The organism is Acinetobacter sp. PC34 (assembly GCF_051789135.1).
GTDB classification, from domain to species: domain Bacteria; phylum Pseudomonadota; class Gammaproteobacteria; order Pseudomonadales; family Moraxellaceae; genus Acinetobacter; species Acinetobacter johnsonii.
The window spans coordinates 807,402-864,762 of record NZ_CP196664.1; the positions used below are offsets into that span (position 1 = coordinate 807,402).

Below are 57,361 nucleotides of genomic sequence, written 5' to 3' on the forward strand. Positions count from 1 at the left end.
AGCGTTCATCATCCAGTGCCACAGCAACTGCAGTATCACCTAACAATGTTTCAGGACGTGTGGTCGCGACAACAATGTGGTCTTTACCATCATGGGTACGTAGGTTTTTATCTTCAAAGAAATATTTGAAGTGCCACAGTGAACCTGCTTCTTCTTTATCTGACTCAACTTCGAGGTCAGAAAGCGCAGTTTGCAGTTTTGGATCCCAGTTCACCAAACGTTTGCCACGGTAAATCAAGCCGTCTTCGTGCAGTTTAACGAACACTTCTTTTACTGCATTGGATAGACCTTCATCCATCGTGAAGCGTTCACGCGACCAATCGACTGATGAACCTAAACGACGGATCTGACGGGTGATGGTGTCGCCTGATTGCTCTTTCCATTCCCAGATTTTTTCGATGAATTTTTCACGGCCAAGGTCATGACGGCTGACACCTTGAGCACCCAATTGACGTTCAACTACCATTTGCGTTGCAATACCCGCATGGTCTGTACCCGGTTGCCATAAGGTATTTTTACCTGACATACGGTTGTAGCGGGTTAACGCATCCATAATGGCATTGTTAAAACCATGACCCATGTGCAAGCTACCGGTGACGTTTGGTGGCGGAATCATGATACAAAATGACTCACCTTTTTCAGAGGGCTTGAAATAGCCACGTTCTTCCCAAGTTTGGTACCATTTTTTCTCGATCTCGGTCGGATCGTAAGTTGTAGCGATATTTTGCGCTGAATCAGTCATAGTTCAAACAGTTCAAAAGTAGATAAAAAATTGCATCTATTGTAGCAAAGAAATCGCAAATGGGGGCATGTAAAGCAAATGCGTTGATCTAGCAATTGCGACATGATGCAGAGCGCTTTATGATGTGTCTAAACCTAGAGTGCGCTTTGTTCGCAGTAAAAAATCAAAAAAAGGGGGGATCACTATGACTTATCAAATATCATTAAAATTAAAACCTGAAACTCACCAACGCTTTGCCCACATTCATCAACAGCTTAATGCCGGCGAAAGCCAAAACCTTGCCAAACCTTTGGGTGAGGTTTTAGCGGATATTTCATGTGAAGTGATTGATCAAGTCTTTGGCGATCTTGCACGCTTGTCTACCTCAGTCGATGGGGAGTCTGAGAAAATTATTCAGCACATTGTGGACACTATGCGTAAGTACATGCCGTGGTCTGTGTCTTTTTTTTCAAATGACCGTCTAATTCCAATGGTGAATTATCTAGAGCAAAGGATGTATGACACCGAGAACATGCATTTTTTAAGCTACCCAGTCGAAAAAACCTTAGTTACCGAACTTTTGGGTTGTGCGGAACAGATGGAAAAGGGCAATAACAGTTATGTTGCTCCAGCTTTGAAGGTATTTACGCAAATTGTCGATCAAGGGGTGACCAGTCTGGTCCGTGAACCCAAAAAAATGCTTAAATTTAATCTGGTGGTCGATAAAACACTAAATGGGGTGATTAACTTAACGACCCAGTTGGGCTATAAACGTTTTGATAAGTTAGGGCGTATCTATGATGCGCAGATGATGAGTCAATATTTCGATCATTTCCTGACTTTTTTAAATGATCAATCTGCAAATAAAACTTCGGTATGAGGCAATAAGGACATGGCACAGTTAAACAGTTTAGACGCTAAGGTGGTGTGGATTACGGGGGCATCTTCAGGGTTAGGAGAAGCACTGGCTAAAGAATGTGCTTTACAGGGTGCTGAGGTGGTCCTCACGGCAAGACGTTTTGACGAACTCGAAAAAGTTCGTGTCGGGCTGCTCAATCCAGATCAACATATTTCCATTTGTGCCGACATTACCGATGAAGCTCAAGTTCGTCATGCCTATGAGCAAGTGCTACAGAAAAAAGGTCGAATTGATTGGCTGATTAATAATGCGGGTTTAAGCCAGCGTGCCTTGATTGCTGACACCAGCATGCAGACTGAACGTGCGATTATGGAAGTGGATTATTTTTCACAGGTGTTTTTAACCAAAACCGTTCTACCGACATTTTTAGCGCAAAAATCTGGCCGTATTGCCTTTGTTTCGAGTGTTGCGGGGTTGTTGGGGACGCAGTACCGTGCCAGCTATTCAGCAGCTAAGGCTGCCATTCATATGTGGGCAAATAGCCTGCGTGCCGAAGTGGCAAACGAGGGCGTAGACGTATCGGTGATTTTCCCGGGCTTTGTTAAAACCAATGTCTCGTTTAATGCTTTAAATGGCGAGGGTAAACCACAGGGTCATCAAGACGAAGCGATTGAAAATGGTTTAGAACCTGATATTTTTGCGCAAACGGTGGTGAGTGCTTTGCTTAAAGGTGAAGAATACATCGTAATCGGTGGGCGTAAGGAGAAAATGGGGGTTCTGGTGTCTCGTTTATCGCCTACAACGTTGTATAAAATGATTCGTAAGATGAAAGTGAAGTAAATTGAAAAAGGCAGGAGGAACGTCACTTCCACCTGCCTTTTTGGGGATGTTGTTCCCATATTCCCTATACTTTGATAGGGGAGATAGAGTTGTACTACTTACTGATTTTATTTAAATAGTTTAAAAACAATTCCGCATTTTTCCCACGCACTTGCCAAGACAAACAGCGCACACCGCCGCCCATATGACAGACATTAGAAGACTGTATTGGGACAACAGTACGTTTGGTTACGCTACGAATTTGTTGTAAAGCGACAGTATCCTCTTTAATCCCAAATTGCGGGAAGTAAATCCGTTCAGGCGTCACCAGCATATTGGTGTATAGGCCACATGCAGAACCAAATTTTTCATCGTAGATTTCACTGCCATCATAAGGGGTGATGATTTCACGAATTTTAACATTGGGAATACCGCGTTTTAAATCGGCTTTGAGTTGCTTAGCATAGTCGGGATCTTCAGGGTAAGAGTTAATTACCAAGGTATTTTGGTCGACAAAGCTGACTACGCCATCGGCATGTTCCAAGCCCCCTTGTTCATCGGCTTCAATGAACGCAATCTGTTTTGCACCCGTCAGCGCCATTAATTTCTTACGGGCTTCACTTTCGGTGAGCTTGTTATCCGCTAGGAATTTGGTGCTGAGGACGACATTGCCATAACCACCTTCCACCCAGTTTCCGCCATCATTCAATAGTTTGCTTTGCGTAAACTGTAAGCCAGCCTTTTGGCTGTAGTATTTAAACTCGTCTTGCACTTCATCTGAAATGGCCTGACCTTTTTTAGCGCCACCTTGTCCTGCCGCCGTGTAGCGGAACATGATGGGTTGAGCTGGGTTGGCGCTGGTGAAGTCGCGCATCCAAATGTCATGCATCGGTGCGATTGCCACATGCTTTTTGCCCAAGGCTTTGACATAGTCGGGGTAGAGGCCCTTGTCCGTCAGAACAACGACATTGTCTCCATTTTTAATAATTTTTTTTTGCATAATCGACGTGAAAATCAAAAATATCATCAATCATTTTTGCATAGTACGCATCATTACTTTGAGGGGATGCCAGTACAATTAATTCAGCTTTGGCTACAAGTGGAATCATGCTGAGTACAGCCATACTTATTTTTAGTGCTAAAGATTTCATTATCTGTGACCTATTTACAGTGCAGGTAATGTCCATTTTTATTGTGTTCAGTGTAGAGAATTATGCTCTAGTGAGCAATCTACCATCCGAATGTACGATAGAAGGTGAGCGAGCATGAGCTATTTTGAACGCTCATGCTGTTTGAGTTTAGTGAATGGATGATTGGTCAATAGTCGCTGTTTAAGGATTTTGAATGGCAGTCCCATAAGCAAAGACTTCAACCATACCGCCTTGCATACCCATTTCTGTGGTCGCCAATCGCATACAAGCGATATGCGTTGCGCCGTGTTTTTCCGCTTCAAGTTTGAGTCGGACGATGGCTTCACGACGAGCACGATCTACAACACTTTCATAGCTGGTGAGTCTACCCCCAAAAAAGTTTTGCACGGTCGCCAATACATATTTGAAGTAGTCATGAGAAATCACAACATTGCTGCTGATCATCTGCCCAGACTGTTCGAAGCTTACTTTGCGTAAATTACCCACAGTAATGTAAGCAAGACGCTTCTCATTTTGTTCAAGCTCTGCCAAATGTTTGCGTTCGTTATAACGACCAAAGCCAAAACCGACGCTAAAGAGCACCGCAAAGATCAGCAGTTGGAAAACTAAACTTTCCATCGCTTAGGCCTGTGTTGGAAATGGATCGGGGAGATGGTTGTCTAATGGTGTAACACGGACCGCAGTGCCATAAACAAATAACTCAGATGCACCTTGGGCAATATTAGAAGTTGAAAAACGAATACCTACAATGGCATTGGCCCCTAGGCCTTGTGCTTTCGCAATCATACGATTCATGGCTTCTTGGCGTGATTCTTCTAAAAGCTCGGTATAGGCAGTGAGTTCACCACCGACAATATTTTTTAACCCTGCCAAAAAGTCGCGCCCGACATGTTTACTTCGAACCGTACTGCCATAGACCACATCCAGTTGTTGGGAAATGCGATGTCCAGGAACAGACTCAAGGTTACTTAAAAGCATAATGTTCAATATTCAAATGATTTGATTATCTTTGAAGATAGGAAAAAGCCCAGCAAAAAGCAATAAAAAAGCCCACCGAAGTGAGCTTTTGATGTTGCAAACCTTAGTTTGCTGTTTTGTTGTATTTCACATCTGAAGATGAAGGTTGTTTCACCACTTGATCCGTCGTGTTGGCTTTTACACCGCCACCGAGGGTTTTATACACTTCAACTTGGTTGTTTAAGTTTGCTTGTTCAAGCAATAACAACCCTTGTTCCGCTGAGTACGATGTACGCTGTGCATCAAGTACAGTCAGGTAGTTATCGATACCTGCACGGAAGCGAGCAGTTGAAAGTTTATAAGTGGTGTTGGTTGCATCTACCAGACGACGTTGCGCTGCTAGACGGTCACCAATATTTTCACGTACTGCCAAGGCATCATTCACTTCACGGAAAGCGGTTTGAATGGTTTTTTCATAATCTGACAACGCAATTTTTTGGTCAGTTTCTGAAATCTTCACATTGGCACGACGTGTGCCCCAGTCAAAGATTGGAATATCCAAGCTTGGGCCAAGTGACCATACAAAGGCACCTGATTTAAACAAATCGCTTAAATCTGTCGATGCATAACCCGCTGTGCCTGTTAAGCTGATGGTTGGGTATAACTGTGCTTTTGCCGCACCAATGTTGGCACCCGCAGCAGACAATTGATATTCCGCAGCACGGACATCAGGACGATTATTTAACAAGTCGCTTGGCAAGCCCGCTGTCAACGCCGTACTTTGGGTAATACGTTTCACAGGTTGAGGAGACAATAAGTTTGCAGGAACAGGCTGACCCACCAACAGGTTGAGTAAGTTCTGTGCTTGTGCAAGTTGAGTCTTGTAGTTCGCAACGTCATTACGTGCGGTTTCAACCGAAATTTGCGCTTGACGCACAGGGACTTCGCTATCGATACCTACATCAAAACGTTTTTTGTTTAGATTGTACGACTCAAGCTGTGCTTTTAAGGTTTGGTCTGCCAGTTTTAAGTTGGCATTAGCAAACGAATAGCTCAGCCATGCTTGTGCAACCTGACCAATCAACGAAATTTGTGTTGCATCACGTGCACTTTGAGTCGCCAAATAGCTGTCTAAAGCATTGTCTTTTAAGCTACGAACACGCCCCCAAAAGTCTAACTCATACGCAGTTACGCCAAGGCCAACATTATAGGTTGTCATGGGTTTGTTGCTGCTGAGTGTATCTTGGCGAAGCACACTACCACTTGCACCAATGGTTGGCAGTTGGTTGTTTTCGCTAATTTGATACGCTTGCTGAGCACGTTGAATATTTAAAGTCGCCGTACGGAGGTCACGGTTATTGGCTAGTGCTAACTCGATGACTTGGACTAAACGCTGATCAGCAAAAAAGTCTTTATAGCCTTGTTCTGCAACAGATGGACCTGTCGTTGAACCAATATATCCTGTTGGGATATCCGCTTGAGCGACGGGTTCTGGACCACGCATGCTTTGACATGCAGTCAAAGCAAGCGCAAGTGCAGATACCGCAATGCTACGACCTGAAATAGACCATACTTTTTGCATCACGATGTTTGCTCCTGATTATTTTGTTTCTTAGGTTTGTATTTGAAAATACTACGAATCCAAACAAAGAATACTGGAATGAAGAAAATACCCAACAGTGTAGAACTAATTACACCACCAAGGACACCAAAGCCTACCGAGTGTTGACTACCTGCACCAGCACCTGTTGAAAGGGCAAGCGGAAGGACACCAAAACCGAAAGCAAGGGTGGTCATGATAATTGGGCGTAAACGCATTTTTGCAGCATGAAGGGTTGCATCAAACAAGTCTTCACCTTGTTCTTGCAACTCTTTTGCAAACTCTACGATCAAGATTGCATTTTTCGCAGAAAGACCAATCACGGCAACAATTGCGACTTGGAAGTAGATGTTAAATGACAGATTTGGATCGCCTTTGATGATCATACCTAACCACGTTAAAGTAAATGCACCAATAATACCAAGTGGTACAACCAGCAATACTGAAACAGGGATAGACCAACTTTCATACAATGCGGCAAGACATAAGAAGACGATAAGCATTGAAAGAACAAGCAGCGGAGCTGTTTGATTGCCCGAATCACGTTCTTCTAAAGATAAACCCGTCCATTCATAGTCGAAACCATCTAAGCCCATAGATGGTAACTTGCCAATGATTTCTTCCATCGCGAGCATTGCATCACCCGAACTAACGCCTGGTGCTGGAGTACCTTGGATGTTAGCCGAAGCAATACCGTTATAGCGCTCTAGACGAGGTGAACCATAAGTCCATTCACCCGATGCAAATGCAGAGAAAGGAACCATCGTACCTACGTTGTTACGTACATACCATTTGTTTAGGTCTTCCGGCATCATACGTGTATTTGAGTCGCCTTGAACATAAACTTTTTTCACACGACCACGGTCAACGAAGTCATTGATATAAGAACCGCCCCACGCCATGTTCATGGTTGAATTAATATCGGCAATACTTACACCCATTGCTCCTGCTTGCGCTTGATCAATGTTGATTTGATATTGCGGAGTATCTTCTTGACCATTTGGACGAACACCAGCAAGACGTTTGTCTTGTGCAGCCATGCCTAACACAGCATTACGTGCTGCAATCAGTTTATCGTGACCTTGACCACTAGCATCTTTTAACTGGATGTCAAAACCTGAAGAAACACCTAATTCTGGCATTGCAGGTAATTGCAATGGCATGATGTAAGAGGCGTCTTTCACAATCATATTCAATGCCATACCACGTTGGATGATGGCACCAATTTGCGACTCAGGTGTCGTACGCTCACTCCAGTCCTTCAATTTGATAAATGCAAGACCAGCATTTTGGCCAACCCCTGTGAATGAGAAACCAGAAACAGTAAAGATCGACTCTACATTTTCTTTTTCCTTGTTCAAGAAGTAATCAGTCATAGTTGTGATGACTTTATCCGTTCGTTCAAGGCTCGCACTTGGTGGAAGCTGAACTAAAGTCATGACGACGCCTTGGTCTTCATCTGGTAAGAATGAAGAAGGTAAGGCTTTATACAGACCGAATAAACCTGCAAGCACCAGTAGATAAACCACACCAGAGAATATTTTATGGTGCGTCATGCGGTTGACACCGCCTTGGTATTTCACGGCAACTTTTTCAAAGCTACTGTTAAACCAACGGAAGAATCGCGCAAAAATATTATTACTTTCTGGCTTGTTTGCATCATGTTGTTTTAACAAGGTTGCACACAGGGCAGGGGTGAAGGTTAATGCCACGATCAGTGACAAAATCATTGCGGTAACAAGCGTAATCGAGAACTGACGGTAAATAACACCTGTTGTCCCCGCAAAGAATGCCATCGGTACGAATACTGCGGTTAACACGCTCGTAATACCGACCAAGGCACCAGAAATCTGTTTCATGGACTTTTCAGTTGCCGCTACAGGGTCAAGATGTTCTTCGACCATGACACGTTCTACGTTTTCCACCACGACAATTGCGTCATCAACCAATAAACCAATCGCTAAGACCATCGCAAACATGGTGAGCGTGTTGATTGAGAAACCGAAGATGTTAATGACAGCAAATGTGCCCAATACAACCACTGGAACAGCCAATGTTGGAATAATTGTGGCACGCCAATTCTGTAAGAACAGGAACATCACAATAAAGACCAAAATGATCGCTTCAATTAAGGTTTTAACAACACTCTTAATCGAAAGTTCAATAAACGGTGTGGTGTCATAAGCCAGTTGATCTTTTAAACCATTTGGGTAGTTTTTACGAAGTTCACTGAGGCGCTTTTCTACAGCCGCTGCTGTATCTAGTGCATTTGCACCAGTTGCCAGTTTAATCGCAACACCGCCAGCAGCCTTACCATTAAATTTAGAGTCGAACTGATAGTTATCTGACCCGAGTTCAACACGCGCAACATCACTCAAACGGACTTGAGCACCAGAAGATGTATTTTTTAGAAATATATTCTTAAATTGTTCAGGTGTTTGCAACATACTTTGCGCATTGACAGTCGCATTCAGCACTTGACCTTGTACAGAAGGTGCACCGCCTAACTGACCTACAGCCACTTGAGCGTTTTGAGCACGAATTGCAGCAGCAATGTCACTTGGTGTCACTTGCAAACTGTTCATTTTCGCTGGATCTAGCCAAATACGCATCGCATATTGACCACCAAAGACTTGAAGTTCACCAACACCTGCAACACGGCTCAGCGGTTCAGAGATGTTTGAGTTTACATAGTCATTAATGTCCGCCCCAGAAAGACTTCCATCTGGAGAGTAAAATGCAAGTACTTGCATAAAACTTGCGCCAGACTTGGTGACTTTTACACCTTGACGTTGTACATCTTCAGGTAAAAGTGCCGTTGCCGATTGTAGTTTGTTCTGTACTTGAACTTGAGCAATATCAGGATCGATGCCTTGTTCAAAGTTTAAGTTAATAGATGCTTGACCGTTACCCGCACTGTTTGAAGAGATATAACGTAGACCATCCAGACCATTCATTTGTTGTTCAATGATCTGAGTGACTGTGTTTTCAACAGTCTGTGCAGAAGCACCTGGATAAGTTGCAGCAATTGTCACCACTGGTGGTGCAATTGTTGGATATTGAGCAACAGGCATTGTAGTTAGCGAAAGAACCCCCGCCAACATAACCACCAGTGCAATCACCCAAGCAAAAATAGGGCGATGAATGAAAAATTGAGCCATATTCGTCTACCCCTTATGTATTTGAAGTAGCTTTTTGTTCAGTTTTTGCACCAGCTTCTGTCTTTTTAGCATCCGTTGTTGGAGCTTGAGGTGCTGTTGCTTTAGGTTGATACGGTTTCGCAACAACTTTCTGTTCAGCTTTAACTTTTGCTATTCCGTCAACAATAACTTTTTCACCTGTTTTAAGGCCTTCAGTCACAATCCAGTCTTGGCCTTGAATACCAACTGTGGTGATTTGACGAGGCTCTACTACGCCTTTGTCATTCACAATCATTGCCATCGCTTGACCTGTTGGTGTGCGAGTCACTGCAATTTGCGGCACTAACATCGCATTCGGGATTACGCCTTGAACGATTTGTGCATTGGCAAACATACCTGGAAGCAGCAAGTGATTCGGGTTCGGGAACACCGCACGAATCGTCACAGTCCCTGTATCTGGATTGACACTGGCATCAGAGAACGCTAAGCGGCCTTCGATTGGATAGTCACTGCCATCTTCAAGTTTCAGCTTCACACGCGTGTTGTTACTGCTGTCTAAGCTACCTTTACTCAATTGTTGACGTAAACGAAGAAGTTCAGAGCTTGATTGGTTGATATCAACATAGATCGGGTCTAAACGTTGAATCGTCACCAATGGCTCTGTTTGGTTTGCAGTCACCAAAGCACCAGCAGTAACTGTAGAGCGGTTGGTTTGACCTGAAATTGGAGAGCGGATGGTTGAGTAACCTAAGTCCACTTCAGCATTTTTAACTTGAGCACGTGCTGCTGCCACTTGTGCTTCAGCGACATTTACTTGACCCACTAAGTCGTCATAGTCTTGCTTCGCAACAGCGTTGCTTGAAACCAGTTGCTGATAACGATTCAATTTGGTTCTGAGTGTGCTTAAATTCGCTTCTTGTTGTAATAATGCTGCTTTGGCATTATCAAATGTTGCGCGGTTAGTACGAGAGTCAAGTTCATAAAGTGCCTGGCCTTCACGTACATAACTGCCTTCCGCAAACAAACGTTTTAGAATGATTCCACTCGTTTGTGGGCGAACTTCAGAGATTTCAAATGCCGTGGTTCTGCCAGATAACTCTACAGATTGTTCTACATTTTGCGGTTGTGCAACAATGACACCGACTTCAGTAGGTGGCATTTGTTGAGAAGCGCCAGCTTGCTGCGCATCCTTTGGATCTTTGCTACAACCAACAAGTGCAATACTCGTTGCTAATGCGCAAGCGGTAAGGGCTGGGGCCCAAAGCTTTGCCGATATCATTGTTCCACCTCGATTAGATTCTTATCTAAAAATAATGTGTATTTAATTGGGTATATCTGCCACACAAGATGTAAAGCAGTGAAATCCAGATAATACTAATGCTCCAACCTGCGAGAACGTCGGATGGGAAGTGTACTCCAAGATAGACTCTTGAAATTCCCATCATCAGCATCCATAAAATAGCAATGCATACAACATAACGATGTGCAGGAAATGGTCGACTTAAGAAAATGGCAAGACACGCCAAAGTGGCAGCATACATACTGTGCGCACTCGGAAAGGAAGCACCATAGCTCGTCACTAGGTGAAACATTTCTGGTGGGCGTGGTCTTGAAATTAGAAATTTAAGTAGCCAAGCAGAAGCAATACTTCCAACAACGCCTAAACCAATAAAAACAACATCTCTATACTTTTTATACCATGCACGATGGAAACACCATAGAGTGGTTAGAAATAATACAAACGGCATGCCACCGAGTGCCGATAAAAGTATTGCAAGTTTATCTATAGGCTCAGTTCTTAATGTGCTGAAACATTCGACCATCGCCAGATCTAAAGCGGTGAGTGGTTGAATGCTTAGAGCTAATACACTGATTATAAATAAAATAATACCGATAAAAAGCAACAAGTAAGGCATGCTGGAACTCGTGTCATTTCAACCGATTTAAGCGCGGTTATTTACTGGGTTAAAGTGTACTCATCAGTACACTTTAATTCAAGTGTTGATTAATCATGTATAAAATTTTGTTTACAGTGTAACAAGAGCTCAAAATGGGTACAAAATCATTTTGTATGGTGTTTTGTATTGTTCGAACTTTCATCAACTTCAAGAGGTACTTTGGGTGGCCAAAAGAAGTCACTTGGTCGCGTTAGAAAATGGGTTAAAACCAATTTTGCTAACGGTTTCCACTGTTCAAAACGGACCCGACGTGCACGTAAAGCCACAATAATCGTGAGAGTAAAACTAACAAATAAGTTCGTCAGACCAATAGCGAGTACTCCGAGGAAAGATACAATAATCAAGCCAATCTCAGGACTACCATTAATATTCATCAGGCCTTGAATGAAGTTTGCTGAAGCAAAGGCAATATGGCGAATATCTAGGGGTAAACCCAAAATATAACCAATGGTTCCCATACTTCCTAACATAATCCCGAACAGAAAATTACCCGCCAACGCACCTAAGTTACGTTCTATATAACCTGCAAATTTATCGAGCCGTTCTTGTCCCATGATGGTTTTGAGACGAGGGTGTGCTTTTAAACGAGGGCCAACTTTGCGATAAACCGCCATATTGTCAAAATAACCCGCCAAAAGTCCCGATAAAAACAAACAGACACCCGCAATCGCGGCGTGCGGAATGGCCAAAGAGGTAAAAGGGTTTAAGTCATGTAAGACTTTCGCCGCTTTTGCATGATTGAGTAGCGGTTCATGCATGCCAGTTGCCCATGCCCATGTAATAAAGGCGGCAACAGGGATGGCAATTGAGATATTGCCCAAAATAGCAATAAATTGGGTGCGAATAATATTAATAATCAGCGCTGCTAATTCAGCAATTTGCGCTGTTTTTGAACCTTTGCGCTGTTGTACAGTTGCCGCGAGTGCCGCCGCTGTCATTGCTGGTTGCTTTGTTGCCACGGTAAAGTGCAAGACATGAATCAGCATAAACCCCAATGAGTAGTTCATGCTGTAAACAAAGGCTTGCATGAGCGGCGCCATGATCATCCGTGCTGACAAGATTTTCAGGGTGGCCATGGTTGCAATGATGACACCTGCACCCGCTGCGGACTTATACATGGCTAAAAAGCCTTGTTTGTCTGTACTTACATAGTGTTCGCCCGTTTTACTGGCATTTTCAGTCACCTGTAAAGCAATCAATTCACTATTGGTCGTCAGTAAAGAGCGCACACTCCGTTCACTATAAATCGCAGCGGTAATGTCGACCAAGAGCAGACTCACCGCTTCATAGTGTGCTTCGCCTTCTTCTACAATTAAATTGAGCAACAGTTCGACGCGGTCTAAGCATTGCTCAAGTAAGGAAATCAGATAAGTTAAACTGACACTGACCCCAATACGTTTGGTCGCACGACGAATTTTCAATACCACATCACGACACTGCTCAATCATGACCAGTGCTTGAGAGGCGTCGGGTGGGGCAACCACACTCGAGGTTTCTGCCTCTTGATGTGCTTTTTTATACTGTTGAATGAACTCGATAATTTCGCGGTTCTGAACTAAAAAAGGCGATTCATATTCGGTCAGTTCAGGATGCGCATTAATAAACTCTGGATATAAACCAATACCACTAATCCGATAAGACAACACCGTAATGGCTTTAATCACTTCACTGCGAATTTTGACTTTTTCTTTTTGATTGGCATGCCCGTGATTGAGCAGGTTCAGTAGTTGTAGCCAGTCACTGTCCCGGATGTTATCGAGCCAATATTTATCACTTCGGTTGGGGAAAACGCGACGGACTAAATCTTGCAGTTGAGTTTCGTCATTAATCAGTGGGAGAAAATGTGCACCTAAACGCTGCGACAATTGGTTCCAAAACCCATCTAAAGACAAGATACCTGTGTCGGCATAAAGACTGGTTTGTTTATATTGGGAAATAAGCCGCAGCACAAAGCTTTGTAAGGTCGATGCGGCATCGGGTGTGATGAGTAATGCTTGAATGAGCGCTTGAAATTTTTGATGGATTTCATCGGTTTGATACGCATCTATTGGACGAATACGCTCCACCAACTCAATTAAAAGTTGATCATTTAAAACAGCTTGAGGTTGCTCAAGCTGTTGCTGCATTTGAGAGAAAAGATCATTAAATTTTATATGCATAGGCAAGTTAAAAACATTTTAAAGCATCATTTGTTATTGAATTCGATGTAAAGCCAGTTGGGTTAAATTGACCAGTGCTTGACGATATTGGCTGTCAGGTAAAGCCTGTAATGCTTGAAGTGCGGCTTCGGTTTCTTCATGCGCCCGTTGTCGGCAGTAATCTAGTGCGCCAGAACTGTTTACGATAGCAATGACTTGATCAAGATCTGCCGTTCCACCTGTCGCAATACTTCGACGAACAATGTCATGTTCTTCACCCGTTGTATTTTTCAATGCTGAGATTAACGGCAAAGTCGGTTTGCCTTCCATTAAATCATCGCCAATATTTTTACCTAATGTTTCAGCATCTGAGGTGTAATCCAAAATATCATCAATGATTTGAAAGGCATTGCCAAAGTGGCCTGCAAATAAACGTAGTGGTTCACGGTACTGCGGTGTGCCTGAAAGAATGGCAGCCCCTTCAGTTGCCAGTTCAAATAAACGTGACGTTTTACCGTGAATAATATCTAAATAAGTTTGTTCTGTGGTTTCAGGTTGGTGCTGTGCTTGAAGTTGTAGCACTTCACCTTCGGCAATTTCACAAGTCCCTGTAGAAAAATCTTTGAGTAAGGTCATATCACCGAGATCGACCAACAGGTCAAAAGCACGTGAAATCAGAAAGTCACCCACCAGTACAGCGGTCTGATTGTTCCAAGTCGCGTTGGCCGTTGGGCGACCACGTCGTAAGCCAGATTCATCGACCACATCATCATGGACTAAAGTTGCGGTATGCAGCATTTCAATGATTGCAGCAAGTTTACGTTGGCGTTCAAGGTCTTCTGCACCACAGGCTTTGGCGGCCAATAAACACATAATGGGACGCATGCGTTTACCACCTGCTTCAACCACATGTTTACTCACCGCCATGACTAATGCCACTTTAGAGGTAATGCCTTCATTAATAAATGTGTCCATCGTGGCAAAGTCTTGAGCTACAGGGGCGAGAATATCTTGCTTAAAGTCGATGGTCATTTGAAGAGCGGCCTCATCTATATAAAGTGATAAAAATCAGCATTACCAGTATTGTGTAAATAGGGATACCTGTCTAAATGATTCATTTCAATCATAAATAAGACTCGCTAGTGTGCGAGGCTGTATTTTACGAAAGACAGTTCCTTATTTCCCCAATGTATAAGCGTACTGCATTTGTAGGCTTATTTACATTTTAAAAATCAATTCATCCATACTATAGCGGATTGATTTTAAAAATCTATTTCATTGTAAGCAAAGTCAAGCCAGAGTTGAACTGTAATTTGTTGATTGAGTTTTTCTCGATTATTAAATAATCGTTAATTTAGTCTAATAAGTTCGGCAAATCTCTTGTTGTTTGAGTCAATATCACTTAAAATCCTTGCCCTTGATTAACCCCAGTGGCGTTCGTATTAAGATCGATATCTTCCTTTATCGGCACGACGACACGGGCATGTTTGGAGTACATTATGTACGCAGTAATCCAAAGCGGTGGTAAACAGCACCGTGTTGTAGAGGGTGAAACCCTTAAAGTTGAATTGTTGAAAGCTGAAACTGGCGCAACTATTACGTTTGATGACGTATTAATGCTAGTAAATGGTGACAGCATTCAAATCGGTGCTCCAGTTGTTGCTGGCGCTACTGTAACTGCTGAAGTAGTTAGCCATGGTCGTCACGACAAAATCCGTATTGTAAAAATGCGTCGTCGTAAACACTACCGTAAACAACAAGGTCACCGTCAATGGTTCACTGAGTTGAAAATTACAGCTATTTCAGGCTAATCACGAGGAGTAATGAGACATGGCAACTAAAAAAGCCGGTGGTTCGACTAAGAACGGTCGTGATTCGAACCCTAAAATGCTTGGTGTTAAAATTTACGGTGGTCAATCTGTGACTGCTGGTAACATCATCGTTCGTCAACGTGGTACAGAATTCCACGCAGGTCAAAACGTTGGTATGGGCCGTGACCATACTTTGTTTGCAACCGCTGACGGCGTAGTAAAATTCGAAGTGAAAGGTCAGTTTGGCCGTCGCTACGTAACTGTTGAAGCGTAAGTTTTAATAGTAAGAAAAACCCACATTTTGTGGGTTTTTTTTCGTCTATTCATATTTTTAGCTTATTTTTCTTGTGTTTTTTGTATTTTGAGATAAAGCACTAAATATTAATAAATAGTGATTTGCATCACAAAAAAATAGGAGTGTAATAAAAAAACAAAACTAAAAGAAAGGCAGACAGATATGAACAAAATAGATACAAATGTCTTGGGCAATTCAGACAGCCAGATAACGAAAGTCTCTGGTCAGAACTTAAAACAAGAACATACTCATATTAGTACTGCAGTTTCTGCTGCAATGAATCTACAAACACTTAAGCCAAACCATTGTCTACAAAGGTTTGCTATGAACGTGCTTGTTTTAAGTGTGATTTTAATGACAGCGAATACAAATGTTTTTGCAAGTTCGTGTAATTCTAATCAAGACACAGATAGTTGTCCCGGAAGTGGAATACCAGGACCCGCAGGACCTGCAGGGGCTGATGGTGATAGTGCTTATCAGGTAGCTGTGAACAACGGTTTTATAGGTACAGAGGAGGCATGGTTAGAGAGTTTGCAAGGAACAGATGGTGTGGATGGCATTAACGGAACCAACGGACTGGATGGTAAAGATGGTAAAGATGGCGTAGATGGTCTTAACGGTCTTGATGGTGTGAAAGGAGATACTGGAGCACAAGGTGAACAAGGCCTCCAAGGCTTACAGGGTGAGCAAGGTATCCAAGGTGTGCAAGGTGAAACGGGAGCGACAGGATATAATGCTTATCAAGTTGCGCAAGTTAATGGTTTTGACGGTACCATTACGGAATGGCTCGCGAGCTTAAAAGGCGATATGGGTAATACAGGGATGACAGGTGCAACAGGTTTTAGTGCTTATGATGTTGCAGTTGGTAATGGCTTTGAGGGTAGCATTACTCAATGGTTGGCCAGCCTTAAAGGTACAAACGGTACTAATGGTATTTCTAAAGAAGTGATGGATGCTGCTGACACCTACATCCTGAATGAAGCAAAAACTTATGTGAACCAAGTTGGGCAACAAACTCTCAACCAAGCAAATGCTTATACCGATAGCCGTATAAATGCCTTGAACAGAGACATGCGAAAACTTGAAGATCGAACCTATGCAGCAGTAGCATCAAGTATCGCGATAGCATCTTTACCGCAACCGACAGATGCTGGCTACAACATGTTTAGTGCCGGTGTGGGTACATGGGAAGGTGAGCAAGGTTATGCTTTTGGTCTCAGTGGTGTGACTGATAGTAACAAATATGTGTATAAAATCGCAGTGACAACCAATAGCGAAGGTGATTTCGGTGCAGGTGCAGCAATTGGTTGGCAATGGAAATGACAGTGATAATTCTTAACCTCAGTTAGAAAAGCCTCTGCACATTCAGAGGCTTTTCTATATGTAAAGAGCACATCTGATCTTCATCATGATGGATATTTCACAACATTAAGCACCAATAAATATACAAATCTTCTTATATTCTCAATTATTAGCCATAAAATTTGATTTAAGATAGCTCATCTAACAAATTGCGACTGCGCAAATTATAAAAGGTGAGATTATGAAAATGCTTCGTAAGACTTTATGTGCAATGACAGTAGGTGTAGTAACACTTGGCCCTGTTATGAGCAGTACAGTATTTGCAGCTCCGGTTGCAGCATCGGAGCAACAAGCGACGACGAGTTTAGTGAAACAGTTGAGTGGTATCCAAAGTATCAGTTCTAACTTTGAGCAAACCACCAAAGTCACAAATTCATCTAAAGCACCGAAGAAACAAGGTTTATCTGCCCAGCACATGAATCAGACCTTTAAAGGGGTGATGAAAGTTGAGCGTCCAGGGAAATTCTATTGGGAAACTACAAGCCCTGCAAAACAAACCATTGTGACTTCGGGCAAAACGGTTTGGATTTATGATCCAGACTTACAGCAAGCAGTTCGTCAGACTTTAGATGAACAGGTGGCGAATACCCCTGCACTATTATTGTCAGGGAATACGGAACAGATTCGTAAGTCATATCGTATTACGCAACCAAATCAGAGCAAAACCTACTATACCTTGTACCCAAAAAGCGATGATGGTGCATTTCAAAGCTTGACGATCAGTTTTGGTGCGAAAAATGCGCCGACGCTAATGATCTTAGAAGATTCTTTGGGACAAACAACCTATGTGCGTTTTAATAACACCAAGGTAAATACCAATATTCCAGCTTCAACCTTTAATTTTACTCCGCCTAAAGGCACAGACATTATTGACCAATAATATGAGTCTGTTGTTCAAAACCACCTTCGGGTGGTTTTTTATTAGATCAAGTTCAGTTACATAACGTGGTGGGAAGTTATGGCTGTGCTTTGTATAGTCTGTGCTATTGAATACTTAACTGCGGGTAAATCATGATATTACTTCATAACAATAAAATTGGATCTGTCTTCGCAATGATGTTGTGTACGGGGTTGCTGAGTGCATGTCAGCCACAAAATGACAGTAACGCTGCAAAAAGTGAAGAGACAACTAAACCAGCTCAAGTCACACAGACTTTGCCACTGATTGAGGCAAAAGTTCGACCATTACAATTGGCACATTCTATTGCTTGTGATGAGGAAGGATGTACCCAATACCAGCTGTACAGCTTGGAAACCAATGTCCCATGGATCAATCAATATTTTGATGAACGGATGAAAAAAGCCAATCCTGTGGCATTTGAAAGTTTGAAGCAGTCAAAGCCACAGATTGATGAAAACATGCTCAGTGAAACTTTGTCTGATGTCCGTTATGTGGCGCAGCGTGGAAAATATGCTGATTTTGTCTTGATGTATTATCACTACCCAGCGCGTGCCGCACATGGCATGTATCACAACGAGTACATCACCTTAGATTTGGCAACGAAAAAACGGGTTGCGCTGAGTGATATCGTGGTAGACAAGACAGAGTCTCAATTATTAGATGCATTGTATGGTGCCAATAGCATGTGGCTGTCCGATCATAATATTTCACGCGAGCAATTGAAGCTGACCGATAATTATTATATGAGTGCCAAAGGTGTGGTGTTCGTCTATCCCTTATACGAATTAGCATCTTATGCAGAAGGGATGTCTGAATTGGTTTTACCTTATCAACAAGCCAGTGGCTTAATTAAGGCGGAATATTTGCCAAGTTTTGTCGATTATGCAGCTGAACGAGAAAAAGCGAGCAAAGAAAAGCCATAAAAATTGCTGTAATAAGCCACAGCTAGTGATCGCGTGACTGTATTTTTCGGCTTGAAGCGCTTACACTATAGCCAGTTTTTTTCTTTGCAAAAGATTGGCTATGATCGACCCGAAATTACTCAGAAATAATATTGAGGCTGTAAATTTAGCCTTAGCAAAACGTGGTGTACAACTGAATGTTGAAGAATGGGCATCACTAGAAGCTCGCCGTAAAGAGATTCAATCCAAAACTGAATCTCTTCAGGCTGAACGTAATTCGGGTGCAAAACAAGTTGGCCAAATTAAAAAAGCTGGTGGTGATGCATCTGAAATTATGACGCGTATGTCAGCGATTGGTGATGAAATCAAAGCTGCAGAAGTCGCTTTGTCTGAATTACAAGCTGAACTTGAAGCGAAATCACTCAGCATTCCAAACTTGCCAGATGAGTCTGTTCCTGAAGGAAAAGACGAAAGCGATAACGTGGAAATCCTCACATGGGGTACCCCGCGTACGTTTGACTTCGAAATTAAAGATCACACTGACTTAGGTGAGTGGATGGGTGGCCTTGAGTTTGAAACTGCGACCAAATTGACAGGTTCTCGTTTCAGCGTGCTCAAAGGACCACTTGCTCGTTTACAACGTGCGATTACCCAGTTCATGTTGAATACGCATACTTTGGAAAATGGTTATACCGAAGCTTATGTGCCGTATTTAGTCAATGCTGACTCACTCCGTGGTACAGGCCAATTGCCTAAATTTGAAGAAGATTTATTCAAATTACAAGGTGAAAAAGAGTATTACCTCATTCCAACTGCGGAAGTTCCTGTAACCAACTTCGTGCGTGATGAAATTATTGATGCAGACCGTTTACCACTGAAATATGCAGCACATACGCCATGTTTCCGTAGTGAAGCAGGTTCATATGGTCGTGATACGCGTGGCTTGATTCGTCAACACCAATTCGACAAAGTTGAAATGGTGCAAATTGTTAAACCAGAAGACTCAATGCAAGCGCTTGAAGAGCTTACAGGTCATGCTGAAGGGATCTTGAAAGCACTTGGTTTACCGTACCGTAAGATCATTCTTTGTGGTGGTGATATGGGCTTCGGTGCAACTAAAACTTACGATCTTGAAGTCTGGGTACCAAGTCAAAATACGTACCGCGAAATTTCTTCATGTTCAAACATGGGTGACTTCCAAGCGCGTCGTATGAAAGCACGTTACCGTGCAGATCAAAAGAAAACTGAATTTGTACATACGCTGAATGGTTCAGGTTTGGCTGTGGGCCGTACTTTACTTGCGGTCATGGAAAACTACCAACGTGCTGATGGTTCGATTGAAATCCCAACCGTGCTTCGTCCTTATATGGGCGGCGCTGAGTACATTGACTAATAAAGTCGATGTACTGCACAGTTTTGTGCACAATAATTGCTTTAAGACAGTCAGATAAAACTCATTGAGGTCGTGTGTGGATATTTTTCCAATCTCTTTAAAGTTGCAACAGCAACCTTGTCTGATTGTCGGTGGTGGGCATATTGCTTACCGTAAGGCAGTGTTGTTACATAAAGCAGGAGCGCTGATTCATGTCATTGCTCCTGATATTGATGCAAATTTATTGCAACTGGTTGAAGAAAGCCAAGGGCAATATATCCAAGCGCTATATCCTGCGCAGATTCAACTCAATGACTACCGTTTAGTGATTGCTGCAACAGATGATTATGCGGTGAATACTCAAGTCTTTGAGGACTGTGAAGCGCTGAAAATACTGGTCAACAGTGTTGATGATCCACCACATTGTCGTTTTATGGTTCCTGCCATTGTCGATCGTTCGCCTTTGGTGATTTCAGTGGCCAGCAATGGTACATCCCCCGTGTTATCTCGCCAAATTCGAACCCAGCTTGAAACCAGTATTCCACATGGGATGGGTAAGCTGGCTGAATTTTCAGGAAAATGGCGTGCAGCGGTGAAAGCGAAGATTTCTAATCCTGACGAGCGCCGTGTTTTCTGGGAAGATCTATATGCAAGTCCACTGAAAGAACAAGTTTTTCATGACAATCTGACAGAAGCAGATAGTTTAATCGAGCAAGCACTGGCAGAGTGGAAAACCCCGAAAGGTGAAGTGTATTTGGTTGGTGCAGGTCCAGGTGATCCTGAGTTGCTGACCCTTAAAGCACTGCGTTTGATGCAACAAGCCGATGTGGTGATTTATGATCGTTTGGTTTCCCCTGCGATTATGGAACTCTGTCGCCGAGATGCAACAAAAATTTATGTGGGTAAAGCCCGTTCTAACCATGCTGTTCCGCAAGAAGGCATTAATGCCTTACTAGTGGAATATGCCTCAAAAGGTCAACGTGTTTGCCGTTTAAAAGGTGGTGATCCTTTCATCTTTGGTCGTGGTGGTGAAGAAATCCAAGAGCTTTTTGCTGCAGGTGTACCATTTCAAGTAGTGCCGGGGATTACTGCCGCTTCGGGTTGTTCGGCTTATGCAGGCATTCCTCTGACACATCGCGATTATGCACAAAGCGTGCGTTTCCTTACCGGACATTTAAAAGAAGGTTCGCCTGAGTTACCGTGGGATGAGTTGGTCTATCAGAATCAAACGCTTGTGCTGTACATGGGCTTGGTTGGTTTAGAAAAAATTTGTGAAAAGTTAATTGAGCATGGCCAGCGTCCAGATATGCCCGTTGCTTTGATCTCGAAAGGTACCACGCTAGAACAAAAAGTGTTGGTCGGGACCTTAGCGGATATCGCATCAAAAGTTGAAGAAAATCATATTCAAGCGCCTACATTGACCATCATTGGTGATGTAGTGAGTTTGCGTGAACAATTACAGTGGCAAGATTAACTTTTGCCATATTGAAAGAGTAGAGAAAAGCTGTGATCCATGTTGTTTTATACGAGCCCGAAATTCCTGCAAACACAGGGAATATCATTCGTTTATGTGCCAATACTGGAGCGCAGCTGCATTTGGTTAAGCCACTTGGCTTTGAGCTGGATGATAAAAAACTCAAACGTGCAGGTTTGGACTACCACGAGTGGGCGCGCATGCAAATTTGGGAAACATTCGATGAGTGTTTAGCAAATTTAGCTGAAAAAGGTGTCGATATAAACGCGATTTATCCTCTAACCACCAAAGGAACGGAAACACCGCATACTTCGGATTTGAATCGCCCTGTGGCTTTACTCATGGGACCTGAGACACGTGGTCTGCCTGAACAGGTTCGTATGTTGTTTCCAAAAGAGCATTGGATTCGTTTGCCCATGGCTGAAAACTCGCGCAGTTTGAACTTATCCAATGCGACAGCCGTGATTGTGTATGAAGCATGGCGTCAGCAGGGTTTTAAGCCTTTAGCCTAATCAAATTACTGTGACAGAGCCCGCTTAAGCGGGCTCTGTTTTTTCTAGCTTTTGATCGAATCCAGCTCTGGATTTTAAAACTTTAAGCATATTGGCTTCGACCCAATCTTTCATTTGATAGGCATTTTGAGCAAAGTCTTTGCCAATTTCAGTTAACGCATATTCCACTCGAATCACATTGTCTTCATGAATGGTTCGCGTCAAAAAACCATCGCGCTCTAAGATCTTTAATTTTTGTGACAGTACTTTAGGTGAAATACCTAAAACATTTTTCTTAAGCTCATTAAAGTGCTGTGACTCTTGATCCAGCGTATACACAATCAATAAAATCCACTTGTCTGCAAATTTTTCAAAAAAAAGACGAGCAGGACAATCTGGATGAAAAATATTAAATTTCATTGGCTTATTCATTTCTAATCATGCTCCTTTTACGTTCTATCTTCATTTGAAACAATCAAACAGACCAGTTACTAAGTGGTAACTAATTGATACTAAGTTTCATAAGTGTATCATGAATACAGACTTAATGCAGCGCTGTCATCAGACTACGCTTTCGCAAGATACTGGCAATTGGATGGATCACATAATGAAAGTTTCAGAGGCTGTTGTTTTTATTACGGGTGGGAATCGTGGCTTAGGACTTGCCATGGCTCGGGAGGCACGTCGTCAGGGCGCTAAAAAGATCTATGTGGGTATGCGCCAGATTGGGAGCTTTCAGGAAGAAGGTCTTACCCCGATTCAACTGGATGTAAATGACAAAGCATCTATTCAGCAGGCAGCAGAACAATGCGCAGATACCACAATTCTTGTGAATAACGCGGGCATTGAGCTTTTGAATGAACATCCTGTCGATGCCAGTATTATCACGACTACGCAAAAGATTTTGGAAACCAATTTATTGGGTTTGATGTGGGTGACGCAAATTTTTGTTCCGATCTTGCAAAAGAACCAACAGGCTTATGTGGTCAATATTCTCTCGGATGTATCTTGGGAGCCAAGCACTGTTTTGACCAGTTATGCCATTTCTAAGGCAGCAGCATGGTCCTATACCAACTCAAGTCGTCAGTGGTTGTCTCAATTTAATATTCAGGTCATGGGGGTGCATGTGGGTTTTATTGACACCGATCTGACTCGTTCATTACCTATTCCAAAGATTGCGTCAGAAACAGTAGCCCAAGAAGTCTTTCAAGGCATCAAGCAAAATGCTTATGAAGTTTTGGTCGGTGAAAAGACCCAGCAGTTGAAGCAGGGTCTAAGCGCTGAAGTTGCAAGTTATGTGAAGCTCAAGCCCGATCAGGCCAGTGTTTAAGATATTTCATACTATTTATTTTTAATGGTTTACGCAGCGTCATGCTTGACGAAGCAATGCCAATCAACTAATTCAAAAGAGGAAACTAAAATGTCGAATATTTCAGTGGTTTTTTATTCAGGCTATGGACATACCAAAGTGATTGCACAAACTTTTGCGCAAGAAATTGGTGCAAATTTGGTGGAGATTGACCCAAATGGCGACATTTCAGAGCAAAATTGGCAGACATTGGATCAATCTGATGCAATTGTATTTGGTGCACCAACTTATATGGGTACTGCACCGTGGCAATTTAAAAAGTTTGCCGATGCATCTTCAAAAAAATGGTTTACTCGTGCATGGCAAGATAAAATTTTCGGTGGCTTTACCAATAGTGCAAGCTTAAATGGTGATAAGCAAGTGACCTTAATTCAACTGCAAACACTTGCATCGCAGCATGGCGGTATTTGGGTAAGCTTGGGCTTATTGCCTGCCAACAGTAAAGCGGCAACCCGTCAAGATGTAAATAATTTGGGTGGTTCTGTAGGTTTGTTGGTTCAATCACCATCGGATGCAAGTACGGATGAAATCCCAGCCGGGGATCTCGAAACCACAAAAGCCTATGCACAACGTATTGCTAAAATGACTAAACAATTTAAGGGCTAGTTTTTTAGCTCTAGTTTAAAAAAGAAAAAGACGCACTTGGCGTCTTTTTCTTTTTGAATGAAAGATTAGAGCGGATCGTCAAATTCATTATGTTGTGGTGCAGGTTGCTTAAAGCCTTTGGTTTTATAACCTAAGTATAAAATACCAAACATTGCCCACCATAAACCGAATTTCAACGCGGTTTCTTCAATCTCTAGCCACATGGCAAAGATACTGAGGAATCCACACATTGGAATTATCACAAAGCTCAAGATATCTTTAATATTCTTTGTGCGGCCATCACGCAGTGCATATCTTGAAATCACCGATAAGTTTACAAAGGTAAATGCAGTTAATGCACCGAAGCTGATCATCGAAATGACGATGTCTAAGTCCATGAAGCCAGCGGTTAATGCCACAGCACCTACAATGAGAATGTTATAAGACGGTGTGAAGCTTTTCGGACTAATGTGACCAAAAATCTTCTTGTTAATCACGCCATCGCGGCCCATCACATACATTAAGCGTGAAACGCCTGCATGTGCCGAAATACCCGATGCCATAACAGTTACAATTGCGAAGTACAGCACCACCGTTTTAAACGCAACACCACCGACGGCTTGTAAAATGTCAGGCTGTGTTGCAGCAACATCTTCAAAGTAAGTCTTTGGATCGTTCGGGAAGTAAATCTGCATGAAGTAGGTGCTGATAATAAAAATCACACCAGCCAAGAGTGCCGTTAAGAAAATCGCTTTAGGTAGAGTTTTCTCGGTATCTTTTGTTTCTTCTGCCAGCGAGCTGAGCGAGTCAAAACCTGTGAATGAGAAGCACAGCAAAGTCGCACCTGTAATCAGGGCACCCAGTGAAGTAAGCTCATTCCAGAATGGCTCTAAACTCCATAACTGATATTTTGCATTGACCAAAGTACCATCTGCGTTGACGCCACCAGCAAGTAAGCTGTAAACCATCCACGTGAAGTAAGCAATCACACCTAACTGTACAAAAACGATCAAACCATTAAAGTTTGCAACGAAGCGTGCACCACGTAAGTTGACCGCGGTCATAAATGCAGTTAAACCAACCACCCAGACCCAATGGTTTACATCAGGGAATAAGGCTTCAAGGTAAATCACGGCAAGAATGATGTTGACCATTGGAGACAATAAATAGTCTAACCATGATGACCAACCGACCATAAATCCGACATTCGGATGGATGGACTTTTGCGCATAGGTATAGGCTGAACCCGAGGAAGGGTAGCGACGAATCATGTGACCATAACTGATCGACGTGAATAAAATTGCAATTAAAGCAATGATATATGACGTTGGCACATGATAATGACTTTCTTCTGATACTAAACCGAAAGTATCAAATAATGTCATTGGTTGAATATAAGCTAAACCAATAATAATGATGTGCCAGAGACCTAGCGTTTTTTGCAGTTTAGCTGCCGATTGAGTCCCAGAAATATTAGTCAACGGCGTTATCCTCTTAATCGTTGATCAAGGATCAGTCATGTTTAATAAGGATCGTTTGAGACGAACGATCCCCCCTGTGTTTAATTTCAAAAGTGCGCCAATCTACATTAATTTGGCCGCTTTTGTCAGTAACTTTTTCAGATTTTTTAGCAGTTTTTATGCCAATAGGTATAAGGAAAGCATTATTCCTTATGGCAAATAAAAGCCCGATGTTTAAAAAAGCATCAGGCTAAGATTGTCGCTATATTGGCTGATTTTTTATGAATTACCAAGCTTTTTCTAAAATTGCTTTTAAATCTTTTAAGCTGGCTTCTTTCGGGTTGTAAATGATTGAACCATCGTTGAGGGCCTTTTCTGCGACCTCATCGAGTTGTTCTAAGGTTACTTTTCCTGTTTCACTCAAGGTACGGGGTAACTTGGTTAGGGTAAATAAGCGATCACGCATGGTGAGTAATGTGCTGATAGCTTTGTCTGCACGTAAGTGAGCAGGGGTCTGCGCATAAATGTCTGGCCCTGCAAGCGGTAACAAGAGCTCTGCAATCTTGTCACCATTCACTTCCTTGTTAAATTCAAGGACATAAGGGAGAAACAGGTTCATGCATAGTCCATGCGGCAAGTGTGCAACTGCACCTAAGGCATGTCCAAGTGAGTGTACAAGGCCCACCATCGAGTTTGAAAATGCAATGCCAGCCATGGTCGAAGCTTGAGCCAATTCTAAGCGGCCGTTGGCATCACTTGGATTATCCAGCACATTAAACAAATGATTGCTGACTTTTTTAATTGCTGCCGTAGCATAGGCATCTGAAATCGGATTGTGTGCCATGCATGTATAGGCTTCGATGGCATGGGTCATGGCATCCATTGCGGTCATCGCAGTTAAGTGCGGTGGCAGGGTTTGGGTCATGCGTGGATCGAGAATCGCAGCATGCGGCATTAGATAGTACGATGCGAATGGCAGTTTGACATTTTTCTCTGGATCAGACACCACGGCAACCATGGTAACTTCAGAACCTGTACCTGACGTGGTAGGGATCACAAAAAAGGGTTTGAGTGGTTTAGGTAGGTTGTGTGCCCCAGAGTATTTGAGTAAGTCATCACCACCTTCAGATACCAAAATATTGGTGGCTTTCGAGGTGTCAATCACCGATCCGCCACCGACAGCAATAATTGCATCGCACTGATGTTCACGATATAAATTGGCCGCTTTACGCACCGTCTCTAAGCTCGAATCGGGTGGAACATCATCAAAAATTGCACCAATCACCGCATCGGTAGACTCAAAAGCCGCTTCAATGGGTGCAAGTAAATTGTTGGCACGAACACCTTTGTCGGTAATGATTAAAGGTCGGGTTGCGCCTAATGTTGCCAGTTCAAACGGAATGTGTTCTAAAGCAGCATGACCAGCGATCACTTTTACAGGACAGAAAAATTCGTAATAAGGCTTCGCCATGTTATGCACTCCGTTTTAAATATGATTGGGCTACTTTGAGATAAATATTTGCAGCACCAGTGAGTTTTTCTTTTAAGCCCAATTCAGTTGGGTATTCTTTGACGGCAAGTTCAGCGATCATTTTCGGTAAAATCAAGGATTCCATTTTATTCAGACAGCGTACGAGGCGAATCGCATACGAAATATCGCCATCTGCAATCATACGGTCGTGTGCAAAAGCTTGTGCTGTACTTTCTTGAAATGAAAACACCAAAAAGGCGTGGCTTAGATGTTTAAAGGTGATGGTTAAATCTGCCTTTAAACTTCCCGGAGTGAGTAGTTCGAGTTGATGGTTTTCGGTCACTTTGGCTAAAAAAGCCGGGCCGTTTGGAAAAACATTCATCGATAAGGTGAAATTGGCTGGAAATTTTGCAACTTCTTGCTGAATTTCACTATCGACTTGGCTGGCCATGACCAATCCTCGGCCAATCACATCCATCATAAGTTTGACATAGGTCAATTGCAGAGCGGGTTTCACTGAATTTACGTTAATCACTCGCTGTTGTCCTTTCTAAAAATAATTATTAGTTTAGAGTAAATACTCTAATTTATTTTTCCATGAAAAGCAAAGCCTTTATATATGCTGTACTTGAACTTCTTTAAAGTAACCGCTGTGCTGTAAAGTTTCAATAATGTCGGCACATAAGTTTTCAAAGTGCGGGTAGTCTGGTTTGAGGTCTGAGATACGCACCATTTCTAAGCCCGCATAGCCGCATGGATTAATGGTGTGAAACCCAAATAAGTCACAATCAATATTTAAGGACAAACCGTGATAACTGCGGCCTTTACGAATTTTAAAACCCAATGAGCCAATCTTGCGTCCATCGACATACACGCCGGGTGCATCAGGTTTGGCATAGGCTTCAATCTCATATTTTTTGAGTAACTCAATCATTAGGTTTTCAGCATAAGACACCAAGGTGCGGACGTTCCAACCAAGTCGGTTGAGGTCAAACATAAAATAGGCAACCAACTGACCAGGACCATGCCAAGTGACTTGCCCCCCGCGATCCGTTTGTACCACGGGAATGTTGCTGCTCATGAGGATGTGTTCAGGTTTTCCAGCTTGACCTTGGGTGAGCACGTCATGATGTTGCAAAATCCAAAGTTCATCTGGTGTGTCTGCATCTCGTTGTTCAGTCAGTGCTTTCATTTCTACAAAGCGGTCAGCATATGAAGTTAAATTATCAAACTGGCGAATAATGAGTTGTGGTTTGAGAACGGCATCTGACACGGCACTTGCGTCCTTATAAAACAAAAAGTATGTCTGAAATTATAAAGAAAAGATCTAGAGCGTAGGGGGATTTCTTCAGTGAATAAGCTGAATTCAATAGATCAAAAATTTAGGCACAAAAAAACACGCTCGTAAGCGTGTCTCATTGATACATCATTTGAATTACAGCGCCGTTTTAATTAACGGACAAGCCGCAAGGTCTGCATACAGTTGATGAACTTGTTCTAATTCTTCAAAACGCAATTGAGCAGTTAAAGAATGGTATTTACCTGTGCGTGATGGCTGGACTTGGATCGATTCACCATCAAATTCTGGGAAATGTTTGACTAAAATTTCAACCACTGCAACATGTAACTCAGTGCTGGCAAAGCCAATGAGTTTGATCGGGTAGTCCATAGGGAATACCCAAAGATGTTCTTGTAATTCACGTGATGGTGTACGGTCTAACATAGTCATGAGCGTCAGTCCCCCTTATTTCAAACGCCTGCGAAACTGCAGGCGTTAGGTGTTGCTCTTAAATACTTAATGGAGACTCGAGATTAAATTTCAAGTCTCCAATGTATCGGTATGAATTAGTCGTTTTCTAGGAATGAACGTAAGTGTTCAGAACGAGAAGGGTGACGTAATTTACGTAGTGCTTTCGCTTCAATCTGACGAATACGTTCGCGCGTCACGTCAAACTGTTTACCTACTTCTTCCAAAGTATGGTCCGTTGGCATGTCGATACCAAAACGCATTTTCAAGACTTTCGCTTCACGTTCAGTCAAGTTTTCAAGCACTTCACGAGTTGCTTCTTTTAAGCCTTCAGATGTTGCAGCATCGACAGGTGAAGTGATGTTGCTGTCTTCAATGAAGTCACCCAAATGCGAATCTTCATCATCGCCAATCGGTGTTTCCATCGAAATTGGTTCTTTGGCGATTTTCAGCACTTTACGCACTTTGACTTCGTCCATTTCCAAACGTTCACCGAGTTCTTCAGGTGTTGGTTCACGTCCCATTTCTTGCAGAAGTTGGCGTGATACACGGTTGATCTTATTAATGGTTTCGATCATGTGTACTGGAATACGAATGGTACGTGCTTGGTCGGCAATCGAACGAGTAATGGCCTGACGAATCCACCACGTTGCATAAGTCGAGAACTTATAACCACGACGGTATTCAAACTTGTCTACAGCTTTCATCAAACCAATGTTACCTTCTTGGATCAAGTCCAAGAATTGTAAGCCACGGTTGGTGTATTTTTTCGCAATCGAGATGACCAAACGTAAGTTCGCTTCAACCATTTCTTTTTTCGCGCGGCGTGCTTTCGCCTCGCCTACAGCCATACGTTTTGAAATCTCTTTGATGCCTTTAACATCAAGGCCCAAATCTTTTTCAATGTCTGCAATTTTTTGTTGGAACGCTAAAACGTCAGGGCGTACTTTTTCAAGATAGCCTTTTTGGTCTGGCGAAGCTTTCGCAATTTGTTCATCTAACCAAGCAAAGTTTGACTCTTGACCTGGGAAAGAGGTACGGAATTGAGTACGATCCATACGACCACGACGTACTGCATAGCGCATTACTTCACGTTCAGAGGTACGGATTTGTTCATGTGTACCACGAATCATTTCTGAAATGATGTCAAATAAACGTGGTGTAAATTTGAACATCATAAACACAGTTGCAAGTGACTCTAAAGCGTCTTCTGCTTCTTTGCTTGAACGACCATGTTTTTCGATGATGGTTCGGGTGTTTTTCCAAGCAGCAGTTAGTTCGTCAAAACGCGCTTTGGCAATTTCAGGATCTGGGCCAGATTCACCTTCAGAATCATCATCACTTTCAGACTCTTCTTCTTCCTCATCATCATCCAATTTTACATCTTTGGTTGATTTGGTTGAAGAGTCTTCTTCTTCATCAATTTCAGACTCTTCTTCGAGGACTTCTGGAATAGCTTCATCGGTTTCAGGGTCTAAATAACCTGAAAGGATGTCCGCAAGACGACGTTCGCCCGCTTCATAATCTTTGTATTCTTGTAATACCACTTCAACCGCATTTGGCCAGTAAGCAATCGAGTGAAGAACGTCACGAATCCCTTCTTCAATACGTTTTGCAATACTGATTTCGCCTTCGCGCGTCAACAGTTCAACAGTACCCATTTCACGCATATACATGCGGACAGGGTCAGTGGTACGACCAGGCTCATTTTCTACAGAGGCAAGAACAGCAGCGGCTTCTTCTTCAGCAACTTCATCGGCAGCTTCATTACCACCTTCAAACATTGCATCATCAGATTCAGGTGCACGTTCGTGCACAGGAATACCGACGTCTTGAAGCATTTGAATAATGTCTTCAATCTGTTCGCTTTCAGTGATCGAGTCTGGGAGATGATCGTTAACCTCAGCGTAAGTTAGGTAACCTTGCTCTTTGCCTCGGCTAATCAGAGCCGCTACTTGTGAAGTAGGGGAAGTCATATCGCTCATCTTTGCTTACTCTTCGTTGAATCTGTGGCAGTGGAAAACTGTGCATCTGGGCACAATTCGCTTCATAAACTTATTTGTAAATAACTGCGTATTCCATCAGGGATAGTCAGCCAAAAGCTGCCTGATAAAATATTAAAAATATAAATTCAGTGATTTAGATGGGGGTGAATTTGTTGTTTTCAAGTTCATCCCGAGCGTACTCAAGTTCAAAACCCAAATTTGAAATCTGAACAATTTGGATTTTATGTGACCATTTAAAGTCGTAAACTACAAAGACGCAGGGTGGATTATATCATGCCATAAAAATTGGTTAGAAATAAAGACTAAAAATCAAATTAATTGCTCTAAATGCAAATAAAACTTGACAAGGTTCTAGAACCCATATAAATAGCGGCTAAGACCCTTCACATTTTTTCACTATGAGGTAGTTTTAGTGTCTTCTACAGATTTTGAACTAGATGATAACTACGCTGATGATGATGTTAATTTTGATGAGTCATCAAGTAAAATTAGTGCGAAAGAATCATTAGAAAAACGTCGCCTGATTGATGACCTTCTTGCACAGCGCCGTTTGGAACGTGAGCTTAAAGATTTTGATTACGACATCGACGATGACGACGATTTTGACGACGAAGAAGACTAAAATCAGATGTAGCATCGTGTCTGAAAATGCTATGCTAATGCCCTAATCAGTTTCTGAATTTGGATTTGAAATGAGTGCTTTAGATTTAGACTTATTGAGTGAATATCTAGATGGTGACCAAAATGAGTATGGTCTAGATTTTGCAGCGACTCATGGTTTTTTGTGTGCAATTGCAGTTGGTCCTACTTTTGCAAAATGGTTGGATGAACTTTTTGATAATAATCAAAAGAAAGTGCCTGCCGAGATCATCGCGCAAGTGAAAGCTTGGCTTGAGTCTATTCGTCAAAACCTTGCCAATGAAGAAGGGATTGAATTTCCTTTTGAAATTGAAGAGGCAGATGTTGAGTCAAGTCTAGGGGATTGGAGCGTTGGTTTTGTCGATGCAATGTTCCTCAATGAAGATGCATGGTTCACGCCTGAGTTTGAAGAGCAACTGGTCGATCTTACTTTACCAATTATGGTATTTAGTGGGATTGATGAAGAAGATCCGCAAATGGAAACTTTCCGTCGTAACGGTCAGTTAATGGATGAGCTTGCAGAAGAAATTCCAGAGAACTTAAACGAACTTTATCTCATGTATCATACGCCAGCATAATTGTTCTTGTGTCGTGACATCAGCGACGCAGGCATTAGCAAGCAAATAAAAAAACGTCCCTAGAGGACGTTTTTTTATGCCCAAATTGTAGGGTTTAAATGCAGGTACCACTCATGCTTAGTTTGTGAGTAATAAGCAAAACCCTAAAGTTGCGAGTACGGTACCGATGAAACGGTTAATACTCACTTGTTTGCGTAAAATTTTATTTCGGATCACTGGGGTAGAGCAGAATAGTGAAATGAGCAAAAACCACAGCAGATGACTGGCCGAGATAAACATGCCATAACCGATTAAATGCATCAGACCATGATTGCCTCGCAGTAACTGTGCAAAGATGCTCATCACAAAAAGCGTAGTTTTGGGATTTAAGCTGTTGCCTAGAAAACCTTGTATAAATGCTTGCCGTGGGCGCAGCAAGGTATGAGTGGCATGGTCACTAATTTGCTGTTGGGTAAATGTTTTGTACCCGATATACATCAGATACAGTGCGCCAATATATTGAATGATATGCAATAGGTTTGGAATGTAGTGCTTTAAGAAGCTGAGCCCTAGTACACTATAGCTAATGTGGATCCATACAGCACAAGCAATACCATATGCGGTATAGATCCCTTGTTTACGCCCATATAGATAACTATTTCGGCTGACCAAAGCGAAGTCAGCACCAGGACTGATGACTGCAAGTAGGGTGATGATTGCAATCGCTATAATTTCATTCACTCATTGATCCTTGTTCGGGTTGAATTAAAAGGATTTATATATTTTTCATATATTTGCTATAGTGAAAATCGATTTTAATTATTGCTTATTGATGAGTTTTTGGAATGATTGAGCGCTTATCACTGAATTCTCTTAAGTTTTTTTATTATGTCGCCCGTTATGACAGTGTCACCATCGCTGCTGAAAAACTCTTTGTCACTCAAGGGGCGGTCAGTAAGCAGTTAAAAAATTTGGAAGAGGCACTGGGGCATCGTTTATTTATTCGTGACGGCAAAAAGTTACAGCTGACGGGAGATGGCTTAACACTGTTTGATTGTTGTGAGCAGGTCTTTCCTCAGATTGACCAATGTCTCGTACAGATGGCAAAAGAAAAGAAGAATGAGAAGAAGAGCTTAATCTTATCCTGTGAGCCGACCATCGCCATGAAATGGCTGATTCCGCGTTTAGTTCAATTTAAGCTACGTTATCCTGAGATTGACATCAGTTTGTTAACAGCGGGTGGAGAAGCGGATTTTAAAGCGCAAAACATCGACTTGGCCTTAAGGCGCAATGATTTTGACTGGGGCAAGGCCATTTATAGCGAAAAAATAGCAGATGAGCATATGGTATATGTATCGCGTCATAAGCATTTAGCGCCGATGACTCAGTTGTTTTGTGCATAGAGGCCTCTTTAGAAGGGTTGGGGGCAACAGTGGTTTCAGCTTATATGGTTGAAAAAGAGCTCGATTTTCAAATGTTAGATATGCTTACCCCGATTGTGCAAGATGGCTCCGCTTATTATTTACTTTCCGCATCTCCTTTTGAGGATGATCCGCATAAAGTCATTTTTAAGGATTGGTTGATTGAAGAAATGAGAGCTAGCCAAACAAAGTTAATGGCACTTTCCGCTCAAAAGCACTAATCACGTGCGCATGTGATCGCTATCTATCGAGCATAAAAAACACCTCAAACGAGGTGCTTTTTTATGGCAACTTTTTAAAACAATAGTCTGCGTACCAACCATAGGCAATATGAAAAATAGCGCCATGAATCGCGACCATACACAGCATAACGACAGCGGTAAGTCCAATGCCGGCATTATCGACTGATTTCATAATGGCTTCAGCATTGGGATTCATCAGCACTAAAAACAGCACAAAGAAACTACCGACGATAATTGCGACAGCACTTGAACTCCAAACCAGTTGTATTTTTTCATGATTATTTGGAACACGGTGTTCTTTTTTTACGAAGTGTCTGACACTAATCAGTGCACAAGCCACTAAGGTCGGAATTAAGGTTAAACCGCCAAGGTTTAAACCAAAGACCAGTACGGTGATTAACAGCACCAAAGCAATGCTATATACCGCCGCAAAATGCAGTAAATAGTGTTTCATGTATTTCCCCAAAATAAATTAGCTGCGTGTTTTACGCAAATGCCTGCGATATAAAAACCAAAGGATAATCACAGCGACAATGGCAATAATGACATAACCGACTTTGCTAAAAATTTGATGCATCAGTGCTTGGTTTTCACCAAAGTAATAACCGACTGTTGCTAAAAATGTTGTCCAAATAATTGTGCCGAGTCCACTATAAAACATGAACTTCCAAAAGGGCATACGGCTCATCCCCGCAGGGATGCTAATCAGTGAACGTACCGCAGGAATCATACGACCAAAAAATACAATACGGTGACCATACTGCTCAAACCAATCTAAGGATTTTTTCACATCGGCGGATTTGATAAATAGATATTTACCATAGCGGTCGACCCATCTGAAAATGTACTCTTGTTTAAATTGATAGCCGATCCAATACAGCACTGCTGCGGCAAAGAGTGAACCAATACATCCTGCAATAATGACCCCAATTAAAACCAACTCGCCTTGTGATGCGGCATAACCTGCCGAAGGCATGATAATTTCAGAAGGAATGGGCGGAAAAACATTATCAAGAAACATGAGTAAGGCTATTCCCCAATAACCCAATTGTTCCATGACGGAGATGATCCATGCAGTGAGGTTCATATAGACCATAAAAATAAATGCGATAAGTTATCTTAAGGACTTATCGCATGTGGGTAAAGAATTGAAATGTATTGTTTTCTATTCATCGAAACGGGTATGGGTTAGCGTGTGAATATAGACTTTACGTAAGCTATAGGCCAGCGCAACTGGGATTAAGCTGAGCAATGTATAATTTAAAAGATTTGAGCTTAGATGGTAACCAATGCCGAGCGCGATACTTGAACCAATCAACATGCCCAAAACCACGATAAATAAATGCGTGCGCTGTTCAAGCTTGGCTTTGATTTGGTTGAAGCTGGTACTGTGATATTGCTCGATACGGTTTGCTGCGGCATTGCGAATCAGTGTGCGATGGCGTGGCATGATTATTTTATGCATGGCAATCATCCTATTTTCGTCGTTTAGGCATGTCATTTTTATTGTTATGTGGAGACCTTCAGGACACCACTTTAGCTTATTATTTATACAGTATGACTCAGATTGAGTTCAATGTTGTGACAAAATTGTTAAATATTTTTAAAAAATGCGAACTGCATAAAAGAATAAGCCCTCAAATGAGGGCTTATTCTTGACTTAAATCATCTGAATGATTTTAAAGGCGTTTACGTTTAGCCGCAGCAATTTGTGACTGGCGCATACGGAAGCCTTCTTTTTGTTTTTCTGTGGTGTTGTCGATACAGTATTTGCATGACACACCATGTTCATAGCTAGCTTCTTCTGCTTCAGCAGGAAGAAGTGGCCAACCACAAGCATGACACTTAATGTTAAGGCCTTCTTCAACACCATGAGTGACTGCAGTACGGCCATCAAAAACGAAACATTCACCTTCCCACATACTTTGTTCAGCAGGGGTTTCTTCTAAGTATTTTAAGATGCCGCCTTTTAAGTGATAAACCTCGTTGAAACCTTCTTGAAGGAGAAGAGAGGTCGATTTTTCACAGCGGATACCACCTGTACAGAACATCGCAATTTTTTTATCTTTGTGCTGTTCAAGGTTTTGTTTAACGTATTCTGGAAATTCGCGGAAGCTTTCTGTTTTCGGGTCAATAGCACCTTTAAATGTTCCAGCTTTGTATTCATAGTCATTACGGGTATCAATCAAAATGACGTCATCACGAGCAATCAGGTCATTCCATTCTTTCGGGTCAAGGTAGTGACCGACTAAATCACGTGGCTTTACTTCAACGCCTAAAGTCACGATCTCTTTTTTAAGTTTAATCTTCATTTTACGAAATGGTTTGTCTGCACTGTCAGACTCTTTGTATTCCATTTCGTTAAAACCTTCATTCAGAAGGAATTGATGAATCATATCGATCGCGGCACGATCGCCTGCAACCGTACCATTAATGCCTTCGCCCGCTACAATCAGAGTACCACATAGGTTGATGGTTTTTACCAAGTCTAAAAGACGTTGTTGAAGATCAGCAGGATCTTGAACTTCTTTGAATTGATAAAGTGCGGCAACAACCCAACCAGTCGTCGCTTGCTGTTCTACAGGTGCAAGCTGTTCTACAGTAGCGTTCATGGAGTACTCCAATGTATTTTGATAGATAATTTTAAGGCGCACATTTTACATGGAATTGAATCAAGATGCGAGATAAGTAAACATTTTAAATGGCTTCTCAAGTGGTAGGTGAGCGTGTATATTCAGTTGCCAAAGACAAAATCCGTTTTGTTTTGGTGCGTTTATTAACAGGAGTATGTTTTGAGTACAGATCGTCGAATTGCCTCTTTGACCCCATGTGCAGGGCGTTGTTCAACGGTATTTGGTGATTCTGTGTGTCGTGGTTGTCGTCGCTTTAATCATGAAGTGATTCAGTGGAATACCTACACGGCTGAGCAGCATAGCTCAGTCTGGCAGCGTTTAGATGCGCAACTCGATCAAATTTTAGTCCCAATGTTGCCTTTTGCAGATGTACAGCAGGTGGAAGCGTTTGTTTTGTCTAAACGAGTGCGTTTACGCTCAGATGCATCAAAAGGACGCAAGCTATACCACGCATTAAAAGTGTGTGAAAAGAATAAAAACTTGAGTGAAGAAAGTGGTTTAGGCATCCTAGCCGAACAAGTCAAACCGATTTGGCAAGAATTTGAGCATCGTGTGCTTGCACTGGCGACCGCCAGTTATGACTTGGCATTTTTACGCGCCGACGTGATTCGACAACATCTTATCCAGACTGTAGAAGATGAGTAAGCTCTCTTTGTTTTTGCGTCAAAAATAATATGCGGTTATTGCAATAGTTGCCCAGTGTAACTGGGGGAAAGGGTTTTTTAGATGGTCAATGTATTTGAGCTGATGCTGTACTGCATGGCCGTGGTGGTCATGATTGCAACACCTGGCCCAGTGATGTTGTTGGTTGCCAGTGCAGGTCTAAAAGGTGGATATAAACAAGCCTTAAAAACCATTTTTGGGACGAATTTAGCCTCTTTGGTTCTCATTGTACTATCTGTGCTCATCTTAAAAGGCTTTTTAAACATTGCAGAGCATTGGTTAAATGCGATTAAGATTTTAGGCTGCGTATATATTGCTTATCTTGGCTTTCAAATTTTAAAAGAAGCCATTGTACAAGAAACAGAAACATCACCTGTGCAACTAAAGGCGGTGCAGGGGGGCTTTAAGCAAGGTTTTTTGGTGGGTATTTCGAATCCGAAGGATATTATTTTCTTTGCTTCATTTTTCCCACAATTCATTGGGGTAACCAGTGATGTTGATGTCAGCCTTGTACTATTGACCATTCTCTGGATTATTCTAGACTTCAGCACGTTGTCTTTGGTTTATTTGGGTTTTAATAAACTATCGCAGTCCGCTTTGTACAATAAGTTATTAAGCGTTTGTGGTGCGATATTGGTCAGTATTGCGCTCTATGGTATTTATACTGTGTTTGTTTGATGCTGATGGTATTGCATAAAAAAAGCCTCCAATATGGAGGCTTTTTTGATCGGGAGCCTGAAAATTAAACTCCGTGTTTAATGCGATATTGCGCCAATTCTTCAATGGTGATCACCGTCAACTGATGCGTTTGCGCATATGCCAACACTTGAATGCCAGAGGCCATAGTCCCATCGGCATTAGTCAGTTCACACAAGACACCTGCCGGCTTCAAGCCTGCTAAACGAGCTAAATCGATGGTCCCTTCGGTATGACCGCGACGGGTGAGCACACCGCCTTGGCGTGCACGAAGAGGGAAGACATGACCAGGGCGATTTAAGTCGCTGGCAACAGCCCCATCTTTAATTGCTGCTTTGACTGTGGTGGTACGATCTTGCGCAGACACACCTGTGGTCACGCCAGTTGCAGCTTCAATGGTCACCGTGAATGCAGTTTTAAACTGACTTGAGTTATCTGACACCATAGGCACAAGCTCTAAGTGATCGGCCAGTTCATCGGTCAGACATAAACATACAATACCAGAACCATCACGAATCATACGTGCCATTGTTTCGACGGTGAGGGTTTCAGCAGCCACAATGAGGTCGGCTTCGTTTTCACGGTCAAAGTCATCCATCACCAAAACGGGTTTGCCTTGGCGGATATCTTCTAAAGCTTGTTGAATACGTTGTTCAGCTGGAGAAAGGGCTGAAAAGAAAATTTCGGGTTGAATCAAACTAGACATTGAAACGCTCGCGTAAAATTGAAGTACGGTTGAACATTTCAGGACTTTGAAAAATTGGCGTAGCAATAAATCCTCATAGGTTTGCACCTGCGATTCTATTGGTCACGTCGTCTTCTTTCATCCGGACTATACCGTCGGCTTTGGAATTGAACCAAATCTGCGAGCCAAATAGATGATTTCTGCTTGGCTGGCTCGTGGGCTGATTCAGTCTGAGTCATTCAAACTGAACTTACCACCGGTGGGGAATTGCACCCCGCCCTGAAGCGATGTAAGCCCATTATAGTGCTAAATATTTAGAAAAACAGGGGGAGTTTTAGAATGATCAGTTTTATACATAGAACAATTTTTGCTATAGCGTTGTTTATGTTATTGGTTTGCTAAAGACCAACACTCTCTATGTATGATTTCACTTAGTATGAGTTTAATGTTCAAAAATGAATATCTGAGAAAAACCATAAACATGAATAAGAAGTTTTTCTATAGTTTGAATGGTTTGAAATGATCAAGATAAAAATAAGAGTGAGGAGTTAGAATTGATCAAAATTCAACAATATGATTACCCTTGGAGTGCTGAATCCTTCATAAAGCATCTGCAAGTTTTTGGTTTTACCCTCATCGCGATCAGTATATTGTATTTGGTTGCCGCCAATTGGTTTATGTTGCCACACAATATTCAGCTGGCTATTCCCCAGTTGTTATTATTCCTCAGTGCGGTTTGCAGTTTGTGGCTGACAAAACATGATTTTCTAGTGCAGTGTTTACATAGTATCTGTGGTTTGATGATTGGTTTAATTCTGGCTGTGATTGGTCAAATTTATCAAACGGGTGCTGACAGCTATTTATTATTTTTACTTTGGTCTGTGCTGCTTTTACCGTGGTTATATCGCCCGAATATCGGGATGTTTTTCCTTTTATGTATTACCAGCCAGTTGGCGTTGTTTCTGTTTTTTATCCAAACCTTTTGGGGGGATCAATATCCAGATCTCTTTTTAATCAGTATTCATGTATTTGCGCTGATTCAATTCTATTTCTGCAATAAATATTATTCGAAACTTCGTTATTTATTCTTGCTGTGGTTTGCCGTTCTCTCGATTTGGCATATGGCGATGTATCTTTATGCGGATAAAAGCATTCTTTATTTCATCGTGTCTTTTATCTTGTTGGGCATTTCACTGGTTTACTATTATCAAAATAAAGATCAGTTGTGTAGTGCACTTTCAGCCGTTGGCTTGGGCATTAGCTTTACCTTGATCATTGTGAAGGCGGTGACGGAGTGGTTTGGTCAGAATGAAATTGTTGAATTATTTTTTATCGCACTGATTATTTTTGCGTGGTTTGCTTTCATCACTTACATGTTGATTAAATTTATTCCACATAGTCGGTTCAACGCTATTCCCCTTGCTGTGGGAGCTTGGATTGCGGGCATCGTCTTTGCTACGTTAATGCTGACCTTTTGGGGAAATTTCTCTTTGCTTATGGGCGTTGTCTTTGTGGCTTTGGCGGCTTACTTATTGAAAGCTAAACAAAGTTTGTTTTTAAGACAATTTGCTTATTGTCTCTGGGTTGCAGGACAAATTGCGGTGATTTTTCACACCGTTGATTTAATGAATCACATTCTTCCTATTCTATTTTTACAATTGGCGATGCTAGCACTCGCTTATTTTATGCGAACACATTGGTTCTTTGTTTTTGTTCAAGTTTTGGGTTTATATGCAGCAGGTGTAGCGTGTATTTGGGATATTAATGCATATCTCAGTTGGCGTAATATTGTTGAAAATTTTGTCTATTTAGCACTTTGGAATTATGTTTTTTATTTGGGAATTCTGGCCATAAAATTCATACAGCCAACTGAATATCAACGCAGTTTATTGCTTGCGGCACTTGGCATTATTCTATTTTCTATGGGTTTTTATACTTTATTTGGGAAATACGAATTAGCGAAAATTGAGCACATTCCGATATTGACTTTTGGCTTACCGATTTTATGGTTTGTACTGTTTGTCTTTTTACATATTCAAAACCAGTTTCATTTATTTGCGCATTTTATTTTGACTGCTTTTGCAACTGGGCTAATTTATTATGGTTATTTCGATATTTTTATTTGTTTGGCCATCATTTCATGGGCATTAAAAACACAAGATAAAGTGATCTATGGATTTGCGCTGGCAACTTTCGCTGTAATTTTAGGGTTTTTATATTATTCCCTCGATGTAACTTTTTTGATTAAAAGTTTAAGCATGTTACTGTCAGGTCTGATGTTGCTCTTGCTGACCTTGAGCTTGATGCTATTTAAGCAAAAAGAGGAGTTCGGCATATGAAGAAAATGACTCCTCTTGCTTTGGCATTACTCAGCATCGCGGTATTTCTAGGCTTAATTTTTAAAAATGAATGGCACTTAAATAATAGTCAAACCATGTATGTGCGTTTGCAACCTGTAGACCCGCGTTCGATTATTCAGGGGGATTATATGGCGCTGAATTATCAACTTTATTTTGCGCCTCAACATTTGAGTCCAGAAAGCACCAGCCAAGCAAACATCAATCAAGAAGATCAGATTTTTTCAGGTCATTATTTTGATGAAGTGATTAAGAACAAATCTTCGGTGCTCACTTATGTTGAACTCGATTCACAGAGGCGCGTGATACATAGCTATTTTGAGTTGCCGAAAAATGTTCGTACAGCCCGACTGATTTTACAAAACCCGAATAATCGATATAGCGAGCTTTATCCTGCGTCGAGAAGTTTTTTGTTTGCAGAAGGTTTAGCGGATTGTTATCAGCAGGCAGAATATGCTGAGTTTAAAGTCGATGAGCAGGGCAGTGCGATACTCACGGCATTGAAAGGTGATCAGCTACAAGATTTAGGCTGTGAGAGCAAACGAGATTGGTTGAGCGGGTTTCGTGCTACTCAGAATTGATACAATTGCATTATTCTGCTCATAAAAAAATCCGCACGCAGCGGATTTTTTTAATCTATTGGGCTTAAGCCACTTGGACTGGAATACAGTTTGCCATGTGACTTACAGTATTGTCTGGATTTGCATAAACTAAACGTGGTTTATGTGCATTTGCTTCAGCTTCTGTAAAATCACCAAATGTCGCAATAATCATTAAATCGCCTACATCGGCCTGATGTGCTGCACCACCATTGACTGAAATGATGCCAGAACCTTCTTCGCCACGAATTGCATAGGTACTGAAACGCTTACCATTAGTCACGTTCCACATGTGAATTTCTTCATATTCGCGGATACCGGCTAAATCCAATAAAAGACCATCGATTGCACATGAACCTTCATAATGAAGTTCAGCTTGGGTAACAACACAACGGTGGATTTTTGCTTTTAATAAACGAGATAGCATGGCTAGCGTCTCCTGAGTGGACCTAAGATCGTTATCTTATGGTTGAATCAATCTGAACTTGCTGGATAAGCAATCAGGCAAGCGCATTTTGCCTTTAAAATGACAGTATGGCAAGCAGCATGGTTCAACATTTTTTTGACTAATCAGTTTGGTTTGTAAGCATTGATTTGATTCATGGCAGGCTGAATCTCACCATTCACCAGCATTTTAGTGCGAGCCAATGCGTGATGGATTGCGTCATCCATTAAATTTTGTTCATTGCTTGGTGCTTTGCTTAAGACATGTCCTGAAACACGTTCTTTTGAACCGGGGTGACCAATACCAATGCGTAAGCGATGGAAGTTTGGACCGATATGAGGGACTATGTCACGTAAACCATTATGACCACCATGACCACCACCTGTTTTTAGGCGAATGACACCAGGGTTCATATCCAGTTCATCGTGAGCAATCAGTATTGCTTCTGGAGCAATATTGTAGAATTTTGCGAAGGGAACAACACTTTTACCAACAAGGTTCATAAAGGTTGTGGGTAATAGCAGACGGACGTCTTGACCTTCGATATTACCACGCCCACTCATTCCATTGAATTTTGGGTCTTTTTTAAGCGTAATGCCATATTGTTCTGCAAGGCGTTCAACAAACCAAAAGCCTGCATTATGGCGGGTTTGGGCATACTCAGAACCTGGGTTGCCCAAACCAACAATCAGTGAAATATTTGACACTAATTACACCAATAACACTTATGCGCGAACGAAGTCAGCGTGCATAGGCGTGTTTTTAGCTGGGTGACGTTGTAACGCTTTGATTTTAACGCTTTCAACTTTGTCGCCAACTTTGATTTCAACAACTTCTTCGAAGAAAGCGTTGTTTTCTAAAGCTTTAACAAGCTCACGAAGTTCTAAAGTAACAGCTACAGGTTCAGCAGCACCACCGTAGATGATAGCTGGAACTTGAGCAGCGTGACGAAGGCGGCGGCTCGCACCTTTCCCTTGGTTAGCTGCTTCACGCGCTTGAGCGTTTAATACGAAGTTTGCCATGATAGACATCCTTAATTTAAGTTTTAAATAAACTAGATCTGCGACCGACCTAGTGAGACAAAGCCCTGCACTGGGCAGGGCTTTTAAAATTCAGCGCTATATTATAGATAAGAATCAAACATTGCACTAATAGATTCTTCGTTGTTAATACGACGAATTGTTTCAGCAACCATACTCGCAACTGAAACTTGGCGAATCTTACCAAGAGCTTGAGCTTCTTCAGAAAGAGGAATGGTGTCTGTAACAACCAATTCATCAATCACAGAGTTTTTCAAGTTTTCGATAGCTTTACCTGATAAAACAGGGTGAGTTGCATAAGCAACCACTTTGCGCGCACCAAATGTTTTCAATGCATCAGCAGCTTTACATAACGTACCTGCAGTATCCACCATGTCATCTACGATGACGCAGTCACGGCCTTTAACATCACCAATCAAGTGCATGACTTGTGATTCGTTTGCCTTTTGACGACGTTTGTCGATGATAGCAAGGTCAATATCGCCCATTTGTTTAGCAACAGCACGTGCACGAACGACACCGCCAACGTCAGGAGAAACCACCATGAGGTTATCATGTGATTGTTGACGAAGGTCAGCTAAAAGCGCTGGTGTACCGTAGATGTTGTCTACAGGGATATCGAAGAAACCTTGGATTTGGTCAGCGTGAAGGTCGATCATTACCACACGATCAATTCCTACAGTTGTCAGCATATCTGCGACAACTTTTGCAGTAATTGGAACACGTGATGAACGAGGACGACGGTCTTGACGCGCATAACCGAAATAAGGAATCACTGCGGTAATACGACCAGCACTTGCACGACGCAAAGCATCAGCCATAACGAGGATTTCCATCAGGTTATCATTCGTTGGGGCACAAGTAGGTTGTACGATAAATACGTCTTTACCACGAACATTTTCAGTAATTTCGACAGCAATTTCACCGTCAGAAAATTGACCAATAGATGCAGCACCTAAAGGGATGTGCAAGTGGCTTACGACTTTTTGGGCGAATTGTGGATGTGCAGATCCACTAAAAACGACAAGATTGGGCATGAAGCACCCTTGGCGGTTGGCAATTTAGGAATTAGATGGCAGGGGTAGCTGGATTCGAACCAACGGATGCCGATATCAAAAACCGGTGCCTTACCACTTGGCGATACCCCTAATGCGGCAGAACTTTAATATTTTTGCGTCATTCTGTCAAGGTAAATTAACAGTAGAACAGCAAAGTGTTGCTCTGTCTTTTTTGGAAAATGGCAGGGGTAGCTGGATTCGAACCAACGGATGCCGATATCAAAAACCGGTGCCTTACCACTTGGCGATACCCCTAAATTTGATTACTGTAAAATGGCAGGGGTAGCTGGATTCGAACCAACGGATGCCGATATCAAAAACCGGTGCCTTACCACTTGGCGATACCCCTAGTACAGTCATCTACAGGTGAAATAAAATGGCAGGGGTAGCTGGATTCGAACCAACGGATGCCGATATCAAAAACCGGTGCCTTACCACTTGGCGATACCCCTATCAGGTAACGTGGAAATGTCTTATTGGTGATTCATTCAAGCTGTTGACCAAGTAAGCTTTACATGGTGCATTTGCAAGAACATCATCAATGTTCATATCACTCGTTACTTCAGCAAAAACACAAGCACCTGTACCTGTAAGTTTTGCAACACCGAACTGGTCGAGATATTGCATCGCTTCATCTACTTCTGGATATAAACTTCTTGCCAAAGGCTCAAAATTATTTCCAAAATCAGATGGCTTTAACTGATAGGCGCAAAATTTAGAGCTCTTCGTGTTTCTTGTCAATGTTTTTTGTGAAAAAAGCAATTGAGTGCTGATAAAACAATCAGGTTTTAACACAATGTATTGTTTTTGATCTAAGTCTATGAATGTTAAGTGCTCACCTATGCCTTCAGCCCAAGCATTGCGACCATGGACAAAGATGGGAACGTCTGCGCCTAACTGAACACCCAAGTCTGCTAATTGCTCAGTATTTAGCCCGCACTGCCACAGTTGATTGACTACGATTAATGTCGTTGCAGCATCCGATGAACCACCACCTAAGCCTGCACCCATCGGAATATTTTTTTCAAGACGAATGGATAAACCGGTGGCTGTTTGTGCATACGGCTTAAGTATCTGCGTCGCCTTATAAATCAAATTTTGACTCAAATCGACACTGTTTAAGCCTTCAATATGAATTTCTTGATCTGTACGGAGCTCAAACTCTAACCAATCACACAGATCGATCAACTGGAAAATACTTTGCAGTTCGTGGTAGCCGTTTTCACGACGACCCGTAATGTGTAAAAACAAATTCAGTTTTGATGGGGCAGGGACACGGATCATAACGAGATAAACTAGCGGTTTTGAATGACCATTGTAATACGGTTTTCTGCACCATTTTCAAGTGCTTGTTTTAAAATCAACCGATTTGGCATATGGGCTTGTTCGTTATAGCTCAGCTCAACGCTCCAACCATCTTCAATGATCTTTACCGCTCGTTTGGCACTGTCACGTTGGATTTGTGCTTGAACTGTTGCAGGTTTGGCTTGAACCCAATTGACTAAATGGGTGATGGGTGCCTGCCAACCTGTTGCTGTTTTTAAAAGTTCTTCAGGAGTTTCAGCTTGGATGAGGCCAGTTTTAGCACTATTCAGGCTAACTTCACCTGGACGACCAGTAATTTGCGTTTTACCAACGCCTAAAATTCCACTGAGCTCAATATCAAACTCTTGTTGCTGTTGTACCCATGTGAAAAAAGCACTGCCTGTCTGTTCAGGCGTACGCACCCCAATTTTACCCTGTAAGCTAAATTGTTGATCAGATTCGGTTTGTATAGTGTTTGGATCAAGCTGTGGTTTAGTAAATTGTTGACAGCCTGTTAGTGCTAAGCTACTTGCAGCAAGTAAGCTTAAGCTCAGATTTGAGAAAATACGCATAAAAACTATGAGCTCTTTTTCAGTTGTTGGGGTAACAATAAAGTATTGAGTTGATCCAATTGAGGATCATTTGGGTGTTTTTGTTTGAGTTGTTGTAACACAGTGGAGAATTTTTGCAGATCACCGAGCATATAAACTGAACGCGCATAACGCACGCCAATATTGACACTACCACTGATGAGGTAGGCTTTTTCTAAGACTTTGGCTGACGTGCTAAAGTCATTTTGTAAGTAACAAATAAAGCCCAAGGTGTCTAAGATGGAGGCTTGTTCAGGGGCATATTCTAAAGCATGTTCAACAAATCTACGTGCATCATCTAAGCGTCTGTTTTGCAAGGCTAAAGTATATGCATAAGCATTGAGATAGGTTGGGCTATTGGGCTCGATACTTAACAGTTGGTTTAGCAACTTTTCAAGTTTGTCTTTATCCGTATGTGGATCCAACATTAGCACTTCAGAATAGATCAGTTCAGGATCATCCGGTAAGTTCTTAATCGCCTCATCTAACAGTCGCATGGCTGCGGCTTTGTTATTCATGCGCTTTAAAATATCGGCTTGCGCCTGATACAAAAAACTTGCATGTTGTGGATAGTTCACCCGTTCTTGGGTTAAAAAGCGCAAAGCATCATTGGGTTTGTTTTGCTGAGTATAGATACTGATGAGGCTACGACGTGATACGGTATACAGACTACCATCGACTAGACGATAGTAGGCCTTGGCTGTTTCAAAATGCTGTTTTCGTTCAGCATTCACTGCTAGATAGTAATAGGCTTCATTTTGATATTCGGCTGAATTACGTAGTTCAACCAGATATTTTTCCGCTTTTTCGTACTTTTTTAAGTCAATACTGGTTAACCCCGCAATAAACAAGGCTTCTTCTTGGTTAGGCCATTTTTTAATCAGGCTCTCAAGCTTGGTTAAGGCCTCATTCGACGCATTAATTTTAATCAGATATTTGGCTTCGGCTAAACGGACATCGACATTGTCACGGTGTTTACGACTCGATTTTGCATACCAATTACGGGTTTCTTCTTCTTGACCGAGTGCGCTGAGTAAGTTGGCTTTCATCAGGATGTAGCCTGTGACTTTTCCGCGCTTTTTTAGGGCTTTATTGATGGTGGTTAGGGCTTGGTCAAGCTGGCCATTTTGCGCCTCTAAACCTGCAATCAATGCCAAAATAGAGGGATTGTTCCGCTCCTTACTTGAACGTAGTGCTTGGATGAGAATTTCTTGATCTTCAGGTTCTTCAGGGGCAATCCCCGCAAGGATTTGCTCTAAATCAGCATTGGCATCAATGTTGAGAATTTTATCGAGTGTTTCAGCTGCAAGTTCATATTCATGTGCTTTGAGTGCAATGTGAGATAAATAAAATAAGGCTGGAACATCGGTAGGCTCTTGCACCACCCAATGCGTTGCAATGTCGAGTGCGGCATGCAAGTCATTTTGTTCAAGGGCAATATTTAAAGCGCGCTGTTTAATGGTGGTGGAATTACTTTTAATCGCCAACACAGTATAGTTATGCAGGGCAGTCGCGCTGTCTTGATAAGCCAGTGCAAATTCGGCAATCATACTTTGTTGAATTGCATCATAATTAGATAGCGAAAAATCTCCAGCTGCTCTAAGATGAGCACTAGATGCCATGCTACCGACGAGTAAGAATGTGGTAGAATATTGCTTAATTCTCGCGCCGCTCAGTCGGCAATGTGTTTGACGCAATTTTTCTTGATCCAAGTAATGCTTTTTATGACACCGTTATTGCACAATAGCATAAATTTAGCGAAATGATGATCTGATATGTCTTTCTTTGCATTGGGTGTCAACCATCAAACCGCCTCCGTAGAATTGCGTGAGCAAATTGCATTTAACCCTGAAAAGTTAACACAACTGCTTGAGCAACAAGGCCAAAACCAAGACTTAAATGAAATGGTAGTGGTCTCTACGTGTAACAGAACAGAAGTGTATGCCATGTCTGAAAACTCAGATATGGTATTAAACTGGCTCGCCCAAGCAAATGGCATAGATGTTAAACAATTGTTGAATCATGTATACCGTTATGAAAATGCGCAGGCTGTCACTCACTTAATGCGTGTTGCAAGCGGTTTAGATTCACTCATGCTTGGTGAACCGCAAATTTTGGGGCAGGTTAAATCAGCACTATCTCTAGCGAAGACGGCTCATACTGTTTCTCCTCATTTAAACCGAATTTTTGAATATGCTTTCTATGCGGCGAAACGCGTCCGCTCTGAAACGGCTGTGGGTAGTCATGCTGTATCGATGGGTTACGCGGTGGCTCAGCTTGCATTACAAGTGTTTAGTAAGCCTGAAAAGTTGACAGTCATGGTGGTCGCTGCGGGCGAAATGAATAGCTTAGTGGCGAAGCATTTGGCTGAAATGGGCGTCGCAAAAATCCTCATTTGTAACCGTACCCGTGAACGGGCTGAAACTTTGGCTCAAGAAATAGCCCATCGTGTAGATGTGGAAATCATTGAGTTTGATCAGTTGGCTAATAACTTAGCGCGTGCAGATGTCATTTCCAGTTGTACCGGTAGTTTACATCAAGTGATTCATTATCCAGATGTAAAAGCTGCCTTAAAAAAGCGTCGTTATCAACAAATGTTGATGGTCGATTTGGCTGTTCCGCGTGATATCGACCCGAAAGTGGAAAGTTTGGATGGCGTCTATTTATATGGCGTAGATGACTTGCAGTCGGTGATTGATGAAAACCTTGCTCAACGTCGTCAGGCGGCGGTTGAAGCTGAGGTGATGGTCAACCAACTAGCAACGGAGTTGGTGACCCAGCAGAAGGTTAATCTCGCAGGTGAAACCATCCATGCTTACCGTCAGCAAGGTGAACACTTAAGACAAGAAGAACTAGATCTAGCGCTGGCACGGATTGCGAAAGGAGAAAAACCGGAGCGGGTGATGCAAGAGTTTGCACATCGTTTGACGCAGAAGTTGCTACATCCGACCTCGATTATGCTGCGTGAAGCAGCCAAATCAGAAGATCCGAGTCATTTTGAACAAATGCAAACATGTTTAAATGAGACTTTTACTAAACGTCGTAAAACTAAAAAGTAAATCTAAATACAAAAATGCAATAGGTTTAAGTAATCAGTCTTAAGCCTATTTTTTTGGTCAGTTCAAAGAGTTTATGTTTTAAATTTCGTGTCTCAATTAATGAATTTGGGGCTTTAAGTTTAAGTTTTAAATATTTTTCTTCAAGCGAAAGAGCATATTCACTGGCCAGTTTATCCGCCAGTTCTGGTGTTTTAGTTAGTTCTTCAATATTGGTACGCTGCATAATATCGGCAATCGCGTTGGCATAACGGCTACATGCACCCAAAACATAATAGGTTGCCAGTTCTTGGTCGTCGGGTAAATCATCAAAGATGCCATCTAAGACTTGTAGCACATGCGCTAAAAGTTCATCTTCAGGTAAATAGGCGCGTAGAGTTTCAAAGTGAATATACAAAAACGGATGATGGATCAGAACGGCGAGGGCGAAGTCTTCATCTTTGGTGCGAATATTAAAAGACAACGAGGCATCGTTGCTGACTTGAGGTGTCCAGCGACGACCAAAACCAAGCTTTTCTTTGAAGGATTGATTTAGCAAATAACGGAAAGAGCCCGTTTTCGGCAATAAGTCCGTCAGTTGGCGCAACTCACTCATGACCTGACTTTTACCTTCAGGGCTACTAATGTCATGGTTCTGCGTCAGATGTGCAAAAACAAAATCTGACAGTAGTGGGGCCTGTTGGAGCAGTTTATTAAAGTTTTCAATACCTTCGCGACGAATCATTGAGTCAGGGTCATGATCATTTGGCAGCACAAAGAACTTCAGCTCACGACCATCATTGAGTAACGGTAATGCAATTTCTAAAGTACGGCGTGCTGCTTTTTGTCCAGCCACGTCACCATCGAAGGCAATGGTAATCCGGTTGTTTTGTTTAAACAGAATATTTAAGTGTTCGGTGTTACTGGCAGTTCCCAAGGTCGCCACAGCACCTGCAATGCCATACTGCTGTAGTGCAATCACATCCATATAGCCTTCGACCATTAGGCAGTCTTGGGCTTTTTGTTTACGACCTTCATATAAACCATAAAGCAATTGGTTTTTATGAAATACCTCAGAGTCTGGCGAGTTGATGTATTTGGGCTTAATTTCGTCATTTAGAGCACGACCACCGAATCCCACCACACGACCTTTGGCATCACGAATCGGAAATATGACGCGATCCCGTAACAAGTCAAAGTCACGACCGTTGTCGCTGGTACGAATCAATCCGAGTAGCTTTAAGCCTTCGATATCTTGCGGGAAGGCTTTTTCTAAGTGTTGCCAGTCCTCAGGTGCATAACCTAAACGCCAATATGCAATGGTATCTCGGCTGAGTCCACGTTGCTTAAAGTACTGCTGAGCAGAGCGACTATGCGGTAGTTGCTGCTCATAGTATTGCGCAATATTTTCTAACAGGTCGTATAAGTTGCCTTCTTGAACGGGGGCAGTGTTGAAGCCCTCGAAAGTATCAAAATCAGCATAACCCTCTTGGTAGTCCATGGACTGAAATTCAGCAAAAGGATCATGCTCAATTTGAAACTCAGGTTGTACCAGAGCTGGCTCAGTTTTCTTGGCTTCTGCGACATCGACCTGTGGTTTTTGGACAGGTTTAGCTTCTCGCTTATACACCAGTTTTTTCGAGTCACGGTTGTCTTTTGGAAGTTCGATGCCTGTTTGACTCGACAAATCCTTCATCACATCAATAAAGCTACGACTGTCGATGTCCATTAAAAAACGAATGGCATTACCATTGGCCTGACAACCAAAACAGTGGAAATACTGTTTGTCACGATACACGTGAAAAGATGGTGATTTTTCTTGATGGAACGGACAACAGCCTGAATAGGTGCGACCTGACTTTTTAAGTTTCACACGTTGACCAATCAGGTCGACAATGTCGGTCCGATCTAAAATTTGGTCAATGGTGTGTTGAGGAATAGCCATGTCGAATCGTCAGTCGCTGATGTTTTGAACCGTGAAAAGAAGCAGAGATGGAGGTTTTAAAATGCAAAAAACCATCGAATCTAGATTGTTTTGTATACCTTTTAAGCGTTTTGATCAAGCGGAAATCGCACAAAACAAAAGGGCAAGTATGATAACTTGCCCTTTCTAAAATAGCGAATATTTCAGAGGAATTATTCGGTTTCAGTATTGATGTTTTGCTGTGTTTCAGGACGATCGAGTAGACCGAAACTGATACGGTTGGTAAAGCTGCGCTCTGTTGTTTGTTTCGGCTGTTCGATTGTTTCTTCAGAACTGTTTTGTTCTTCGCGACCAAACACACCTAAAGTCGCGCGGTTGACCCAACTTGCTTCTTTACGTGCAGCGCGTAAGTTCACTTCACCATTCGATTTCACTAAATTTGGATAATTTAGTTTCAAGACATCGGTATATTGTTGCGCAGTTTGCTTGTCGCCCAATTGGTCATACGAATAAGCAACAGTTGCTAAAGCTTCAGGCACTTGAGGGCTTTGTGGATAATGTTCAATCACCCATTGCGCACGCTCTAGTGCTGCGACCCATGCTTTACGTTTGATATTAAAACGTGCCGCATTCATTTCGCTTTCAGCCAACTCATTGCTGATAAACTTCATGCGCTGTGCGGCATCAACCGCATAAGTGCTTGAAGGGTAACGACGAATAAAGTCTACGAAGTTTTGATATGCCACTTTAAGATAGCTCACATCGCGATGTGCTTGCTTTAAAGAAGTATAACGAATCAAACCATCATAGTTTTGTTCCATATTGGCTACGCCACGGACATAGTAGGCATAGTCCACGTTTGGATGCTGAGGGTTCAAACGAATGAAACGATCAGCCAGTGCAATCGCACCTTCATAATCTTTCTGCTGAAACTTCACATAGAGCAGCTCTAGTTGAGCTTGTTGCGCATATTCACCTGTAGGGTAATAGGTATCTAATGCTTCTAAGTGTTTTGCAGCGTCGGTATATTGACCACTTTGCAGTGCTTTTTCTGCTTTTTGAATATAAACCTGTTCACTCGATTGTGGACCGGTATCTACCACTTCTTTCTTGGGATTGCTGCTACAGCCTACCATTGCAGATGCAATGCCAATCGTTAGAGCAAGCATTGTCATTTTATAATGTGGTAGCGACATAAAAATTCCTCTGTTAATACGGGCAATGAGCTACAATTGCGCTATTAAATCACTTTTATTTGAATGATCAAATGGCTCAAGCACAATCTTCCGATCCAAATTTCCCTGAAACCGATTTCAATTTACTTGAAGATTCTGAGGATGCAGATAACCATACTTCAAGCTCTACTGCAACACGTTTATCGTTGCAATTTCAATTGGATGAAACTTATCTCGGACAACGTATAGACCAAGTTGCAGCAACGATTTGGAGCGACTTTTCGCGTGAAAAACTCAAACAGTGGCTAAAAGAAGGCCATTTGTTGGTAAATGGTAACAGTGTCAAACCCAAATATAAATGTGAAGGATTTGAACTGTTAACCCTTGAAGTTGAGTTAGAAGCCCAAACTCGTAGTCTGCCTGAAGACATTCCGCTGGATATTGTCTATGAAGATGAGGACATTATTGTCGTTAATAAACCTGTTGGGATGGTGGTTCACCCAGGTGCGGGCAATTCATCGGGTACGTTGGTAAATGCATTATTGCATCACTATCCAAAATCGGCAGAACTGACCCGTGCGGGTTTGGTACATCGTATTGATAAAGATACGTCAGGCTTGTTGGTCGTTGCGAAAAATTTAGAAGCGCAATTTTCACTGAGTAAGCAATTGGCGAAAAAAACGGTTTACCGTGTTTATGACCTGATTGTGTATGGCAATGTGATTGCGGGTGGCACGGTGGATGAACCGATTAAACGTCACCCTGTAGATCGTGTCAAAATGGCGGTATTGCCGGGCGGTAAAGATGCTGTAACACACTACAACGTGAAAGAACGCTTCCAACATTTCACCCGCATCCAAGCTCGTCTTGAAACTGGACGTACGCATCAGATTCGTGTGCATTTTAGTTATATTGGTTTTGGTTTAGTTGGCGATCCTGTGTATATGCCGCGTGTGCGCGTGCCCGTAGGTGCAACAGAACTTTTAGATGAGACTTTACGTGGTTTCAGACGCCAAGCCTTGCATGCAGCAGAGCTCGGTTTGAAACACCCTCGTACAGGTGATGAAATGTTGTTTAAAGCGCCGTGGCCAGCAGACTTGGCGACCTTGGTCGATGTACTCCGTACGGAAAACAAAGCCTACTAAGTTATAGCTGAATCATCATAAGGACAGTATATGCAATTTGTTCAAGGACTTCCGGCAGGTGTTTTTGTGGGGCAAACCCGTGTGCATCATGATCGTGCTTTAGAAACCACTCAAACTGAACTGCAAGGCTTTAATTTGGCTTTGCACGTACAGGATGATGCCGCACGTGTGCAACAGCATCGCATGATCTTGCTCGAAGAGTTTGCGGGCTATGGGGTCGATAAAATCACATGGATGACGCAAACCCACAGCACCATTTGCCGTGTAGTGAATGAGCAAATTGACTTTGATGCTCAAGAAGGGGATGGTTTGGTGACGCAGCGCCCGAAGCATGCCCTGATGATGATGACAGCCGATTGTTTGCCAGTGGTTGTAGGCAATGCAGATGGAACTGAAGTAGCCAATTTGCATGCAGGTTGGCGTGGGTTGGCGCATGGCATTATTGAAAATACCATTGCCAGCATGAACACTCAGCCGACATGGGCTTGGTTGGGTGCGGCCATTAGTCAACCTTGTTTTGAAATTGGGGCGGAAGTAAAAGAAGCTTTTTGTTCAAAGTATGCTGAGCTTGAGTCTGCATTTCAAACTGGTGCGCAAGCTGGAAAATATTATGCTGACTTATATGCGATCGCAAAATTCATTCTAAAACAGCACGGTGTTGAGGTAGTCTCTGGTGGTGATCAGTGTTCATTTAGCCAGTCGGATGAGTACTTCTCTTATCGACGTCATGCCAAAACTGGGCGTATGGGGACATTCGTGTTTATGCAATAGTTAGGCTTTTGATGAAGTGCTTGGCTGTTTTAATCCTTGCACTTACTCCCCACTCAGCGAGTGGAAGTGTTAAACTTAACTCAATTCTTTGGTCTTAAAAATTTCCATGTCTGTACCTGATCTTGTTTCTGCTACACCTGTTCATGTGTGTGTGGTTTATCATAGCGCCTATGGTCATACGGCGAAAGTCGCTCAGTATATTGCACAAGGTGCAGAGCAGGCGGGTGCTGATGTGCATTTAATTTCTGTTGCTGCAGTGCAGTGGGACTTGTTAGATCAGGCCGATATTATTGTGATGGGTTGCCCAACGTATATGGGCAGTCTTACAGCAGCGCTTAAGCAGTTTATGGAAGATTCCTCTAAGCGCTGGTTAGCACGGGCTTGGCAAGGAAAACTGGCTGCAGGCTTTACCAATGGTGGGGGCTTAAGTGGCGATAAACTGGCGGTATTACAGCAGATTAATTTATTTGCTATGCAGCATGGTATGTTGTGGGCTGGTTTACCGTTTATGCCGACGGGACGTAGCCAACACGATATTAATCGGATGTCGAGCTTTTTAGGTTTGATGACTCAGTCAGACAACGCTAGTATTGAAATAACCCCACCTGAAGGTGACTTGGAAACTGCTCGAAAGTTTGGAAAATATTTGGTTGAGCTAAAAGCTGACTATTAACAGTTCTGATAATAAAAAACCTCCACATGGGAGGTTTTTTATTATTTATGCATAATACGGGCTTTATCACGTTGCCAGTCACGGTCTTTTTCCGTGGCACGTTTGTCATGCAGCTGTTTGCCTTTCACTAAAGCGATTTCTAATTTCGCACGTGGTCCTTTCCAATAAGCAACAAGTGGAACACACGAATAACCTTTTTGATTCACTGCGCCGAGTAGCTTATCCAGTTCACGACGGTTCAACAGTAACTTACGGGTACGGGTCGCTTCAGGAACAATGTGCGTAGATGCACTGAGTAAAGGCTGAATTTGAGCACCGAACAGGAAAGCTTCACCATTTTTAAAGGTGATATAACTCTCAGACAGCGTCATACGACCTGCACGTAATGATTTCACTTCCCAGCCTTGCAGTGACAGGCCAGCTTCAAATTTTTCTTCAATAAAATAGTCGTGACGTGCACGTTTATTCTGTGCAATCGTCCCGCTGGTATTTTTTTTAACTACAGTTGCTTTCGCCATAATCAATTACTTCCAACAATGTACCTATTGTGCCTTAAAGCATGGTTAAGGTGAAGTTTTTTCAAATTTATAGAGTTTCTTCACCTATAAAACAAGTTTTTGCTAAAATATGGCTCTACAAAATCAACAGAGTAAAAATGGATGTCTAAAACTCGCGTCATTTACCCGGGGACTTTTGATCCAATTACCAATGGTCATATTGATTTGGTTACACGTGCATCACGTATGTTTGATGAAGTGGTGGTAGCCATTGCCATTGGTCATCATAAAAACCCTCTCTTTAGTTTAGAAGAGCGTGTGAGCTTGGCCAAAGCATCATTAAGCCATCTTGATAATGTTGAGTTTGTAGGTTTTGATGGTTTGTTGGTGAACTTCTTCCGTGAACAAAAAGCAACGGCTGTACTGCGAGGATTGCGTGCAGTGTCTGACTTTGAATACGAGTTCCAGTTAGCCAATATGAACCGTCAACTTGATTCACACTTTGAGGCGGTATTTTTAACGCCGTCAGAACAGTATTCATTTATTTCATCGACATTGATTCGTGAAATAGCACGTTTAAAAGGTGATGTGACGAAGTTTGTACCACAAGCGGTGGTTGCTGCTTTTGAACGTAAACATCAACAAGGTTGGTAATGTGTCTTTATATATAACCGATGAATGCATCAATTGTGATGTTTGTGAACCTGTGTGCCCCAATGAAGCCATTTTCATGGGGGAATTGATTTATGAAATCAATCCAGACTTATGCACAGAGTGTATCGGACATTATGATAAACCCCAGTGCCAATTGTTCTGTCCAGTGGATTGTATTCCGCTAGATCCTAATCATGCGGAAACTGAGGATGAGCTCATGGATAAATATAAAAAACTAATTGCTCAAAAAAGCGCAAGCAATTAAGTCTAAAATTTGATACTATGCGCCTCGAAGTGAGCCAGACGATCGCTGCTGTGGAGATCTCCGTGATTGAAGCAGGGGAGGAAAGTCCGGGCTTCATAGGGCAAGGTGCCAGGTAACGCCTGGGCGGCGTGAGCCGACGGAAAGTGCAGCAGAGAGTAGACCGCCTTCATTATGGTTTCGAGCAATCGAAATCGGAGGTAAGGGTGAAAGGGTGCGGTAAGAGCGCACCGCATGGCTGGTAACAGTTCATGGCATGGTAAACCCCACCGGAAGCAAGACCAAATAGGGATCCTTTAGGCATGGCCCATGCTGGATCCGGGTAGGTCGCTTGAGCGTATGAGTGATTGTACGCCTAGAGGAATGATCGTTCTCGACAGAACCCGGCTTATCGGCTCACTTCAACAAATTTTGATCAATTAAGCGCGCAAGGTACTTGACGTACTGGTGAGAAAACCACATAATGCGCGCACAGTTTACGGCTATGTAGCTCAGTTGGTTAGAGCACCGCACTCATAATGCGGGGGTCACAAGTTCAAGTCTCGTCATAGCCACCATTTTTATAGACCACGTTCCAAAACGTGGTCTTTTTTTGTCCTTATTTTGGGCTTAATACCCACCTCCAATTTGCGTTTGTTGTTGTGAAGAAACTTCCTGAGCAGTAATTTTCTGCTGATCATCTGTTTCAATTAAATAGGTGGAAGAACGTTTTTTTGAAATTAACCCAAATTGATAGCGAGCGGTGAGTTGAACATAATTTTCTAGATATTTTGCACGATGACGTGGTTCTAATTTGAAAATATATTGTGCAAATTCTTCAGCATAACTTGGATTATTGAGTAAATTAGGATCGGTAATCGTGGCTAAATAATAATGTTGAGTTGGATTTATACCTTCCTCATTTTTAGGAAGGATGAGATAACCATAATCAAATTGGCTTAATTCCTTAAATTTTAGATTTTGTAAAGAAATAGGAATATAGTCTTGGTCACTTGTAATACTGTTCCAAACTTGTAACCCTGAAAAAATGAAAACTAAAATAGTTACGATGTAAAAATGTACATTCCATGTTGTAGAAATAGTCTTAGGTTCAACCCCATTTTTTATGACAATTGTGTGTGCTAGATAGTCGTGAATAGAGCGGCGATTTTTCCGATTAAAAATATATAAATAAATTATAGAAATCAGTAAGCTACCTAAAAGTATCGTAAAGATGCTATTCAATACTGGGTGAAAAAGTAGCGTAAAAGACATTAAGCAGAAAGGGGCATATAAAATTGCCGAGCGTAGAAATGAGGCGGATAGGCTGAGATACTGCTGATCTAGTTTGACGACTTTAATGGATTGAAGAATTTTGCCGATTGTTTGTCCATTATTGTTAACGCTGTTGCAATAAGTAAAGTATAGAATAACGAAAAGATAACCAATTAATGTTATGAGTATAGGGTATTCATAAGGAAATTTACCTAATAGGCTAGAGATAATGTTACAGAAAGCACCGATGAGCAAAGCATCAATGATAAATGCGAAGCTCCTACGCCAAAAGCCTGCAATATAAGGTTGTGTATCAGGTGATACATCATTTTCAATTGTATTATCCAAAATAATGACTCATGCTGTTATAAAATTATTGGTTTTGATGTTAAAAGTAATCAGTGATTAAAGTTTTAAGCACTTTATTAAATAGTGAGCTGTTTTACAGAATT

57 protein-coding genes, 5 tRNA genes, 1 other RNA gene, 2 pseudogenes and 1 riboswitch (1 of these 66 running past the window's edge) are annotated in these 57,361 nt (G+C 42.1%); of the genes and pseudogenes, 27 read left to right on the top strand and 38 right to left on the bottom strand.

The genetic code is table 11. The annotated features are described in order from the left end of the window. Window positions 1–742 carry the 5' portion of a valine--tRNA ligase gene (locus ACSC9N_RS03930; RefSeq protein WP_010327342.1) on the bottom strand. 2,153 nt of this gene lie to the left of the window's left edge, so the window shows 742 of its 2,895 coding nt (coding positions 1–742); its start codon is at window positions 740–742; its stop codon lies off the left edge, out of view. 184 nt (window positions 743–926) lie between these two features. On the opposite strand from ACSC9N_RS03930, the gene ACSC9N_RS03935 reads away from it, so the two are divergent. Then, complete coding sequence (locus ACSC9N_RS03935; protein ID WP_010327341.1) at window positions 927–1,601, top strand: hypothetical protein; 675 nt, start codon at window positions 927–929, stop codon at window positions 1,599–1,601. Between the two features lie 12 nt (window positions 1,602–1,613). After that, the gene (locus tag ACSC9N_RS03940; RefSeq protein WP_010327340.1) at window positions 1,614–2,420 is read left to right on the top strand and encodes an SDR family NAD(P)-dependent oxidoreductase; all 807 of its coding nucleotides are present in this window, start codon (window positions 1,614–1,616) and stop codon (window positions 2,418–2,420) included. A gap of 94 nt (window positions 2,421–2,514) precedes the next feature. Here the strand turns inward: ACSC9N_RS03940 and ACSC9N_RS03945 are convergent. From ACSC9N_RS03945 to sdsA, 9 genes and pseudogenes are all read right to left on the bottom strand, one after another. Beyond that, window positions 2,515–3,550 (bottom strand): annotated as a pseudogene (locus ACSC9N_RS03945) (agmatine deiminase family protein). Window positions 3,551–3,730: 180 nt separating this feature from the next. Next, window positions 3,731–4,168 carry a YbjQ family protein gene (locus ACSC9N_RS03950; protein ID WP_278345181.1) on the bottom strand — a complete coding sequence of 146 codons (438 nt, stop codon included), beginning with the start codon at window positions 4,166–4,168 and terminating at the stop codon, window positions 3,731–3,733. Window positions 4,169–4,171: 3 nt separating this feature from the next. After that, window positions 4,172–4,528, bottom strand: a complete 357-nt coding sequence (locus tag ACSC9N_RS03955; RefSeq protein WP_094148967.1) for a YbjQ family protein — start codon at window positions 4,526–4,528, stop codon at window positions 4,172–4,174. Window positions 4,529–4,631: 103 nt separating this feature from the next. Further along, window positions 4,632–6,089: a multidrug efflux RND transporter AdeIJK outer membrane channel subunit AdeK gene (gene adeK / locus ACSC9N_RS03960; RefSeq protein ID WP_004695429.1), complete on the bottom strand. Its 1,458-nt coding sequence runs from the start codon at window positions 6,087–6,089 to the stop codon at window positions 4,632–4,634. After that, complete coding sequence (locus ACSC9N_RS03965; protein ID WP_094148965.1) at window positions 6,089–9,268, bottom strand: efflux RND transporter permease subunit; 3,180 nt, start codon at window positions 9,266–9,268, stop codon at window positions 6,089–6,091. The genes adeK and ACSC9N_RS03965 overlap by 1 nt, the downstream gene beginning before the upstream one ends. A 13-nt stretch (window positions 9,269–9,281) precedes the next feature. Next, window positions 9,282–10,526 carry an efflux RND transporter periplasmic adaptor subunit gene (locus ACSC9N_RS03970; protein ID WP_151835886.1) on the bottom strand — a complete coding sequence of 415 codons (1,245 nt, stop codon included), beginning with the start codon at window positions 10,524–10,526 and terminating at the stop codon, window positions 9,282–9,284. Between the two features lie 25 nt (window positions 10,527–10,551). After that, a complete protein-coding gene (locus ACSC9N_RS03975) occupies window positions 10,552–11,163 on the bottom strand; it encodes a phosphatase PAP2 family protein (RefSeq protein WP_005400364.1) in 612 nt (203 codons plus the stop codon). Between the two features lie 146 nt (window positions 11,164–11,309). Further along, window positions 11,310–13,364 carry a site-specific recombinase gene (locus tag ACSC9N_RS03980; RefSeq protein WP_236770099.1) on the bottom strand — a complete coding sequence of 685 codons (2,055 nt, stop codon included), beginning with the start codon at window positions 13,362–13,364 and terminating at the stop codon, window positions 11,310–11,312. Window positions 13,365–13,397: 33 nt separating this feature from the next. Further along, the gene (gene sdsA, locus ACSC9N_RS03985) at window positions 13,398–14,375 is read right to left on the bottom strand and encodes an All-trans-nonaprenyl-diphosphate synthase (RefSeq protein ID WP_004982856.1); all 978 of its coding nucleotides are present in this window, start codon (window positions 14,373–14,375) and stop codon (window positions 13,398–13,400) included. A 467-nt stretch (window positions 14,376–14,842) separates the two neighbouring features. Between sdsA and rplU the strand changes: the two genes are divergently transcribed. The 8 genes from rplU (at window position 14,843) to ACSC9N_RS04025 (ending at window position 21,972) form a co-directional block, all read left to right on the top strand. Then, the gene (rplU, locus tag ACSC9N_RS03990; protein ID WP_004695441.1) at window positions 14,843–15,154 is read left to right on the top strand and encodes a 50S ribosomal protein L21; all 312 of its coding nucleotides are present in this window, start codon (window positions 14,843–14,845) and stop codon (window positions 15,152–15,154) included. A gap of 19 nt (window positions 15,155–15,173) precedes the next feature. Next, window positions 15,174–15,428: a 50S ribosomal protein L27 gene (gene rpmA, locus ACSC9N_RS03995; RefSeq protein ID WP_004695443.1), complete on the top strand. Its 255-nt coding sequence runs from the start codon at window positions 15,174–15,176 to the stop codon at window positions 15,426–15,428. 183 nt (window positions 15,429–15,611) lie between these two features. Then, on the top strand, window positions 15,612–16,772 hold the full coding sequence (locus tag ACSC9N_RS04000; protein ID WP_010327332.1) for a YadA-like family protein: 1,161 nt from the start codon (window positions 15,612–15,614) through the stop codon (window positions 16,770–16,772). Window positions 16,773–16,992: 220 nt separating this feature from the next. Continuing rightward, the gene (gene lolA, locus ACSC9N_RS04005; RefSeq protein ID WP_010327331.1) at window positions 16,993–17,691 is read left to right on the top strand and encodes an outer membrane lipoprotein chaperone LolA; all 699 of its coding nucleotides are present in this window, start codon (window positions 16,993–16,995) and stop codon (window positions 17,689–17,691) included. 131 nt (window positions 17,692–17,822) lie between these two features. After that, window positions 17,823–18,635, top strand: a complete 813-nt coding sequence (locus ACSC9N_RS04010) for an RsiV family protein (RefSeq protein WP_010327330.1) — start codon at window positions 17,823–17,825, stop codon at window positions 18,633–18,635. 100 nt (window positions 18,636–18,735) lie between these two features. Then, window positions 18,736–20,007: a serine--tRNA ligase gene (gene serS, locus ACSC9N_RS04015; RefSeq protein WP_004695457.1), complete on the top strand. Its 1,272-nt coding sequence runs from the start codon at window positions 18,736–18,738 to the stop codon at window positions 20,005–20,007. A gap of 76 nt (window positions 20,008–20,083) precedes the next feature. Beyond that, the gene (cysG, locus tag ACSC9N_RS04020) at window positions 20,084–21,460 is read left to right on the top strand and encodes a siroheme synthase CysG (RefSeq protein WP_010327329.1); all 1,377 of its coding nucleotides are present in this window, start codon (window positions 20,084–20,086) and stop codon (window positions 21,458–21,460) included. 32 nt (window positions 21,461–21,492) lie between these two features. Further along, window positions 21,493–21,972 carry a tRNA (cytidine(34)-2'-O)-methyltransferase gene (locus tag ACSC9N_RS04025; protein WP_010327328.1) on the top strand — a complete coding sequence of 160 codons (480 nt, stop codon included), beginning with the start codon at window positions 21,493–21,495 and terminating at the stop codon, window positions 21,970–21,972. A gap of 24 nt (window positions 21,973–21,996) precedes the next feature. Here ACSC9N_RS04025 and ACSC9N_RS04030 read toward each other — a convergent pair whose 3' ends face one another. Beyond that, on the bottom strand, window positions 21,997–22,383 hold the full coding sequence (locus tag ACSC9N_RS04030; protein WP_004695464.1) for a winged helix-turn-helix transcriptional regulator: 387 nt from the start codon (window positions 22,381–22,383) through the stop codon (window positions 21,997–21,999). A gap of 115 nt (window positions 22,384–22,498) precedes the next feature. On the opposite strand from ACSC9N_RS04030, the gene ACSC9N_RS04035 reads away from it, so the two are divergent. Both ACSC9N_RS04035 and ACSC9N_RS04040 read left to right on the top strand, forming a co-directional pair. Then, window positions 22,499–23,281, top strand: a complete 783-nt coding sequence (locus ACSC9N_RS04035) for an SDR family NAD(P)-dependent oxidoreductase (protein ID WP_395475268.1) — start codon at window positions 22,499–22,501, stop codon at window positions 23,279–23,281. Window positions 23,282–23,371: 90 nt separating this feature from the next. After that, window positions 23,372–23,926 carry a flavodoxin family protein gene (locus tag ACSC9N_RS04040; protein WP_010327326.1) on the top strand — a complete coding sequence of 185 codons (555 nt, stop codon included), beginning with the start codon at window positions 23,372–23,374 and terminating at the stop codon, window positions 23,924–23,926. Window positions 23,927–23,991: 65 nt separating this feature from the next. Here ACSC9N_RS04040 and ACSC9N_RS04045 read toward each other — a convergent pair whose 3' ends face one another. The 6 genes from ACSC9N_RS04045 to rpoD all read right to left on the bottom strand — a co-directional run bounded on the left by ACSC9N_RS04045 (window position 23,992) and on the right by rpoD (window position 30,568). Then, the gene (locus tag ACSC9N_RS04045) at window positions 23,992–25,386 is read right to left on the bottom strand and encodes an APC family permease (protein ID WP_010327325.1); all 1,395 of its coding nucleotides are present in this window, start codon (window positions 25,384–25,386) and stop codon (window positions 23,992–23,994) included. A 265-nt stretch (window positions 25,387–25,651) separates the two neighbouring features. Further along, the gene (locus tag ACSC9N_RS04050; RefSeq protein WP_010327324.1) at window positions 25,652–26,836 is read right to left on the bottom strand and encodes an iron-containing alcohol dehydrogenase; all 1,185 of its coding nucleotides are present in this window, start codon (window positions 26,834–26,836) and stop codon (window positions 25,652–25,654) included. A gap of 1 nt (window position 26,837) precedes the next feature. Then, window positions 26,838–27,317: a hypothetical protein gene (locus ACSC9N_RS04055; RefSeq protein WP_171518820.1), complete on the bottom strand. Its 480-nt coding sequence runs from the start codon at window positions 27,315–27,317 to the stop codon at window positions 26,838–26,840. Window positions 27,318–27,449: 132 nt separating this feature from the next. Continuing rightward, entirely contained in the window at window positions 27,450–28,109 is a 660-nt protein-coding gene (gene lipB, locus ACSC9N_RS04060; RefSeq protein ID WP_010327322.1) for a lipoyl(octanoyl) transferase LipB, read from the bottom strand. 162 nt (window positions 28,110–28,271) lie between these two features. Continuing rightward, window positions 28,272–28,559, bottom strand: a complete 288-nt coding sequence (locus ACSC9N_RS04065) for a YbeD family protein (RefSeq protein WP_010327321.1) — start codon at window positions 28,557–28,559, stop codon at window positions 28,272–28,274. Window positions 28,560–28,681: 122 nt separating this feature from the next. Beyond that, window positions 28,682–30,568 carry an RNA polymerase sigma factor RpoD gene (gene rpoD / locus ACSC9N_RS04070; protein ID WP_114837041.1) on the bottom strand — a complete coding sequence of 629 codons (1,887 nt, stop codon included), beginning with the start codon at window positions 30,566–30,568 and terminating at the stop codon, window positions 28,682–28,684. 433 nt (window positions 30,569–31,001) lie between these two features. Between rpoD and ACSC9N_RS04075 the strand changes: the two genes are divergently transcribed. Together ACSC9N_RS04075 and ACSC9N_RS04080 are read left to right on the top strand one after the other, a co-directional pair. Then, entirely contained in the window at window positions 31,002–31,211 is a 210-nt protein-coding gene (locus ACSC9N_RS04075; protein WP_004982817.1) for a PA3496 family putative envelope integrity protein, read from the top strand. A gap of 70 nt (window positions 31,212–31,281) precedes the next feature. Then, window positions 31,282–31,806 carry a YecA/YgfB family protein gene (locus tag ACSC9N_RS04080; RefSeq protein ID WP_004695482.1) on the top strand — a complete coding sequence of 175 codons (525 nt, stop codon included), beginning with the start codon at window positions 31,282–31,284 and terminating at the stop codon, window positions 31,804–31,806. Window positions 31,807–31,923: 117 nt separating this feature from the next. Here the strand turns inward: ACSC9N_RS04080 and ACSC9N_RS04085 are convergent, their stop codons facing one another. After that, window positions 31,924–32,526, bottom strand: a complete 603-nt coding sequence (locus ACSC9N_RS04085; RefSeq protein ID WP_201706645.1) for a LysE family translocator — start codon at window positions 32,524–32,526, stop codon at window positions 31,924–31,926. A 104-nt stretch (window positions 32,527–32,630) separates the two neighbouring features. On the opposite strand from ACSC9N_RS04085, the pseudogene ACSC9N_RS04090 reads away from it, so the two are divergent. Beyond that, window positions 32,631–33,427 (top strand): annotated as a pseudogene (locus ACSC9N_RS04090) (LysR family transcriptional regulator). 61 nt (window positions 33,428–33,488) lie between these two features. Here the strand turns inward: ACSC9N_RS04090 and ACSC9N_RS04095 are convergent. The 4 genes from ACSC9N_RS04095 to trhO form a co-directional block, all read right to left on the bottom strand. After that, window positions 33,489–33,902 carry an ABZJ_00895 family protein gene (locus ACSC9N_RS04095; RefSeq protein WP_010327317.1) on the bottom strand — a complete coding sequence of 138 codons (414 nt, stop codon included), beginning with the start codon at window positions 33,900–33,902 and terminating at the stop codon, window positions 33,489–33,491. Window positions 33,903–33,920: 18 nt separating this feature from the next. Then, window positions 33,921–34,535, bottom strand: coding sequence for a DedA family protein (locus ACSC9N_RS04100; RefSeq protein ID WP_026056455.1), 615 nt, complete (start codon window positions 34,533–34,535; stop codon window positions 33,921–33,923). Between the two features lie 78 nt (window positions 34,536–34,613). Continuing rightward, window positions 34,614–34,913, bottom strand: a complete 300-nt coding sequence (locus ACSC9N_RS04105; RefSeq protein ID WP_010327316.1) for a hypothetical protein — start codon at window positions 34,911–34,913, stop codon at window positions 34,614–34,616. Window positions 34,914–35,127: 214 nt separating this feature from the next. Next, window positions 35,128–36,060 (bottom strand): oxygen-dependent tRNA uridine(34) hydroxylase TrhO, encoded by a 933-nt coding sequence (gene trhO, locus ACSC9N_RS04110; RefSeq protein ID WP_010327315.1) that lies wholly within the window; start codon window positions 36,058–36,060, stop codon window positions 35,128–35,130. Between the two features lie 180 nt (window positions 36,061–36,240). Between trhO and ACSC9N_RS04115 the strand changes: the two genes are divergently transcribed. Continuing rightward, entirely contained in the window at window positions 36,241–36,726 is a 486-nt protein-coding gene (locus ACSC9N_RS04115; RefSeq protein WP_010327314.1) for a DUF1289 domain-containing protein, read from the top strand. Between the two features lie 81 nt (window positions 36,727–36,807). Beyond that, window positions 36,808–37,422, top strand: coding sequence for a LysE family translocator (locus ACSC9N_RS04120; RefSeq protein ID WP_010327313.1), 615 nt, complete (start codon window positions 36,808–36,810; stop codon window positions 37,420–37,422). 64 nt (window positions 37,423–37,486) lie between these two features. Here ACSC9N_RS04120 and ribB read toward each other — a convergent pair whose 3' ends face one another. Beyond that, window positions 37,487–38,146: a 3,4-dihydroxy-2-butanone-4-phosphate synthase gene (ribB, locus tag ACSC9N_RS04125; RefSeq protein ID WP_010327312.1), complete on the bottom strand. Its 660-nt coding sequence runs from the start codon at window positions 38,144–38,146 to the stop codon at window positions 37,487–37,489. 105 nt (window positions 38,147–38,251) lie between these two features. Then, window positions 38,252–38,415, bottom strand: a riboswitch (FMN riboswitch). A 264-nt stretch (window positions 38,416–38,679) separates the two neighbouring features. Between ribB and ACSC9N_RS04130 the strand changes: the two genes are divergently transcribed. Beyond that, window positions 38,680–40,464 (top strand): DUF2157 domain-containing protein, encoded by a 1,785-nt coding sequence (locus ACSC9N_RS04130; protein WP_010327310.1) that lies wholly within the window; start codon window positions 38,680–38,682, stop codon window positions 40,462–40,464. Further along, a complete protein-coding gene (locus ACSC9N_RS04135; RefSeq protein WP_010327309.1) occupies window positions 40,461–41,063 on the top strand; it encodes a GDYXXLXY domain-containing protein in 603 nt (200 codons plus the stop codon). The genes ACSC9N_RS04130 and ACSC9N_RS04135 overlap by 4 nt, the downstream gene beginning before the upstream one ends. A 64-nt stretch (window positions 41,064–41,127) precedes the next feature. Here the strand turns inward: ACSC9N_RS04135 and panD are convergent, their stop codons facing one another. The 11 genes from panD to ACSC9N_RS04190 all read right to left on the bottom strand — a co-directional run bounded on the left by panD (window position 41,128) and on the right by ACSC9N_RS04190 (window position 47,216). Next, window positions 41,128–41,508 carry an aspartate 1-decarboxylase gene (gene panD / locus ACSC9N_RS04140; protein ID WP_004695506.1) on the bottom strand — a complete coding sequence of 127 codons (381 nt, stop codon included), beginning with the start codon at window positions 41,506–41,508 and terminating at the stop codon, window positions 41,128–41,130. Between the two features lie 143 nt (window positions 41,509–41,651). Next, window positions 41,652–42,233, bottom strand: coding sequence for an aminoacyl-tRNA hydrolase (pth, locus tag ACSC9N_RS04145; RefSeq protein WP_004695508.1), 582 nt, complete (start codon window positions 42,231–42,233; stop codon window positions 41,652–41,654). Between the two features lie 18 nt (window positions 42,234–42,251). Further along, window positions 42,252–42,548: a 50S ribosomal protein L25 gene (gene rplY, locus ACSC9N_RS04150; protein WP_004695511.1), complete on the bottom strand. Its 297-nt coding sequence runs from the start codon at window positions 42,546–42,548 to the stop codon at window positions 42,252–42,254. 101 nt (window positions 42,549–42,649) lie between these two features. Next, on the bottom strand, window positions 42,650–43,603 hold the full coding sequence (locus ACSC9N_RS04155; protein WP_004695513.1) for a ribose-phosphate pyrophosphokinase: 954 nt from the start codon (window positions 43,601–43,603) through the stop codon (window positions 42,650–42,652). A gap of 36 nt (window positions 43,604–43,639) precedes the next feature. After that, window positions 43,640–43,714 (bottom strand) — tRNA-Gln (locus ACSC9N_RS04160). Window positions 43,715–43,804: 90 nt separating this feature from the next. Further along, a tRNA-Gln gene (locus ACSC9N_RS04165) sits at window positions 43,805–43,879 on the bottom strand. A 19-nt stretch (window positions 43,880–43,898) separates the two neighbouring features. Then, window positions 43,899–43,973, bottom strand: a tRNA-Gln gene (locus tag ACSC9N_RS04170). 28 nt (window positions 43,974–44,001) lie between these two features. Beyond that, a tRNA-Gln gene (locus ACSC9N_RS04175) sits at window positions 44,002–44,076 on the bottom strand. Window position 44,077: 1 nt separating this feature from the next. Further along, the gene (gene ispE / locus ACSC9N_RS04180; RefSeq protein WP_010327307.1) at window positions 44,078–44,908 is read right to left on the bottom strand and encodes a 4-(cytidine 5'-diphospho)-2-C-methyl-D-erythritol kinase; all 831 of its coding nucleotides are present in this window, start codon (window positions 44,906–44,908) and stop codon (window positions 44,078–44,080) included. An 11-nt stretch (window positions 44,909–44,919) separates the two neighbouring features. Beyond that, the gene (gene lolB, locus ACSC9N_RS04185; protein ID WP_010327306.1) at window positions 44,920–45,501 is read right to left on the bottom strand and encodes a lipoprotein insertase outer membrane protein LolB; all 582 of its coding nucleotides are present in this window, start codon (window positions 45,499–45,501) and stop codon (window positions 44,920–44,922) included. A 5-nt stretch (window positions 45,502–45,506) separates the two neighbouring features. Further along, window positions 45,507–47,216 (bottom strand): hypothetical protein, encoded by a 1,710-nt coding sequence (locus ACSC9N_RS04190; protein ID WP_029575087.1) that lies wholly within the window; start codon window positions 47,214–47,216, stop codon window positions 45,507–45,509. A gap of 78 nt (window positions 47,217–47,294) precedes the next feature. Here ACSC9N_RS04190 and hemA point away from each other — a divergent pair, with 78 nt between their 5' ends. Then, window positions 47,295–48,578 carry a glutamyl-tRNA reductase gene (hemA, locus tag ACSC9N_RS04195; RefSeq protein ID WP_010327304.1) on the top strand — a complete coding sequence of 428 codons (1,284 nt, stop codon included), beginning with the start codon at window positions 47,295–47,297 and terminating at the stop codon, window positions 48,576–48,578. Window positions 48,579–48,603: 25 nt separating this feature from the next. On the opposite strand, the gene ACSC9N_RS04200 is transcribed toward hemA, so the two are convergent. Both ACSC9N_RS04200 and ACSC9N_RS04205 read right to left on the bottom strand, forming a co-directional pair. Then, a complete protein-coding gene (locus ACSC9N_RS04200; RefSeq protein ID WP_010327303.1) occupies window positions 48,604–50,499 on the bottom strand; it encodes a DNA primase in 1,896 nt (631 codons plus the stop codon). Window positions 50,500–50,690: 191 nt separating this feature from the next. Beyond that, window positions 50,691–51,674 (bottom strand): outer membrane protein assembly factor BamD, encoded by a 984-nt coding sequence (locus tag ACSC9N_RS04205; RefSeq protein ID WP_010327302.1) that lies wholly within the window; start codon window positions 51,672–51,674, stop codon window positions 50,691–50,693. A gap of 71 nt (window positions 51,675–51,745) precedes the next feature. Between ACSC9N_RS04205 and rluD the strand changes: the two genes are divergently transcribed. The 3 genes from rluD (at window position 51,746) to ACSC9N_RS04220 (ending at window position 54,242) form a co-directional block, all read left to right on the top strand. Continuing rightward, window positions 51,746–52,798, top strand: coding sequence for a 23S rRNA pseudouridine(1911/1915/1917) synthase RluD (gene rluD / locus ACSC9N_RS04210; RefSeq protein ID WP_439036115.1), 1,053 nt, complete (start codon window positions 51,746–51,748; stop codon window positions 52,796–52,798). Window positions 52,799–52,828: 30 nt separating this feature from the next. Further along, window positions 52,829–53,569 (top strand): peptidoglycan editing factor PgeF, encoded by a 741-nt coding sequence (pgeF, locus tag ACSC9N_RS04215; protein ID WP_010327300.1) that lies wholly within the window; start codon window positions 52,829–52,831, stop codon window positions 53,567–53,569. Window positions 53,570–53,675: 106 nt separating this feature from the next. Then, window positions 53,676–54,242: a flavodoxin family protein gene (locus ACSC9N_RS04220; protein WP_004695530.1), complete on the top strand. Its 567-nt coding sequence runs from the start codon at window positions 53,676–53,678 to the stop codon at window positions 54,240–54,242. Window positions 54,243–54,283: 41 nt separating this feature from the next. On the opposite strand, the gene smpB is transcribed toward ACSC9N_RS04220, so the two are convergent. After that, complete coding sequence (smpB, locus tag ACSC9N_RS04225) at window positions 54,284–54,760, bottom strand: SsrA-binding protein SmpB (RefSeq protein ID WP_004695532.1); 477 nt, start codon at window positions 54,758–54,760, stop codon at window positions 54,284–54,286. A 141-nt stretch (window positions 54,761–54,901) separates the two neighbouring features. Here smpB and coaD point away from each other — a divergent pair, with 141 nt between their 5' ends. From coaD to ACSC9N_RS04245, 4 genes are all read left to right on the top strand, one after another. Next, on the top strand, window positions 54,902–55,393 hold the full coding sequence (coaD, locus tag ACSC9N_RS04230) for a pantetheine-phosphate adenylyltransferase (protein ID WP_004695534.1): 492 nt from the start codon (window positions 54,902–54,904) through the stop codon (window positions 55,391–55,393). 1 nt (window position 55,394) lies between these two features. Then, window positions 55,395–55,658, top strand: coding sequence for a YfhL family 4Fe-4S dicluster ferredoxin (locus ACSC9N_RS04235; RefSeq protein ID WP_004695536.1), 264 nt, complete (start codon window positions 55,395–55,397; stop codon window positions 55,656–55,658). A gap of 26 nt (window positions 55,659–55,684) precedes the next feature. Then, an RNA gene (gene rnpB, locus ACSC9N_RS04240) (RNase P RNA component class A) lies at window positions 55,685–56,062 on the top strand. A 73-nt stretch (window positions 56,063–56,135) separates the two neighbouring features. Beyond that, window positions 56,136–56,212: transfer RNA gene (locus ACSC9N_RS04245), tRNA-Met, on the top strand. Between the two features lie 52 nt (window positions 56,213–56,264). Here the strand turns inward: ACSC9N_RS04245 and ACSC9N_RS04250 are convergent. Continuing rightward, window positions 56,265–57,257, bottom strand: a complete 993-nt coding sequence (locus tag ACSC9N_RS04250; RefSeq protein WP_010327298.1) for an RDD family protein — start codon at window positions 57,255–57,257, stop codon at window positions 56,265–56,267. Window positions 57,258–57,361: the final 104 nt, after the last annotated feature.

Bases quoted from the DNA above. Each gene is read 5' to 3' on its own strand.
- serS (WP_004695457.1), top strand. From the start codon at position 18,736: ATGATCGACCCGAAATTACTCAGAAATAATATTGAGGCTGTAAATTTA.
- rplU (WP_004695441.1), top strand. From the start codon at position 14,843: ATGTACGCAGTAATCCAAAGCGGTGGTAAACAGCACCGTGTTGTAGAG.
- ACSC9N_RS04030 (WP_004695464.1), bottom strand. From the start codon at position 22,383: ATGAATAAGCCAATGAAATTTAATATTTTTCATCCAGATTGTCCTGCT.
- coaD (WP_004695534.1), top strand. From the start codon at position 54,902: ATGTCTAAAACTCGCGTCATTTACCCGGGGACTTTTGATCCAATTACC.
- ACSC9N_RS04135 (WP_010327309.1), top strand. From the start codon at position 40,461: ATGAAGAAAATGACTCCTCTTGCTTTGGCATTACTCAGCATCGCGGTA.
- ACSC9N_RS04120 (WP_010327313.1), top strand. From the start codon at position 36,808: ATGGTCAATGTATTTGAGCTGATGCTGTACTGCATGGCCGTGGTGGTC.
- ACSC9N_RS03935 (WP_010327341.1), top strand. From the start codon at position 927: ATGACTTATCAAATATCATTAAAATTAAAACCTGAAACTCACCAACGC.
- hemA (WP_010327304.1), top strand. From the start codon at position 47,295: ATGTCTTTCTTTGCATTGGGTGTCAACCATCAAACCGCCTCCGTAGAA.
- ACSC9N_RS04055 (WP_171518820.1), bottom strand. From the start codon at position 27,317: ATGATGGATGTGATTGGCCGAGGATTGGTCATGGCCAGCCAAGTCGAT.
- ACSC9N_RS04220 (WP_004695530.1), top strand. From the start codon at position 53,676: ATGTCTGTACCTGATCTTGTTTCTGCTACACCTGTTCATGTGTGTGTG.
- ACSC9N_RS04050 (WP_010327324.1), bottom strand. From the start codon at position 26,836: ATGGCGAAGCCTTATTACGAATTTTTCTGTCCTGTAAAAGTGATCGCT.
- ACSC9N_RS04105 (WP_010327316.1), bottom strand. From the start codon at position 34,913: ATGCATAAAATAATCATGCCACGCCATCGCACACTGATTCGCAATGCC.
- lolA (WP_010327331.1), top strand. From the start codon at position 16,993: ATGAAAATGCTTCGTAAGACTTTATGTGCAATGACAGTAGGTGTAGTA.
- ACSC9N_RS03950 (WP_278345181.1), bottom strand. From the start codon at position 4,168: ATGGAAAGTTTAGTTTTCCAACTGCTGATCTTTGCGGTGCTCTTTAGC.
- rluD (WP_439036115.1), top strand. From the start codon at position 51,746: ATGGCTCAAGCACAATCTTCCGATCCAAATTTCCCTGAAACCGATTTC.
- trhO (WP_010327315.1), bottom strand. From the start codon at position 36,060: ATGAACGCTACTGTAGAACAGCTTGCACCTGTAGAACAGCAAGCGACG.
- lolB (WP_010327306.1), bottom strand. From the start codon at position 45,501: ATGCGTATTTTCTCAAATCTGAGCTTAAGCTTACTTGCTGCAAGTAGC.
- pgeF (WP_010327300.1), top strand. From the start codon at position 52,829: ATGCAATTTGTTCAAGGACTTCCGGCAGGTGTTTTTGTGGGGCAAACC.
- ACSC9N_RS04155 (WP_004695513.1), bottom strand. From the start codon at position 43,603: ATGCCCAATCTTGTCGTTTTTAGTGGATCTGCACATCCACAATTCGCC.
- smpB (WP_004695532.1), bottom strand. From the start codon at position 54,760: ATGGCGAAAGCAACTGTAGTTAAAAAAAATACCAGCGGGACGATTGCA.
- ACSC9N_RS04095 (WP_010327317.1), bottom strand. From the start codon at position 33,902: ATGAAACACTATTTACTGCATTTTGCGGCGGTATATAGCATTGCTTTG.
- ribB (WP_010327312.1), bottom strand. From the start codon at position 38,146: ATGTCTAGTTTGATTCAACCCGAAATTTTCTTTTCAGCCCTTTCTCCA.
- ACSC9N_RS03955 (WP_094148967.1), bottom strand. From the start codon at position 4,528: ATGCTTTTAAGTAACCTTGAGTCTGTTCCTGGACATCGCATTTCCCAA.
- ACSC9N_RS04010 (WP_010327330.1), top strand. From the start codon at position 17,823: ATGATATTACTTCATAACAATAAAATTGGATCTGTCTTCGCAATGATG.
- ACSC9N_RS04000 (WP_010327332.1), top strand. From the start codon at position 15,612: ATGAACAAAATAGATACAAATGTCTTGGGCAATTCAGACAGCCAGATA.
- ACSC9N_RS04065 (WP_010327321.1), bottom strand. From the start codon at position 28,559: ATGTTAGACCGTACACCATCACGTGAATTACAAGAACATCTTTGGGTA.
- ACSC9N_RS04205 (WP_010327302.1), bottom strand. From the start codon at position 51,674: ATGTCGCTACCACATTATAAAATGACAATGCTTGCTCTAACGATTGGC.
- ACSC9N_RS03940 (WP_010327340.1), top strand. From the start codon at position 1,614: ATGGCACAGTTAAACAGTTTAGACGCTAAGGTGGTGTGGATTACGGGG.
- panD (WP_004695506.1), bottom strand. From the start codon at position 41,508: ATGCTATCTCGTTTATTAAAAGCAAAAATCCACCGTTGTGTTGTTACC.
- ACSC9N_RS03980 (WP_236770099.1), bottom strand. From the start codon at position 13,364: ATGCATATAAAATTTAATGATCTTTTCTCTCAAATGCAGCAACAGCTT.
- ACSC9N_RS03975 (WP_005400364.1), bottom strand. From the start codon at position 11,163: ATGCCTTACTTGTTGCTTTTTATCGGTATTATTTTATTTATAATCAGT.
- rpoD (WP_114837041.1), bottom strand. From the start codon at position 30,568: ATGAGCGATATGACTTCCCCTACTTCACAAGTAGCGGCTCTGATTAGC.
- ACSC9N_RS03970 (WP_151835886.1), bottom strand. From the start codon at position 10,526: ATGATATCGGCAAAGCTTTGGGCCCCAGCCCTTACCGCTTGCGCATTA.
- ACSC9N_RS04100 (WP_026056455.1), bottom strand. From the start codon at position 34,535: ATGAACCTCACTGCATGGATCATCTCCGTCATGGAACAATTGGGTTAT.
- ACSC9N_RS04040 (WP_010327326.1), top strand. From the start codon at position 23,372: ATGTCGAATATTTCAGTGGTTTTTTATTCAGGCTATGGACATACCAAA.
- ACSC9N_RS04200 (WP_010327303.1), bottom strand. From the start codon at position 50,499: ATGGCTATTCCTCAACACACCATTGACCAAATTTTAGATCGGACCGAC.
- adeK (WP_004695429.1), bottom strand. From the start codon at position 6,089: ATGCAAAAAGTATGGTCTATTTCAGGTCGTAGCATTGCGGTATCTGCA.
- rpmA (WP_004695443.1), top strand. From the start codon at position 15,174: ATGGCAACTAAAAAAGCCGGTGGTTCGACTAAGAACGGTCGTGATTCG.
- ACSC9N_RS03965 (WP_094148965.1), bottom strand. From the start codon at position 9,268: ATGGCTCAATTTTTCATTCATCGCCCTATTTTTGCTTGGGTGATTGCA.
- sdsA (WP_004982856.1), bottom strand. From the start codon at position 14,375: ATGACCATCGACTTTAAGCAAGATATTCTCGCCCCTGTAGCTCAAGAC.
- ispE (WP_010327307.1), bottom strand. From the start codon at position 44,908: ATGATCCGTGTCCCTGCCCCATCAAAACTGAATTTGTTTTTACACATT.
- rplY (WP_004695511.1), bottom strand. From the start codon at position 42,548: ATGGCAAACTTCGTATTAAACGCTCAAGCGCGTGAAGCAGCTAACCAA.
- ACSC9N_RS04035 (WP_395475268.1), top strand. From the start codon at position 22,499: ATGCAGCGCTGTCATCAGACTACGCTTTCGCAAGATACTGGCAATTGG.
- ACSC9N_RS04080 (WP_004695482.1), top strand. From the start codon at position 31,282: ATGAGTGCTTTAGATTTAGACTTATTGAGTGAATATCTAGATGGTGAC.